Origin of the sequence: Mycobacterium sp., from assembly GCF_965230835.1 — a bacterium.
Taxonomy (GTDB): domain Bacteria; phylum Actinomycetota; class Actinomycetes; order Mycobacteriales; family Mycobacteriaceae; genus Mycobacterium.
In genome coordinates, this window is sequence record NZ_CBDDLW010000002.1 from 4,035,619 (window position 1) to 4,093,289 (window position 57,671).

The following is a 57,671-nucleotide window of genomic DNA, read 5'->3' on the forward strand; positions in this document are numbered from 1 at the left end:
CCTGGCTCCGTGACTACGATGCGGGGCAAGACGGCGAGCGAGAAGCCGAGAAGTGGGGCGGGAGGGGTGTTTTGAGCAACGACGTGAAGAGTTCGGTGCGACAACTGGTCGACCTTGTTCGAGCAGGGACAGTCGCGCCTACCGTCGCGGAACCGCTTCTGAGAGCTGTTGCGGGACGGCCGGAGCAGGGGACCGCAGAGCCGGTTGAAATCGCTGTTATCGGCATCGCTGGTGTCTTCCCTGGTGCTTCTGATGTGACCGGCTACTGGGAAATGCTTCGCTGGGGTCGCGACGCAGTTGCTGAAATTCCTCGGCAGCGCTGGGATTGGCGTCAATTCTTCTCAACAAAGCAGGAGAAAGACAGAACTTACTCGAGGTGGGCGGGTCTACTCGACGACCTAGAATCGTTTGACGCTGCCTTTTTCAATATCTCGCCTCGCGAGGCCGCCATGATGGATCCTCAGCAACGGCTTTTCTTGAAGACGGCGTGGCATGCGCTAGAGGATGGTGGATACGGCGAGGGAAGTGCGCGGAACCGCTGTGCCGTATTTGCAGGCTGCAAGCGGGGCGACTACCAGAAATTGCTGGGCGACGCGGCGCGGACCGTCTACGGCAGTATTGGCTGCGATGCGGCGATACTTTCCGCCCGCATCTCCTACCTGCTGGACCTGGCTGGTCCGGCAATCACAGTCGACACGGCCTGCTCCTCGGCGCTCACGGCAGTTGCGCTGGCCTGCGAAAGCCTGCAGGCGGGACTGTGCGATGTGGCCCTGGCGGGCGGGGTTTCGGCCTTGTGCACGCCCGAATTGCATATCTCGCTTTCGCAGAGCGGCATGCTTTCGCCCACGGGTCGCTGTCGAGTCTTCGACGCCGGAGCCGACGGCTTCGTACCCGCCGAAGGTGTCGGAGCGGTGCTGCTCAAGCCACTCGAAAAGGCGGTGGCTAATCGCGATCACGTCTATGCGGTGATCGAGGCGTGGGGCCTTAATCAGGATGGCCGGTCGAACGGCATTACAGCTCCGAGTGGCAGGGCGCAGGCGGCGCTGCTGCATGACGTCTACCGACGCTTCGGGGTGCGGCCTCAAACAATTGGTCGCGTCGAAACGCACGGCACCGGAACGCGGCTCGGAGATCCGATTGAGATCGAAGCACTCTCGGACGTGTTTCGGAAATTCACCGATCAACAGCAGTTCTGCGTAGTCGGCTCGGCGAAGAGCAATGTCGGACACACGCTCGCGGCGGCGGGTATCGCCGGACTCCTGAGTGCGATCGGCTGCGTTCACCTCGGTGAGCACTTCCCGTCGCTTCACTATCGGGAGCCAAATCAGCTGCTGCGACTGGATGAGACACCTTTCTGGGTGGCGACCGAGAAGGTGCGATGGGAGCCGCCGAACGGCCAATCGAGGCGGGCCGCCGTCAGTTCGTTCGGATTTAGCGGCACGAACGCGCACGTGGTGATTCGCCAGGCTCCGCCGACCAAGCCCGCGTTGGACTTCTTGGAGCCGTGGATATTTCCGTTGTCAGCGCGAACTTCGGCGGCTCTTGCAGAGTTGAAAGTGTCTATGGCGGACTGGGTTGGGGACGAGCACCCACCTTTGCAAGACTTGTCCTTCACGCTGATGCGCGGGAGAGGCTTCCACGAGATTCGAGAAGCGTTTGTTGCATCTTCGCACCGGGAGTTGCGAGACGCCCTGTGCGGCCGGCTGACCCAGCAGCTGCCGCAGGAGGCGCGACGCTGGATAGACGGAGATGAAGCTGCTCTTGTGGAAACTCATCGGGAGCTGAGAAGGCAAGGTTCGCATCGGCTAGCCGCACCTGGCTATGTATTCCAAGAGCGACGATTTTGGCCTCAGACCGAGAATGGGGAACCGAGCGCGGAGGCGACCATCGCGGCTGTCTCATTGCCGCTTGCACTCGATGATCCGGTGTTGTGCGACCACGTCATACTCGGACAGCCGATGGCACCTGCGGTCGTATCGCTCTGTCTCGCGCTGCGCGCCTATGGTTGGGCAGTTACTGATGGTGCGGTATGCCTGCGCAATCTGGTCTGGATGAGGCCGGTCGTGGCCGGCGCGGACGGCGTCGAATTGTCCTTGCGGCGTGAGACTTCGAAAGAAGCCAGCGACCACTTCATTGTCGAGAGCCGTGACGGCGTGCACATGGAGGGCAGCATCGCCGACTGCGGACATGATCAGAAGGTCAGCCGAGTAGACCTCGACGAGATAAAGAGTCGGCTCTCTGCACCACTCAGTGGTGATGAGGTCTATGGCCAGTTCCACAGTATCGGGTTTGTATACGGGCCAGCACTCCGGGGAATCGATGAAATGTGGTGCGGCGAAGATCAGGCCCTCGTGCGGCTCAGGCGGACTGAAGTGCGCGGTGCAGCAACCGAATTGCCGATTTCAGTAGGACTGCTGGATGGCTGTCTGCAAGCGTTGCGCGGATTAAGGGTGGACGATGTGGATTGGCCGCCAGTGCCGTTTTCGCTGGGCCAGTTTGCGATTTACGGAAATCTCGAATCCGGGTGCTATGCCTTTGTGCGGCTGATAGATCGGGGTGCGAGCTGGTTGCAGTTTGATGCCGATTTGTTGGCGGCTGACGGCAGTAGCGTGGGAATGCTGCAGAAGCTCACGGTCCGCCCATTGCAAAGCGGGTTGAGGCCGCTGGCGGATTCCATTGAACACATGCTGATTCAAGGGCTTGCACGCCAGACGGGGCTGTCGGCGAACGAGATAAACCTGGGTCGCAATTTTGCCGACTACGGAATCGACTCGTTAATGGCGCTAAATATCACCCGTGAGCTGGAAGCTACGTTCGGAGAGCTACCAAAGACGCTGTTTTTTGAGTTCAATTCTGTGGAATCTTTGGCCGCGCATCTTCGTAAGTGTTTTCCAGACGCCGCGGTTGAGTCTCCGGCAGCTTCCGGTGCGGCCCCGCTCTCTTCGCCAGCCGTGGGTTCTCGCTCATCCGCTGCGGTGCTTCCCGGGTGCTCATCCTTGCCTGCGGCGCCGATTGAATCGTCTGCCACGCCCGCCTCGCCGTCAGGCGGCGAGCCGATTGCGATCGTCGGTATCGCGGGGCGCTTCCCCGATGCGGAGAATCTCGAAGAGTTCTGGGGAAACCTGCGGGCGGGGCGCGATTCAATCCGCGAAATCCCACCGGAACGTTGGGACTGCACCCGCTACTACGATCCCAGACCCGGCCAGCCCGGGAAGAGTCGGTCACGTTGGGGCGGATTCCTCGAGGGCGTGGACATGTTCGATCCCTTGCTTTTTCGCATTTCGCCGCGCGAAGCCGAGGTGATGGACCCGCAGGAGCGATTGTTCTTGGAGACCGTTTGGGAAACCGTGGAGAACGCCGGGTACGCGCCCCACGAAGTAGCCGGGCAGGTCATTGGGGTGTACGCCGGTGCGATGTATACCCACTACCAGTTGTTTGGTGCAGAGGCAGGCGCGAACGGCTCGCCATCCGCGTTGACGTCATCCCAGGCGGCGATTGCGAACCGGGTCTCGTATTTCTTTGACCTGAGGGGGCCAAGCATTGGCCTAGACACGATGTGCTCATCCGCCCTTACAGCTATCCACATGGCTTGTACCGCGCTGTCTAGCGGTGAGATTGAAGCCGCTCTTGCGGGTGGGGTCAACCTGACACTTCATCCGCAGAAGTATTTGCTGCTCAGTCAGGCGAACGCGGTGTCGAGCGACGGGAGGTGCCGCAGCTTCGGGGCGGGCGGTGACGGCTACGTGCCTGGAGAAGGTGTAGGCGCGGTAATGCTCAAAACGCTCAGCAAAGCGTTGGCCGACGGTGACACGGTGCATGGGGTGATACGCGGTTCGGCACTCAACCATGGCGGACTTGCCAACGGCTTCACTGTCCCCAACGTACCGGCGCAGGTGGACGTCATTCGTAAGTGCTTGCAGCGGGCGGGGGTCAAGCCGGAGCAGGTGAGTTACCTGGAGGCCCACGGTACGGGGACAGCTTTGGGCGACCCGATCGAGCTGGCTGCTTTGCAACAGGTGTTCGGCGCGAGCGATTCGCGTTCGACTCCATGCTCTCTGGGGTCGGTGAAATCGAATATCGGTCACCTAGAATCCGCAGCGGGCATCGCCGGCACCGCGAAGGTGCTGTTGCAGATGAAGTATCACCAATTAGTCGCGTCGCTGCACGCCGAAACTATCAATCCGAATCTGAGCTTTGATCCTAGGCTCTTTCATCTACAGCGTGAAAACGCGGTTTGGAAGACGCCCGATAAATCACTCCGGATTGCGGGCGTGAGTTCATTCGGAGCTGGCGGAGCGAATGCCCACGTCCTACTCGAAGAATTCCGCCCAGAGGCGCTTCCGGATATACCAGGCCCCCAGGTGTTGCCCTTGTCGGCGCGATCACGCGAGTTGCTGCGCGCTCTGTGCGAGCGGATGGCACAGTTTGCGGAATCGCCGGCCGCAAAGCCGCGCCTCGCGGACGTGGCCTACACCCTGCAGACCGGGCGGAAAGCCTGGGATCAGCGGATGGCAGTGACAGCCTCGTCATTCGACGAATGGGCTCGCGTGCTGGAGGCCTGGTTGAACGGCCAGCCAAGCCAGGTGAGTTCTGCGCACGCGGAGCTCGCCGCGCGCTGGGTCGGGGGTGAGGACATTGACTTCAGTGCGGCGCGCACGGCGGGCGGCTACCGGAGGGTGCCGCTGCCGGCGGGCGGATTCCTACGGGAGCGCTGCTGGGCACCGGGAGCCGACGCGGGTAAGGCGACAGAAGCGGTCGCGATGAATTCCTCTCCGGAAGTGGCTTGCACCAACCAAGCCAACGTCGACCCGACATGGTTAGACGATCACGTCGTCCAGGGCATGAGCGTGCTTCCCGCTGCCGCTTTCCTGGCGCTGGTTCAGGCGGCCGATGGCGTTGACGAGGGGTTCAGCCTGCACACCGTGCGGTGGCTCCGGCCCGTGGTCTTTGGCGCCAAGCATCACCGCGTTGAGCTTGCCCGCAAGGGGCAGAAATGGACGCTGCGTCACGATGAGCTCGAAGCGGCCGTCGCAACGGCGGGCAGGCTTCCTGCTGAACCCGCACCGCGGGTCGAGATATCGTCGGTGCGGGCGCGGTTGCCAGAATCTCTTGACACGATCCGGCACTACGGTGAGTGCGAGCGGTCCGGGCTGAGCTATGGGCCCACTTTCCGGGTCCTCGACGAAATCCGGCTCGGTCGTGGAGAAGTTCTTGCGGTATTGGGCTATCGGGGGAGTGGCTCGCCGGCGCCGTTGGAGCCGGCACTGATCGATGGTGGGCTGCAGGCAGTGGCCGCTATTCCCGGCCTATGGAGCGGTAAGCCACCCCCATTGCCGGCGGGACTGGAAACGCTGGCGGTGTACCGGCGGCTCCCGGCCCGGGTGGTCGTATACGCACACGCGGTGGCTGGCTCCGACTGCACATTTGACGTCGACTATTGCTCGCTCGATGGCGAAGTGTGTGTGCGACTTTCAGGGCTACGGGTTGTTGCGAGCCTCGTACAGAAAACAGGTGACGGTCTGAGCGGGCTCGAATCGCGCGACGAGTTGGTTTACTTTGTACCCGATTTGGATCTAGATCGCGGTGAGCCCAACCCTCCGAGTCCGTTCATCGTCTGCGGCGATATCGAGAGCGAGTACGCGAACTTGCGCCAGTCGGCCGCGCTGATCGTGGGACATCCGGTGGACATGGATGACGCGCGGCGTCTGGTATCGAGCTGGCAGAACAATGAATTGTCTTATGCACCAGTGGTATTCATCGTACCCGAAGGTGGAACTGGTGCATTGCAACTCTTTCGGCTGGTGCGGGCACTGCTCGAGACCCGACCCACGCACAAGCGAGAGGTCCTGTACTTTCACCCGGCTGGTACAGCGGGCCCCGATCCGGCCAACTCCGCGGTCGGCGGCCTGGCACGAACCGTTGCCAGCGAAAACCCCAACCTCCGGTGTCGGGTCGTCGAGTACCCACCCGGTGTTTTGGCGCCGACGATTGAACGCGAACTCGCGGTCACAGGGCCGCAGAACTGCGACGTCATCTACCGGAATGATCAACGGTGGGTGCGAAGCTTCAGCCAACTAACCGAAGCCGCGCCAAGCTGCGCCAGCTTGCAGCACCGCGGCGTCTACCTCATCACGGGCGGTAAGGGCGGGATCGGACTCGCCGTGGCCGAGCACTTGGCTAGAAAATACGCCGCAAGACTCATCTTGGTGGGGCGCAGCGAGAACGCAGCCGCCCGTGCGGTTATCGAGAGGCTGCGCACGCTCGGGGTAGAGATCCTCAGTCTGCAGGCCGATGTCACCATCGCTCATGAGTTAGCTGAAGTAGTACGACAGGCCGTGGCGCGATTCGGGCGACTCAACGGTGTTATTCACTCAGCAGGCGTAATTCGGGACGGCTTCTTACTTTTGAAAGAGGAGCAGACCTTCGAAGCCGTGGCGGCACCCAAGATCCAAGGCGTTCGTAACCTATTCAGCGCGCTTGAGGGTGTAGAGACCGACTTCGTGGCGCTGTTCTCTTCACTCGCGGCGGTAGCTGGGAACAGTGGACAGAGCGACTACGCGTACGCCAACGCTTATCTGGACCACTGGGCGGAGCGCTGGCGTGGCGGGACACACGTCGTTTCCATTAACTGGCCCTACTGGTCAGACGGCGGAATGAAGATTAACGCACACGTTCAGGAGAAGGTGCGCGAGGCCACGGGCATGTCTCCGCTGCCGAACGATAAGGGAATGGAGGCGCTCGAATACGCGCTCGCTTGTGGCATGCGCAACATCGCGGTCGCGTACGGGAACCACGATAGATTGCTTGCGTGCTTTGGTGATTCGGCGCGAAGCAAGAGTCGTCCGTCGGTGGATAGCGACCTTGGCGTTCGCCAGCGGGCAGCGGCCGTCGTGGGTCGTATTCTCAAACTTGCGCCAGAGAGAATCGACGCAGATGTGCCGTTGACCGAATTTGGCCTGGACTCGGTCGCGGCTCTGGAAATCGCGCGAGCACTCGCGGACGAATTCGGGCCTCAGCCGGACACGATCTTGTTTGAATATCCAACGGTTGACGCATTGGCCACACACCTAGAAGAAAGTGTGTCCACCTCGTTAGCTGCCGACGAGCAGAGTGGTTCCAGAAATACCGCTAACTCCGGTGATATCGCAATTGTGGGGATCGCCGGGCGCTATCCTGGCGCGGACTCGCTGGAGGATCTTTGGGATCTGCTGGCCGCGGGCCGCGACAGCGTGACAGAAATCCCGGCGGACCGCTGGAATTATCACGAATGGCAGCACACGCGATGCCGGTGGGGCAGCTTCTTGGCCGACTACGACCGGTTCGATGCTTTGTTCTTCGGCATCACCCGGCGCGAGGCAGCTCTGGTGGACCCGCATGAGCGGATCTTCCTTGAGGTCGCTTGGCATGCTCTGGAGAGTGCAGGGCTGACACGAAAGTCGTTGGCAGGAAAGCCGGTTGGTGTCTTCGCGGGAGTGATGTGGAGCCAATACCAGCTCTACGGCCATGACGCGCTCAAAGAAGGGCAGCCCATTCCGGCATCATCATTTTCCTCGATCGCCAACCGCTTGTCATACTTCTGCGATTTTCACGGACCAAGCCTCGCTGTCGATACGATGTGCTCCTCCTCACTGACAGCAATTCATCTGGCAGTACAAAGCTTGCTTCGCGGGGAAAGCAGGGTCGCCCTGGCCGGTGGGGTGAATCTCACGCTGCACCCGCACAAGTACGTCTTGCTAAGCCAGGGTGACTTTGTTTCGCCGACTGGCCGCTGCCGCAGCTTCGGGCCGGACGCGGATGGTTACGTTCCGGGCGAAGGCGCCGGGGTGGTGGTGCTAAAACGGCTCGACGAAGCGCTCGCGGACAACGACCCTATCTGGGCGGTGATCAAAGCCTCGGCCGTTAATCACGGCGGGCGTAGCGCTGGCTATAGCGTTCCGAATCCGCAGTCACAGGCGACCCTGTTGAAGGAGAGTTGGCGCCTCGCAGGTGCGCGACCGCCGAGCTATGTGGAGGCGCACGGCACGGGTACCGCGCTGGGCGATCCATTGGAAGTAGCCGGAATTCGTGAGGCGATGCGCTCGATGGGGCACCACGATGAATGCCGCATCGGGTCGATCAAGTCGAATCTCGGCCATCTCGAAGCCGCGGCAGGGATCGCGGGCTTGACCAAAGTGCTGCTGCAGATGGAGCACGGCGAGCTCGTTCCAAGCTTGTATGCGGACCCGTGCAGTAGGCGCTTGGATTTCGGCGGGTTGCCGTTGGCCATTCAAACGAAAAATGAGACGTGGCCGCGGCAGGGCGATGCGCCACGGCGAGCTGGACTGAGTTCGTTCGGTGCGGGTGGCTCGAATGGACATCTGGTGATCGAGGAATATGTCGATCCCATACCGTCTTCGAGCACGTCAGACACCCGCGCGGTCGTGCTTTCGGCGCGAACTCCCGAGTCGCTGCAGTTGATGGCCGGCACGCTTGAGACGTTCTTGGGTCGGCTGGAAAAAGAGTTCGATGATGTTTGCTGGACGCTTCAACAAGGCAGGGAAGCGTGGGAAGAACGCGCAGCATTTCTGGCCAGCAATAACGATGAGCTGCGGGCCGGGCTGCGGGAGTTGTCAGCCACTGGCACGGTGTCCGGTGGATTCCGGGCGCGCGCCCAACGGGGTCGCGAGGGACCGGCAAGCTCGAATGTGGCAGAGGCCGCGCGCGCCTGGGTCGAGGGGGGTCAGATCGACTGGCGGATGACCTGGGCAGGCGCCGACGGCCGGCGGGTGGCCCTTCCTGGCTATCGGTTCGCGCACGACCGGCATTGGTTTTCATCGAATAGCGACACGGCCTTGCCGAGGGCGGAGCGCTCGTCTGCACCGACCCGGCAGAACCATCGCCGGATCCTCGATCTGGTCGCCCACATAGCCGGTCTTCTGCATGACGAGATTGATACCGCAGCCACGTTCGCCGATCTCGGACTCACTTCGGTACTTCAGCGTGAAGTGATCGGTGAACTGGAGAAGACGTTCGGAAATTTGTCCGTCACCCTGTTGTGGGAATACCCGACCGTCACAGAATTGGCCGGCTATCTCGACGACCTTGGTCAACCGGGGCCTCCTGAGACCCAGTCGCGGCCGGTTGAACTGCCGGGCACGGCGGCACTTCCCCGAACAGGCGACGACTGGGGTGCCGTGCCGATCGCTGTCGTTGGGGTGCATGGACGCTATCCGGGAGCGGCGAACCTGGACGAATTCTGGACCCGGCTGCACAGAGGTGATAGTGCGATCGGACCGATTCCGGATGGCCGTTGGCCGCGCGGAACCTACGAGGAGCTCACTTGCCAGGTAGGGGCATTCCTCGACGAGGTGGACAGCTTCGATCCTTACCTTTTCGGAATCACGCCAGCAGAGGCGGCGTTGATCAACCCAGAAGACCGTTTGCTGCTCGAAAGTGCTTGGGCCTGCTTGGAAGACGCCGGATATGCGCGCGCGAGTTGGGCCGGACGGCCGGTGGGCGTGTTCGTCGGCGCGACAACGAACACATACCCGTTCGTCGTCAACGACTCCGCGCAGGCGTCTGCCGAGGCGGCCGTACCCGACACTGCCACGTACGCGCTGGCCAACCGGATTTCGTACACGATGGACTGGACGGGGCCGAGCCTGGTGCTCGACACTGCGTGTTCTTCAGCACTGGTAGCCATTCATCTCGCCTGCGAAAGCATCCGCCGCGGAGAGTGTGAGGCAGCGTTGGCCGCGGCAATAAATCTGTACTTGCGTCCGGTGAAGTACGCGCGGATGAGCCAGGGAAATCTGGTTGCTCGGAAAGTACCGGAGGGTGTATTCGACGCGTCAGCCCAGGGTTTTGTACCTGGTGAAGGCGTCGGCTCGGTTTTGTTGAAGCCGCTGGATGCAGCGTTGCGCGACGGCGACACCATCCGCGGTGTAATACGTGCGACCACTGCTCGCCACAAGGGACGCAGCAACGGATTCTTTGCCCCCGCCGCGGGTGCGCAGAAGGCCCTTGTCGATGAGGTCTTGCAGCAGGCGAAGCTGGGCGCCTCGGAGGTCGGATATCTGGAGCTCCAAGCGACGGGAACACCCGGTGTGGACGCGATGGAGATCAACGCTCTGAAGTCATTTTCTGGGGCAGCGATTGGTACCGCCAAGCCGATTATCGGGCATCTTGAAGCAGCCTCGGGTATGGCAGCGATGACCAAGGTACTTCTCCAGTTCCAGCACAACGAGATTCCGGGTGTATCCCTGGCGCCGGAAGCTCATTCGGAAGTTCGGCTCGAAGGGCTTCGCGCCCCGCAGCTGGGAGAGTACTGGACGACGCAACATGGAGCGAAGCGACGCGCGCTCATCGGTTCGTTCGGTGCCGGCGGCGTAAATGCGTACCTGGTTGTGGAGGAGCCACCCAGCCGTGAGTTATCGCCGGCCGATCACCGTCCACAGCTCGTGGTGCTGTCGGCAAAGACCCCAGAGCGGCTGTGGGAGCTGGAAAACAATGTGCGGGAATTCGTACAGCGACATCCTGAAGTCCGGCTCGACCACCTTGCCTGGACTCTACAAAGCGGCCGTGAGCACCTTTCCGAACGGTCGGCAGCAGTCGTGCGAGATACCGACGAACTGTGCGCGGTACTTGGCCAGGGGCGGCTGGACCGTGCCCGACTACGCCGCGCCGGCGCGGGAAGCGCGGTAGCTGCCGACAGCCCCGACGCGGCAAAGCAGCATTGGCTACAAGGTGATAAGCCGGACTGGTCGGTACTGCACAGCGGTGCGAAACCGTGGCGTATTCCACTGCCGCACTATCCATTTGAAAAGGTTCGATGCTGGATAGACCCAGCCGCTGAAGACCAGGTAACGGTAGCCACCTACTACGACACCGTGGCATCGGGCCCCGGTGCGGAAGTACCCATGCTGACGTTCGCACCTTTTCCGGAAAAAGTTCCCGGCTTCGAATGGCTTCGCGCGATGGCGGATTGGGGAGCCGCTGCCGACATGACCGAGCTGATGCGACGCCGACAGCTGCAGATGCGCGAAGTGGCATTCCGCAATCTGGATTGGACTCGGGTGACCCGCATGCTCGACATCGGGTGTGGACTCGGTGCGGATTTGGTGCGCATCCTGCAGGAGCATCCGCAGGTCGAAGCTGACGGTTACACCATCTCTGCCGCCCAAGCCGACAGCTGTAGACATACCTTGGAACGGGCCGGTCTTGCCGAACGTGCTCGCATTCACCACGCTGACAGCGCAGCTGGCGCGTTTCCGGGACGATACGACCTGATCTTCGGATTCGAGGTTACGTTTCACATCCGCGATAAGGCGGCGCTGTTCGGCAACGTTGCTTCGCATTTAAACGAGGCCGGCAAGGTCATCCTCATCGATACCGTCGCGACTACCGTGACGCCGCTGCACCTCGCCCACCTGGGTCAGTTTACGAGCAATGAAGCCGAATGGTCGCGAGTGCTGGCCGAGCAGCGCCTGCGGCTGGTGGACGCCGTTGATCTCAGTACGGAAGTAGCGAACTTCCTGCACGATCCTGATTTCGACACGCATCTAAAGGAGCTGAGCGCAGCTGCGGATCGCTTCAGAAGGACGGAGGCAGAACACCGCGGTTGGCAGCAGTTCGGCTCGATGCTGGCTGAAGGCCTCGCACGGTACATGATCCTTGAGATCGCTCCAGCTGGCGAAACTCCGCTCCAGGAATTAGAACAGCAGAATCTGAGTGCGATCACCGCGCCGTCGAGCTACTCTGCCGTGCTCGCCACCGACGACAGTGACGCCAGCCTCGGGCAAGTTGTGGCTATTGCGAGCGAAACGTTGCAGATGCCTGCCGACCGACTTGACGTCGATCAGCCGTTTCAGGAATACGGTGTTGGTTCGCTCGCCGGGATACGGTTATTGGAATCGATCAATCGACGACTGGGTGCGCGGCTAGAACCCCCCCCTGTTGTATGCCGCCCCGACGTTACGGGCGCTTAGCCGCCACGTGGACCCATCGGCAGAGTTCGACGGGCCATCGCCAGCAGCCGGTGCGGTAGCAACACAGCCCTCGGAATGCGGCAGCTTCGAGGATCGCATCGCGGTGATCGGCATGGCTGGACGGTTCCCTGGTGCCCGGAGTGTGACGCAGTTCTGGGAAAACCTCGTCGACGGGTACGACGCGGTTACGGAAGTTCCCCCAGAGCGGTGGGACTGGCGCGAATACTTCGATCCAGATCCGGCCAAGCCTGGTCGGACCTATTGCCGGTGGGGCGGGTTCCTCGACGGTGCGGACGAATTCGACAACGCATTCTTCCGGATCGCACCCGCCGAAGCGGAGGTAACAGATCCGCAGCAGCGGCTGTTCCTGCAGACTTGCTGGCATGCGTTAGACGACGCCGGGTACGCGGGAGATCGCGCCGGCGGCTTGCGGTGCGGCGTCATGGCCGGAGCGCTGGAAAACGACTTCGGGCAGCGCCTTCGAGCAGACGAAAATTCCACCCGGGTGGCTCAGGGCATGCTGGGCAACGCGCCGTCGATACTTGCCGCGCGCATCGCATATTTTCTCGATCTCAAGGGCCCAGCAGTGTGCATCAACACCGCGTGTTCATCTTCGCTGGCGGCGGTTCACCTCGGTTGCCAGAGTCTGCGCAACCGAGAAACAGACATGATGCTGGTGGGGGGCGTGTCACTGTACCCCGACGAAGGCCCGTTCATCTTAATGAGCAAAGCAGGCATGCTTTCTCATAGCGGCCGTTGCCACACATTCGACGCTGAAGCCGATGGGATCGTGGTTGGCGAGGCCGTCGCGGCGTTGGTCCTGAAGCGGCTCGCCGACGCTGAGCGTGACGGCGATTCTATCTACGGCGTGATTGCCGGTTCGGGCACGAATCAAGATGGCACCACCAACGGCCTGACGGCGCCCAATGGCGATGCTCAGCGTGACCTGGCGGTGGAGGTGATGCGGCGGGCGAACATTGCACCTGCACAAGTTAGCTACATCGAATGCCATGGAACGGGAACCAAGCTGGGCGACCCAGTTGAGGTCCGCGGAATCGTCGCAGCTTATGGCGACGGGCAACAGTGTGCGTTGGGCTCGGCGAAGAGCAGTGTAGGGCACACTTCAGCGGCGGCTGGGGTGGTGAGCCTGGTGAAGGTGCTTCTGGCGCTTCGGCATAAGCAAATTCCGCCCACACTGCATGTGCGGAATCTGAATCCGCTGCTGGGCATCGATGGCTCGAGATTCCAAGTGAACACACACTTGTCTCAATGGCGGCAAGTCGACGGCGACCGTGTCGCTGCAGTCAATTCCTTCGGCTACAGTGGCACCAACGCTTATGCCCTGGTAACCGAGGGGCCAAAGGGGCCTGTTTCCGGCCTGGGGAACGACGACGGGCCATTCCTTGTCCCGCTATCGGCGTTCGACGCAGCCGGGCTAGCGCGTCTGAAAGCCGACGTTGCGGAATGGTTGTTGGTAAGTCCCGCGGCGGACAACAGCCCGATCCGCGACATTCTTGTGAGAGCACTGTCACTGCCGGCAGGGACGTTGGCGGGCGATACCCGATTGGATGAGATCGGGTGGGATGCCCATCAGATTGCCGCTACCGCGCGGGAGCTGGAAAACCAACTGGGTGTGCCCGTGAGCCCAACAATACTGGCCGGCGCAGACACTGTAGCCGCACTCGAAAAGCGGTTGGCGCGCAGGACTTTTAGGCAGGATATGGCCGCCATCTCGGCTGCGTTCCAGTGCGACCGTGCGGCTCTTCCGCATCGTGCAGCATTCGTCGCCGCCTCCGTCGAAGAACTGCATGCCCAGCTGTTTACGTCGACTGAGCCGCAGTGGCCGGCACCGCCGAACGCTACGCCGGAGCAGTTGTTTCGCGAACAGGATTGGGCGGGACTGGCTTCGGCGTGGGAGGCCGGTGCGCGGATCGGTTGGCGCAGTCTCTGGCTCAAAGTTGCCGGCGGCCTACCTGCGCGCCGGGCGCGATTGCTGCCACCGTATCCGTTCCAGCCGCGGAGGTTCGCGTTGCCGCAGAAAAGCGCTGTTTCAACAGGCATCGCCACCCAGGGGGGTCCACACCGGAGCCGGTTTGATCCTGACCTGCGCAAGGATCATCGCATCCTCGGCGACGCGGTGCTGCCGGGTGCGGCCATGCTGATCGCCGCAATGACGGCTGCACACAAGGTTTTTCCGGGAACCTCGCTTGAAGATTTTCTCTGGTTGCGGCCCTGCACGGAGGATGCGATCGAGGCTGATTGCGAAGGAGAAACGCTTGCTGTGCGGGCTTCCTCGGGTGTTGTTCACGCTCAATGCTGGGTCACTGCGACCCGGTCGGCGCTAGCGGATGATCGAGGACCCGATGAGTTGGCCGTTCTGCAGCAGGGCGGGCATCGGCGCATTGACGGGCAGGCCGTCTACGACTTATTTGACTGCCACGGTCTGAGTTATGGCGATTCGCTGCGGATCTTGAAGGAGGTTTCCGTTTGCCAAGATGGCGTTTTGGCCCGCATCGCCGTACCTGATCCGCACGACTGTGGGGCGCGCTTTGTCGACGGGGCATTTCAGGCGGTGCTGGCCACGTTCGGGGAAAACGAAGGAGGAGCCCACCTGCCGTTTTCGCTCGAATCAGCAGTGTGGGAGGCGCTGCCCCAAACGGGCTATGCATGGGTCGTACGGCAACACGAGATGGCCTCGCCAACATTCGACATTTGGCTACTAGACGACCGCGGCAGTGTGCGGGGAAGGCTGCGCGGACTGAGCCTGCGACCGCTGTCCGAGCCGGCTGAAACGGTATTCGTCGACACATCATGGGAAAGGCGCACTCGTTCGACGCCCGCGTCGGAAAGAGACCAGAGGTGGCTGCTCCGTGGATTCTCAGAACAAGAGTCGGGCGCGATCCGGGTTACCTCGCCTGCCGCGGTAGACGTGCTCGATGAGACTGGCGACCAATCGGTATCGCAGACAATCGTCGTGAGATCTACCGATGCCAATAGTTCTGTGCTCGGTCTTCTGCGGACCGGCGCTACTTTGAATCGCCAGCAGACGAGCAGGCTTGTCGTCGTCGTTGATCGGGGAACCACCGAGTCGCCGAACCCAATTCACGCCGCGGTTCGCAGCCTGGCGCTGGAGTATCCGGGATTGAGTTGTGGCGTGGTTGAGCTCGATTTTCAGGATCGAGACTGGGCGCAGGCATTGACGGCGGAGCTGACCGGAGACGGCGCGGATGCGGTTGTGCGCTACGAATCTGGCCGGCGCGAGGTTCTGGCGATACGTCAGGCCTCGGGTTTCGTTGCCCACCCGCAGACCGAAGCACGGAAGACATGGCTAATTACCGGAGCCACGGGTGGATTAGGCGGCCTTGCTGCACGCCACCTCGCGAGCCGGGGGCCGGTAAATCTGGTCCTGACCGGACGGCGAAGCCTAGACGACGCGGTCATCGCTGAACTCCGTTCAGCGGGCGCCGAAGTGACATATCGAACAGCTGATCTGGGCGATGAGTCTGAGGTAGCCCGGCTTGTTCAACATGCCCGGTCAGAATTCGGAGCGGTTCAGGGTTGGATTCATGCAGCCGGCGAGTCCGATGCGCGTCAAGCTGTGGGCAAAGACGCCGAATCGGTTGCGGCGGTCTTGACGCCAAAAATCACCGGTGCCGCGCTGTTGACCGAGGCGTTGCGCGACGAGCCTGTTGAACGAATCGTGTTGTTTTCGTCGATCGCAGGATTGTTCGGCGACTTAGGCCAGGCCGACTACGCGTTCGCGAACGCCTGGATCGATCGATACGCAGAGAAGATGGGACCTGTGGCCGTGTCGGTTCGTTGGCCACTTTGTGTCTCCGGTGGCATGCGGATACCCAATGCGACGAGAGAATTCTTACAGAACAGCTATGGGCTCATACCGCTTCCCGATGACGGGTTCTGCCGAGTTCTCGACTATGCAATCGCTGGGGGTAGGCGTGTTATTACACCCCTCTATGGTGACAAACAAAAGATTCAGAGGCTGTTGAGTTCGGCGCCCGCGCCGCTAGCCGTGAGCAACGAGTGCCCTGTTGGCGTGCCTTCGACGCAGGTAGCGGAGATCCTCTGCAACTGTGTCGCCGAGATCACTCATATTCCGCGAGAGTCAATCGATGTTCAGGCCGACTTGCGTGAATTTGGTCTAGATTCGATTGGCTACACCGAATTGTCGACGCGGTTGAGCAAGACGCTTGGTGTGCGTGCTACGCCCGCAATATTCTTCGATGCGAGAAACCTGATTGCCGTGGCGCGCGCAGTTGAGAATATGTTGCCGCAACGCCCGGCGGAGCCAACGGGGATTGCCGAACAGCCGCCCTCTCCGACCCCGTCGACGGTCGCCGTTCAGGAGGCGGTTGCCGAGGATCCCGCGGTTGCGCCGTCCCGCGACGACGCTATAGCGATTATCGGTATGTCCGGTCGTTATCCCGGATCGGCGAATTTGGCCGAATATTGGCGGCATCTTCAAGCTGGCGATGATCTAGTCGACACCGTACAGCCGGGGCGTTGGAAGTCCGACGAAGCGCTGGCTTATCAGGGTGGATTCTTAAGCGACATTGCGTCATTCGACGCGAAATTCTTCGGGATCTCACCGCGGGAAGCCATGTTGATGGATCCCCAGCAGCGACTGTTTCTCGAAACCGTATGGTCCACCATCGAAAGCGCCGGCTATCGACCTTCCGCCCTTGCCGGCACTGACACGGCGATTTTCGTTGGCGTGGCGAATATGGATTACGCCAACCTCATGGCACGCGCCGGCGTCGATGTGGAGACGCATGCAACCACGGGTGTTTCGCACGCGATACTGGCCAACCGTGTGTCCTTCCTGCTGGATCTGCGGGGTCCCAGCGAACCAATCGACACGGCGTGCTCGAGCTCATTGGTTGCCGTCCACCGAGCGGCGGAGGCGATCCGGTCAGGATCGTGCGAACAGGCGATCGCTGGTGGGGTGAACGTGCTGCTCAGCGAGGACCTTTTCGTTTCGTTCGCGAAGGCGGGAATGTTGAGCCCCAGCGGGCGATGCCGGACTTTCGATGCTGCCGCCGACGGCTATGTGCGCGGCGAGGGTGTTGGGGCGGTATTCCTCAAGCCGCTGCATGCTGCGCTTTGTGATGGCGACGAGGTGCTGGCCGTAATCCGGGGTAGCGGCGAGAACCACAATGGGCGAGCGAACGGGCTCACGGCCCCCAACGGAGAGAGCCAGTCTGCACTGCTAGCGAAAACCTATCAGCGCGCCGGTGTTGATCCCGCGTCGGTGACTTACGTGGAAGCTCACGGCAGCGCAACGCCGATCGGAGATCCGATTGAATGCAACGCACTGCGTGACGCATACGCACATCTCCGGGCTGCGCGTGGGGCGGCGGAATTACCAGCAGGATCATGCGGCCTCGGCTCGGTAAAAAGCAACATTGGACATCTAGAAACCGCTGCCGGAATTGCCGGACTCCACAAGGTAGTCCTTGCCTTGCAGCATCGCTACCTCCCAGCGACACGGAATGTCGAGAACGTGAACCCCTATCTACAACTCGAGGTCGCGTCTCATCGCTGGTGTAAATGGTCACGGGCGTAGGTTCCGTCGCAACCGACGAAAGCTATGAAGGAGGGGCTACGCCCGTGACCAAGCGAGTATCGCCGATTGAGCGTGTGCGTGTTGAGATGGATCAGTTGTTCGCCGCGACCGAGCGGCCGTTGACCGAGATTTTGGAGGAGGTCGGGCGGTTATCGGTGCGTCTGGTGTTTCAGGTCGCCGTGGAGGCCGAGGTAGAAGCAGTGTTGGGCCGAGCCCGTCACCAGCGTCGGGTTCAGGACGGCCCGGGCGGGTACCGCAATGGGTATCAACCGCCGGCGACGGTGAAGACCACGATGGGCTCGGTCGAATTATGCCGCCCGAAACTACGCGACACCGACGAGCGGTTCTGTTCGCGGCTATTCGGTGCCGGGGTGACGCGCACCCACGCTCTGGAGGCGTTGGTGATTTCGGGATGGGTGCGCGGTTTGTCGGATCGCGACATCGAGGCCGCGTTGGCCGAGGTGCTGGGCTCGCAGGCGGCGTTGTCGCGCTCGACGGTGAGCCGGATTTGTGCGGCCATCAAAGACGAGTTCGCTGCGTGGTCGTCTCGACGCCTTGATGAGCTGGTGTTGGACTACCTGTTCTTGGATGCCTCGAACTTTCGGATGCATCCCAACGCCCCGGCCGAGCCGGTGCTGGCCGCCTGGGGCATCTGCACCGACGGCAAGCCCCTGTTTATTGGGCTGGCCCCAGCCGCAGCGGAGTCGGCTGATGCGTGGGCCGACTTCTTGGCTGACCTGAGGAACCGGGGACTACGCCCGCCGCTACTGGGCATCTCCGACGGGGCGCCGGGCCTGATCGCCGCATGGGAGACCACGTTTCCGGCAAGCCTGCGTCAGCGGTGTCTGATCCATCGCTGCCGTAACGTCATCGCCAAGACACCTGTCGCGGTCCAGGACGAGATCAAAGCCGCGTTCTGGTCGATCTTCGATGACATTGACCAGCCACCCGGCCAGCAGGCCGTGGATGAAGCCACCCGCCGCGCCGAGGAGTTCACCACCACATACCGCGGGCTCTACCCAGCCGCGGTCGCTTGCCTGGCCAACGACTTCGCCTCGCTGAGCGTGCATTTGCGCTTCCCCCGCCAACACTGGACACGCATCCGCCATTCCAACCTCATCGAACGCACCTTCGGAGAATCCCGTCGCCGGGTCAAGGTCATCGGCCGCCTACCCGGCGAAACCAGCTGTCTGTCGCTGGTATGGGCCGTCCTCGACCGCGCCAGCCGCGGCTGGCGCGGAGTCACCCAAACATCAGCGACCAGCCGCCACCTCCAAGAACTACGCCACCAACTGCTCGAGCCACCCCGCCCACTGCATCCCCCCACCACAACAACCACGACCGACACCACCGCCGCGTAACATGACCACCAGGAACATGCGCCCAGCGTTTTTACACCAGTCCTAAGACGCCACCCAACTCTCGAAGAGGGGCCTTTCTACCTTGTTACCGAGGGCAAGGACTGGACCTCGTCGAACGGCCAGCCGCGCAGGGCCGGTATCAACTCATTTGGATTTGGGGGCGCCAACGCGCACCTGATCGTCGAAGAAGCGCCGCAACCCCCACCAACCCGGGTCGGACCCGCGGGCAACGGCCCGCACCTGTTTGTGCTGTCTGCGGAAAGCCAAGAACAAGTCCGCGAAGCAGCCGGTGTTCTCGCCACGCACGTCGAGGCGAACGTTCGTCCCGAGGACCTGGGGCGCTTGGCCTACACACTGCAGACCGGCCGCGAGCCGATGGCTTATCGCGGTGCGGTTATCGCCGGCTCGGTGGCGGAACTGCGCGAACAACTCTCGCACATGGCAGAGGCAGTGCCTGCCGGCACCACGCAATTCCTCGGCAAGACGGGAAGCAGCGCAATTCCAATCGACGAGGAAGAAGGCCGCGACTATGTGCGCGCGCTCTGGCGAAAAGGGAAGTTGGACCAAATCGCAAAGTTGTGGATCTCGGGCGCGGAGATTGACTGGAGGTCGCTGTACGGTGACCAAAGGCCACGACGAATCAATGCGCCCGGGTATTCCTTCGCGCGCACCCAACATTGGTTCACCGATGCTGCGCGGGCCAAGTCTTCCGACCATCCGCCACCAACATCCAAGGGCTCAAACAGGATTCAGCTGCGGCACCGGCCGGCTCCCCGACCCCGCACCAAGTCGGAGGAGTTGAAGCTCGCGCTGATCCCCGGCGGCACGAAAGTACCGCAGGGCGAAGTCAACAACACCGAGTGGTCGGCAGGTAGCTCGGGCCTCGCCGAGGCGCGTGAATCGATACGCAGCCAATTGGCCAAGGTCCTGTTCCAGGACGAGGCCGCCATTGACGACAATCGGCCTTTTGTCGAGCTTGGCCTCGATTCGATTCTGGCCGTGGAACTGGTCCGCTTCCTGAACCGCAGATATGCCATCAATATTCGCGCCAGCCAATTATTCGACTGTCCCACAGTTGCCACGTTGGCTGCTCTCGTGGCCGACTCGGCCGGCGCCGGGGGCGCCGCGGCGAGTCCTCAGCCGGTTGAGCCTAAGGCGCTGGGTCGGCAAGAAGAAATACGGGCGCGAATCGCGCTGAGCGTTTCGGAGGTTCGCCAATGACGCAAGCCACTCCTTGGTTGTCTTCGCCGGAAGCTGAAGCGCTGTCACTTCGGATTGCGAATGACTTTGGAATCACTTTGAGTGCGGCTGAGATCCTTCGGCTCGGCGCGGAGGAGTCAGTCGCCGACCGGGTCGGCCAACTCCTCGATGCTGCCGCGAGCCCACAGCAGGCCGACGTACTGGAGTGGCGGCTCGAGGCGGATGAATCACCGCTTCTGCGCGACCATCGGGTCTGCGGACAGTGTGTATTTCCCACGGACGGATATCTGGAACTACTGGCTCAGGCTCTTGGCGGCGAGCTGCTCGTCGAGCGGTTGCACTTAGCCCAGCCCATCGGGGTGGATGCTGGCCGCGCGGTGCGGCTACGGCTAGAGCACGATCAACAAGGGAGCGGATGGGCGTTTCGTTTTTGCGTGGGTGACACGATCCATGCGTCGGGCAGGGCAAGTGTGGACCATGGTCAGCTGGCGCCCACCGCAGACCACTGGGCGGTTCTTGACAGGGCCGACGCCCGCCTGTCTGGGGCCGAGCATTACGCCGCCGAGGACTGCGGATTCGGGCCGTTCTACCAATCAATCGAAGAGATTCGTTTCCTCGACGAGCGCGCGGTGGCGCGACTTAAGGTGACGCCAGCGGCGGTCGAAGAATCAAAATCCTATCTGACCGCGCCCGCCTTGGTCGACGCCGCATTCGTCACTGCACTCTGCCTCGCACGCATCAAGGATGATCGTTTGGGGGTAGCGGGTGTTTACTTGCCGGTACTGCTGGAGAACGTGCGCACCACCGCACCTGTTGACCTGCGCGAGGCCTATGCACTGGTGGAACTCGTGGAACGGGATTCTGCTGGGTCAGTTTTTCGTGTGACGCTGGTCGATGATGACAACCGCGTGGTGTTCTCGTGTGACCGGATGCATACCCGGTTATTTTCACCCGAGGAACTCGGAGTTGCGGCGCCGAACGGTGACACTGTCACGGGTATCGCGATCGTCGGAATGTCATGCCGATTTCCCGGGGCAGACACCGCTGACGAGTACTGGGCAAACATCCGACTGGGCCGCGACTGTATCACCGACGTACCGGTCGGTCGCTGGTATGACCACAACTTTGCGGATTGTGGTCCTGGGCTGGATCAGACGAACGGCTGTGCTGTTGGGGGCTTCCTGGAATCAGTCGACCGGTTCGATCCGATGTTTTTTGGAATATCACCCGCCGAAGCCGAAATCATGGATCCACAGCAGCGTCTGTTTCTGATTGAGGCGTGGAAAGCCCTGGAAGATGCTGGATGCTCTGAGGCCGGCTTGTCAGGACAACGCTGCGGGGTTTTTGCGGGAGCCAGCACCGGTGACTATATGCAGCTGCTCGATGAATCGGAATCCAAGACGTCCTACGCGTTCACTGGTCTTGCGGCCGGAATCTTAGCCTCGAGGATTTCCTATTATCTGAACTTAACGGGTCCCAGCCTGTCGATTGACACGGCGTGTTCATCCTCGTTGGTAGCTGTTCGGCAGGCGATCGCGAGCATCGAAACCGGGGATTGTGACATCGCGCTGGCGGGCGGGGTCGCGCTGCTGCTTACGCCCGATCTGCACGTCAAGGCGCGCAATACCGGCATGCTCTCGGCAAGTGGCCGATGCCGCGCCTTTGACGCGTCGGCAGACGGAATTGTTCTCGGCGAAGGCGTCGGAGTGGTTGTCCTCAAACCTGTCGAAGCGGCCCTGCGCGACAACGACCGGATATATGCCGTGATTCGGGGTTGCGGCTCCAACCAAGACGGGCGAACGAATGGGATAACGGCGCCGAGCGGCCAAGCGCAGCGCAGGTTACTCGAGGACGTTTACCGGCGGGCCGGAGTCGAGCCCAAGTCGATTGGGATGGTGGAAGCACACGGGACGGGCACGATGCTCGGCGATGCCGTCGAATTGGAGGCTCTGCGCTCGGTATTTCCTGTTGCCGACGGGGCGCAGCGTTGTTGCTTGACCTCGGTGAAGTCGCAGATCGGGCACACCACACTCGCTGCTGGGGTAGCCGGGCTGATCAAGGCCGCGTTGTGCCTGTACCACCAAGCATTGCCGCCGACACTGCATTTCGAGCGCAGTGCGGAGGCGGGGACGTTGGAAGACACGCCGTTCCGCGTCCAAAGTGAGGCCAAGCACTGGGCCGCTGACAGCGTCCGGCGTGCTGCGGTGAGCTCGTTCGGGTTCAGCGGAACCAACTGCCACATGGTCCTAGAGGAAGCGCCGATTGATGCGCGCACCGCTCCCGCCGCGCGCCGTTACGAAGTAATCGCGTTGTCCGCGAAAACACCCACGGCGCTGGCCCAGAAGCGGTCAGACCTGCTTGAGTGGGTGACACGGCGCGATCCCAAGCTGCCGCTGTATGTGGCGGCATCGCTCTTGGCGCGTGGCCGGTCGCACTTTCGGCACCGCACCGGTGTGGTATGCGAGAGCTGGGACGAGTTGGCTGGATGGCTGGCCGGAGAAACACGTGAGCATGCGCCGGGCAGTTCGTACCAAGAGATGGCCGCGGCATTGACGGCCTACGTCAACGGCGATACCGAGGCGTTGCTTGACGTGTATCCGGCCGCACAGCATCGGGTGATTTCGATGCCGCCCTATCCGTTTGGCGACAAGCGCTACTGGCTGGCCCGGGAAAAGACGCCTGTCGGACTGCATCCTTTTGTCGTCCGACACCGGACTTCGGATGCCGCCAGCTATGAGTTCGTGTTCAGCGGGCGCGAAGATTTCTTTGCGCAGCACCACGTTGGTGGCCAACCGGTGCTGCCTGGCGTCTGCCTGCTGGAATTCGCCCGCGCGGTGGGAGCAGACTTCTTGGGAGTGCCTGTCGGCCGATTGCATGGTGTCCGTTGGCTTGAGCCGGTTTCGGATGGCAAAGGCCTGAAACTCTCGATCGACCTCCGACGCGAGGCAGCCGGCGCAACCTTTGACGTCGTACGCGGGCATACGATCATTTGTTCTGGCAGCGTTGCGGTCGCACCGGACGGAGATCCCCCTGACGGAGTTAACCCCGAGGCCGAGATCGCGCTGTCGAGCCAACACATGACGAGTGAAAAGTTCTACGAGTATGCCGCGGAGCGTGGATTGCAGTTGGGCCCGGTGTTTCGCGGGCTTCAGGAGATTCACTACGCGGTGACGGGACGGTGGGGCCGGATCGAGGCTGAGCCGGGGCCCTCGCATCTGCCACCCGGATGGCTAGACGGGGCGTTGCAGACAGCCCTGGCCGAAACGGATGGTTCGGCTGACGGATTGCGGGTCCCATATTCGCTGGACTGCCTCAATATTTTCGCCCCATTACCAAGGCGAGGATGGGTACGCGCGGTGACTGCCGGCGACGAGGGGGACCGAGTATTCAACGTCACCACATATGACGACAGCGGGTCGGTGGTACTGGATATCCGCGGCTTCCGGGCGCGATCGCTTACCCCGCGGGCAGGCAGTGGTATTGGCGCCGGCTTGCTCTGCGCTCGGGAGGTGTGGGAATCGTCGGAGGTCGGGAGCGGCCTCACCGAAGCCTCATCCATTTTGGTGTTCGCCGATGAGCCTTGGGATTCGATACGCACAATCGTTTCAGGCGATAGCTTCATGCGAAATTCGGCACTGCAATGGCGCATCAATCCTGATGTCGTTGAGGACTATCAGCGGCTGGTGCGTGAACTGGACCAGATGGCCGCCTTGCCGTCGGTCGTCGTGCACTCGACTAGGTCCAAGCAGCCGGCGCGGGAGATATTTCTGTGGACAAAGGCGCTTCTTGATCACGCGCCGCGCGCCGGATGCCGAATTGTTCATGCCGGCGACGGATCGCCGGCTTCCGCCGCGGTGTCGGGGCTTGGCCGAGCAGTCGCGCTCGAAACCCCGCGTGTCCACATCCGAGTTGCGCACCATGCTTCCCGCGAACAACTGTTGGCGGAGGCAGGTACAGAGAGTGCAGACGCAGAGGTGCGCTACGAAGGCGCGGAGCGGTTCGTGCGGCGTTTTGCCGAAGTGTCGTCACGGCAGCTGCCAGTGCCGCCCTCCGAGATCCTCCGCCGCGGCGGCGTATACCTCGTTTCCGGCGGTACCGGCGGGGTAGGAAGCGTGCTGGCCCGATGGCTCGAGCGGGAGTGGGACGCGCGGGTCGCCGTGTTGTCGCGACGGGGAGGGGAGACGTCCGGCAACATCGCCCATCTCGCCGCAGATGTCACAAGCGTCGAGCAACTGAACCGCGTCAGGGAAGAAATCCACTCGTTGTGGGGCAGTATCGACGGTCTATTCCATCTGGCCGGGGTGCAGCATGATGCGCTCGTACCAAATGTCTCCGTTGATGATTTTGATCGGATTCTGGCGCCGAAGGCTTGCGGAATCGCTGCACTTGACCAGGCACTGGCCAACGAGCCCTTGCGATTTTTCGTTGCTTTCTCGTCGATCGCCGGGCAATTCGGCAACCGCGGCCAAGCGGCGTACGCGACGGCCAACCGCTACATGGACGCCTGGTGCGAGCAGCGAGAGCAGGAGCGTGCGGCGGGACGGCGATCAGGTGTCAGCCGGTCGACCAACTGGCCGTTGTGGGCCGAGGGGGCGATGCGCGCTGATGAGGACTCGGCCAAGGTCGTGGAAAACGCGGGTTTCCGTCCCATGCCGAACGAGGCGGCCTGGCAAGCCCTGTGTGCGGCGTTAGTTGACGACGCCGTTGTGACCACTGTGCTTTACGGCGATGCGACTCGGCTGCGCCGGCTGCTCAATCCGACCAGGACCGCAGAGCTTGGCGGTGTCGTCCGCGAGTACGCGGTTCCGCAGCTTCTCGCACAGACAACCAATATCGCTGCGCACATCCTGAAAGCTGAACCAGGCGAGCTCGATCCCGATACGAACCTGGGCGAGTTCGGATTTCAGTCGATCAACATCACGGGGTTGGCGGCTCAACTAGGACAACGCTTCAACGTTGACATCACGCCCGCAGCCCTATTCGAATATCCGACGCTCAACGGAATCGCTCGTTACTTGTCGAGCGTCGTTAGTGCTGATTTTGACGACCCGACGATAGCGGCCCAAGAGGTGGATCGCGCGGACACCGCGCGGGCCGTGGCCGCGCACGACTCTGCCGCAAGGGTGATTGCACCGGGACCTACGGACGATGCGATCGCGATCGTCGGAATGGCCGGTCGGATGCCCAATTCGGCTACTCTGGAAGAATATTGGGAACATCTGCGCGATGGCAGGTCATGCGTCAGCGAGATTCCGGCGGACCGGTGGGATTGGCGTGAATATGCCGGGCGCGCTCGCGAGGGGACGACTCTCACTGATATCCGTTGGGGCGCTTTCGTTCACGACGTAGACCAGTTCGATCCGCTGTTCTTCGGCATATCGCCGAAGGAGGCGGCATCGATGGACCCGCAGCAACGCATCGTTCTCGAATGTTGCTGGGAAGCGATAGAGGATTCCGGTACCGCGCCAAGCGATCTCGCAGGCAGCGACACCGGCGTGTTCATCGGCGTTTCGACCTCCGACTATGCGGATCTGATGAAACAGCGTGCCGACGGCGTGACGACGCATGGGTCGACGGGCACGGCGCACTCGCTGCTGGCCAATCGCGTGTCCTATCTGCTCGACCTGCACGGTCCGAGCGAGCCGGTGGACACCGCCTGCTCGAGCGCGCTAGTAGCGATTCAGCGCGGTGTGGAAGCGATCCGCTCTGGTCGCTGCCACGCGGCCCTGGTCGGCGGGGTGAACGTCATACTGAATCCGACGCTGTTCATCTCCTTTGCTCAGGCCGGCATGTTGAGTCCGGACGGAATCTGTAGACCGTTCGACGCCGACGCGAACGGGTATGTGCGCGGCGAAGGGGCGGGCATATTCCTGCTGAAGCCGCTCGGGGCCGCATTGCGAGACGGCAATCCTATTCACGGTGCCATCCGCGCCGCAGTGGTCAACCACGGCGGTCGTGCCACCTCGCTGACAGCGCCGAATCCCAATGCGCAGGCGCAGCTAGTTGAAGAGGCGATCCGCGCGGCGGGGGTAGCCGCCAGCCAGATCAGCTACGTCGAGGCCCATGGGACGGGCACTCCGCTGGGTGATCCCATCGAGGTCAACGGCCTACGCAAGGCGCTCGGGCGCCACGATGCCGACCAGCGCTGCTGGATAGGTTCGGTTAAAGGAAATATCGGGCACCTGGAGGCCGCGGCGGGCTGCGCGAGCCTCATCAAGGTGCTGCTCGCCTTGCGGCATTGTGAGCTTCCACCCAGCATCAATATTGCGCGGCTGAATCCGCAACTGCAGCTGGACGGTTCGCGATTCGCCATCGTGACCGAACGGCGGGAATGGTCCGTGCCCACCGACTCGCCCCACGGGGTACCCAAGCGCATCGCGGGCGTCAGTTCTTTTGGATTCGGTGGGGCGAATGCCCACCTGGTGGTCGAGGAGTTCGTCTCGGAGCGGGAGGACTCCGGCAACTCGGAAGGCCCGCAATGGATCATCGTGTCGGCGCGCGACGAAGAGCACCTGCGTCGTACGGCGGCGAGGCTCGCGACGGCGCTGTCGAAGTCGGATGCCAGCCTCGCCGAGATCGCTTGGACGCTTCAGTCCGGTCGTGATGCGGCACGGGAACGGTTGGCGTTCCTCGCAGACGACACTGAACAGGCCGTGCGCATGCTGGCTAGCTATGGAGCGGCCGGCGCCGATAAGCCGGAGATACTGCGGGGGACTGCAGCCACCGGTCAAACACCGTCGAGTGTTGACTTCACGACGGCTGGCGAGTGTTGGGTCCGAGGCGAACGGGTCGATTGGCGCGCGTTGCATCCGGTGCCGCCCGCGAAAGTGGCGATTCCCGGGTCAGCCTTTGTGCGTCAGCACTGCTGGTTCACCGAGAGCGCCAACCCGATGCCAAACTCTGGTCGAAGGAATGACTCGTTTTCTGAATCGTCACCTCTTCCGGTTGTGTTGGAACCCACCTGGGAGCGCGCCCCGCTTGCCGAGTCGGTTTCATGGACGGGCCGGTTGACTGTTGTCGGCGCAAGTGTTGAGGAGCGGCAGGCTTTTGAGCAACTCGCCTTGCAAGTCCAATTCTTGTTGGCGACCGATCTCGCCGACGCCGCGGGCGCCGCCGGCGTGGAGGCGGATGCGATCGTGATGTTGCGACCCGACGTTGAAGCATGGCGCGTGATCGCTACCGCAGCGGCACGGAACGTTGGACACGCCATTCGGTGGCTGCTAGTGACCAATGACTCGCAGCTCGACCCGAGTTTCGAGATGCTCGACGGCATCGGGCGCGCGTTGGTCGAAACCTCCTCCCGTTATTGCTATGGATCGCTTCGCGCTCCCGGCTTGACTGCTGGCGCGCTGGCGAAAGTCTGCGTGCGCGAACTCGTGGCAATGCGCGTCGGAACCGTGTGCGAAGCCCGAATCGAAACCGGTGAGCGTTTCGTTCGTGGCTATCGCGAACGCGTGGATTCCCAACAGCCATACCGCTATCGAGATGGTTCGGTCTATCTGGTTACCGGCGGTCTGGGCTCGTTGGGCTCAGCGGTCGCGCGGCGAATGATCGGGCGCGGCGCAGCGGTGGCCCTACTGGGGCGCGCGGAGCCCAATGCGCAGAAGGCCGCGCTCTTGGCCGATCTTCAGGCCCACGGTCGGGTGATGTATTGCCAGGCTGATGTCGCCGACTCGCGCCAGCTCGATGCGGCATTGCGCACGGTACGTGGCCGGTGGGGCCCCATACGCGGCCTAGTGCACGCGGCCGGAACCATGGGCGAGTCGAAGCTTGCCAACAAGTCGGCTAGCGAATGGGACAGTGTCCTGCGATCCAAAGTCGATGCCGCGCTAGCGCTCGATGCCGCCACGGCGGGTGATCAGCTTGATTTCTTCGTCCTTTTCTCATCACTTGCGGCCGCAGTGGGCGATCTGGGCCGTGGTGACTACGCTGCCGCGAATCGATTTCTCGACGCGTTTGCTGCTCAACGTACCCAACGGGGGCCGGGTCGCACACTGAGCGTCGGCTGGGGTTTGTGGCGCGATACCGGTCTCACCGACGCCGATCAAGTCGACACGTGGCAAAGAGCCACCGGCCTGCGTGCGCTGGAAAGCGAATCCGCGCTTGATGTCCTCGAACGGCTCCTCGCTTCGGAAGCTCCACATGTTCTGGTCACCGCGGGTGATGTTTCCGGAATCATCCGAGCCAAGCCGGCGCCGACGGTTGCGTCGGTTGCCGCCCCGGCGCCTGATCGGCCGGCGGCGCTACCGGCGGCACTCAATCACCGGATCTCCGAGTTGGTGCACCGGATCCTGCAGGTGCCACAGGGAACCGTGGGCGAAGATGCCGCACTGCAAGACTATGGGCTCGACTCGATTCTCTTAAACCAACTTGCGCAAAAACTTGAGGAAATGATCGGGCCGATACCAAAGAGCATTCTGCTCGAACGCGGCTCAATCCGGGGCATCGTTGCACATTTTGCTGCAACCACGGCCATTGACTATGCCGACTCTGACTATGCCGACCCGAGGATGGTCGCGTCGAGGAACCCAGACTCGGCGTCCCCTCCGGCGGTAGAGCCGATTGCGATTACAGGCCTGGCCGGGCGATATCCTGGCGCCACGACGCTGGCGGAGTTTTGGAAGAACCTGCACGACGGTCACAGCGCGATCAGTGATTTACCTTCGCCGCGCTGGGCAGGCACCGAAGACGACGACCTGCAGTGCCGCCGGGGCGGATTTTTGGTCGCGTCTCATCGCTGGTGTAAATGGTCACGGGCGTAGGTTCCGTCGCAACCGACGAAAGCTATGAAGGAGGGGCTACGCCCGTGACCAAGCGAGTATCGCCGATTGAGCGTGTGCGTGTTGAGATGGATCAGTTGTTCGCCGCGACCGAGCGGCCGTTGACCGAGATTTTGGAGGAGGTCGGGCGGTTATCGGTGCGTCTGGTGTTTCAGGTCGCCGTGGAGGCCGAGGTAGAAGCAGTGTTGGGCCGAGCCCGTCACCAGCGTCGGGTTCAGGACGGCCCGGGCGGGTACCGCAATGGGTATCAACCGCCGGCGACGGTGAAGACCACGATGGGCTCGGTCGAATTATGCCGCCCGAAACTACGCGACACCGACGAGCGGTTCTGTTCGCGGCTATTCGGTGCCGGGGTGACGCGCACCCACGCTCTGGAGGCGTTGGTGATTTCGGGATGGGTGCGCGGTTTGTCGGATCGCGACATCGAGGCCGCGTTGGCCGAGGTGCTGGGCTCGCAGGCGGCGTTGTCGCGCTCGACGGTGAGCCGGATTTGTGCGGCCATCAAAGACGAGTTCGCTGCGTGGTCGTCTCGACGCCTTGATGAGCTGGTGTTGGACTACCTGTTCTTGGATGCCTCGAACTTTCGGATGCATCCCAACGCCCCGGCCGAGCCGGTGCTGGCCGCCTGGGGCATCTGCACCGACGGCAAGCCCCTGTTTATTGGGCTGGCCCCAGCCGCAGCGGAGTCGGCTGATGCGTGGGCCGACTTCTTGGCTGACCTGAGGAACCGGGGACTACGCCCGCCGCTACTGGGCATCTCCGACGGGGCGCCGGGCCTGATCGCCGCATGGGAGACCACGTTTCCGGCAAGCCTGCGTCAGCGGTGTCTGATCCATCGCTGCCGTAACGTCATCGCCAAGACACCTGTCGCGGTCCAGGACGAGATCAAAGCCGCGTTCTGGTCGATCTTCGATGACATTGACCAGCCACCCGGCCAGCAGGCCGTGGATGAAGCCACCCGCCGCGCCGAGGAGTTCACCACCACATACCGCGGGCTCTACCCAGCCGCGGTCGCTTGCCTGGCCAACGACTTCGCCTCGCTGAGCGTGCATTTGCGCTTCCCCCGCCAACACTGGACACGCATCCGCCATTCCAACCTCATCGAACGCACCTTCGGAGAATCCCGTCGCCGGGTCAAGGTCATCGGCCGCCTACCCGGCGAAACCAGCTGTCTGTCGCTGGTATGGGCCGTCCTCGACCGCGCCAGCCGCGGCTGGCGCGGAGTCACCCAAACATCAGCGACCAGCCGCCACCTCCAAGAACTACGCCACCAACTGCTCGAGCCACCCCGCCCACTGCATCCCCCCACCACAACAACCACGACCGACACCACCGCCGCGTAACATGACCACCAGGAACATGCGCCCAGCGTTTTTACACCAGTCCTAAGACGCCACCGGATTTTTGACGGGAGTCGAACTATTCGATCCTGTCTTCTTTGGGATTACCCCGGCCGAGGCCGCTGCGATGAAACCAGAAGAACGCATTCTCCTCGAACTCGCACACGATGCGATCGAGACGGCAGGACATGCCGTGGGCGATGTCGAGCTGCGCAATGCGGGTGTATACATGGGCGTTACCGCAAACACGTACGCGTTGCACCGGCAAGGTACTGCTGACACGTCGCTGTTCGGGCTCGCGAATCGGGTGTCGCACTCATTGTGTTGCACCGGTCCCAGCTTTACGCTCGACGCCGGTTGCACCTCGGCTCTGACCGCAATCCATCTGGCCTGCGAGGCCTTACGTTCGGGATCAGTACCCATGGCGGTAGCCGGTGCCATCAACTTGCTCCTGCATCCGGAGAAGTTGCGGATGCTGCAGTCATACGGCTTGATCGCACCCGCCGAGTACGACGGGTTGTTCCCCGCGGACGGTTCCGGATTCGTACCGGGCGAAGGTGGCGGCGTGGTGGTTCTCACGACGCTGAGCCGCGCCCTGGCCAATGGAGACTACGTGTGGGGAGTTATCGATGCCTCCGCACTGAGTCATCAGGGAGGAGAGCGAAATTACCGGCTGCCTTCGCCAGGTGCATCGCGTCAACATCTTGCACATCTTTTGGCGCAGTCGGGAACAGATTCGCACCAGATCAACTACGTGGAGCTGCAGGCGTTAGGCGCCGAACTCGCCGACGCCAGCGAGTGGGCTGCACTCGTGGCGACTGTGGGTACCGACGGTGCGACTTGCCCGGCCGGCAGCGTCAAGCCCGCCATCGGGCATCTCGAGGCGGCGTCCGGAATAGCGCAGCTAACCAAGGTTCTGCTGCAAATGCGTTACGGCAAAATTCCCCCGAGCCCGGTTTCGCGGCACCCCAATCCGGAACTTGCCGTTGCAGATTCGCGCTTCTATTTCCCCGATTCAAGCATTGATTGGGAGGTTGATCGGGAAAAGCGGCGCGCCCTGATTACATCGTCGGGTATTGGCGGATCGCTGGCGTCGTTGATCGTGTCCGAGGCTGAGCCACGAACACCAATGCTGGACGAGTCACGGCGGCAAATGGTCGTACTTTCGGCGAAAACAGCCGACCAGCTTGACCGCCGCCGAGATGACCTATACGCGTATCTAACAAGCGCGTCGCCGAGACCTTCGCTGGCCGACGCGTGTTTCACGTTGCAAAGCGGACGCACGCACCACCGCTACCGCATGGCGTGGGTGGTCGCCTCTTGGGAAGAACTGATCGAGCAACCTGTGCCTTCCTGGCAGGGGCGCATTGACATACGTTTGGAGGCGGCGGAGCCAGCCGGGATCGAGGAAGCCGCCGCGGCCTGGGTGACCGGAACACCAATTCCTGAATGTTTCCTCGCGGTTGGCCGAAGAGTGCCCCTGCCCACGTATCCGTATGAACGACTTCGCTGCTGGTTGGACACGGCACAAGAGCAAACACCAGCAAGCTCCCGCGTGTTGAGCCGGCCCGAAGGCGTCGAGTCGCAGTCTGAAGATGCTGGGGCCGCATCTCGAGGCGTGGTGGCCAGCTACTATAACCGCGTCGCCGGAACAGTGGCTGACGAGGTCAAAGATCAGGACATCCATCTCGTCTTCGCGCCGTTTCTGCACCGGCTTCCTGGATATCGCTGGCTACAAACGTTTTTCGAGCCCGACCAATGTCCCGAACACTACGCGGAGACGTTGCGCGCACAACGCGAGATGAAGGAACTCTTATTCTCTGGAGTGACCTGGCAGGAAACTGGACGGGTGCTCGACGTTGGGTGCGGATTCGCGACCGATCTGATTGCGCTGGCCAATAAGCACCCAAGACTTGAGGCGACGGGCTACACGATCACGCCGAAGCAGGCCGAGTTGGGTACGCAACGGATCGCCTCGGCAGGCTTGGCGGGCCGGGTCGACGTCTGTTTGGCCGATAGTACGAAAGACGAGTTCAGCGGCGACTACGACGCGGCGCTGGCCTTTGAGGTGCTGTTTCACATTCGTGACAAGCATGCTTTGATTGCCAATCTTTCTCGGCATTTGCGCCCTGGCGGGACGTTACTCATCGCGGACTGTCTGGCGAACACGGTTGCCAGCATCAACCACGATGCGGTCGGGCTCTACACGTGTCGCCCTGTGGAGTTGGCGCATCTACTGGCAGACAGCGGTTTCGAGCTCATCCGTGCAATCGATGTGGGCAAAGAGATCAGTAACTTCCTCGTCGACGAGGATTTCGAGGCAACGTTGGCTCACCTGCGTGCGCGGCACCCGGACCTGGCCCATGCAGAGGCCGAACACCGGGCGTGGCACAACTGCGGAAAGGCCTTCGCGATGGGGCTCATCCGCTACGTGCTGCTGACGGCACGTTTTGACACGAGCAAGTCATCGGAAACCCTGCGCCTCCGCAATGTGGCTGCACTCGACTCAGCCGAGAGCTACTCCGATGTGATATCGGCAGGAAAACCCATGCAAGCAGAAAAAATTGGCAGCCAGCCCCGCGTCTCCATGGTGGAATTGCGCCAGCTTGCGGCTCAGGTGATCGGCATTCCGCAGCGCCGTATCGAGGAGGATATCCCGTTGGCGGAGTTCGGAGTCGACTCGCTGGTCGGCCTGAAACTACTCGACACGATTAACCGCCGCTTCGGCATCGGGCTGGAACTGCAGACGTTGTTTGATTCCCCGACGCTGGCTGGTCTGCGGAGCCGCGCGGATGGGGCGCTACCGGCGGTAGACGTGGCGGCCACGGAGGTAGCGACAACCCCAGAGCCGATACGGCCGAAATATCGGGCAGAGCCACGGCTAGCCCGCGCAGAGAACACGCCGATCGCCATTGTCGGGATGGCGGGGCGTTTCCCGAGGGCGAGAAATACCGAGGAGTACTGGGAAAACATCCTCGCGGGAGTGGATTCCGTTGCCGACATTCCGGCCAGCCGGTGGGACGTCGATCAATTCTACGATCCCGATCCGAATCAGCTGGGACGCAGCTGCAGCCGCTGGGGCGGATTTGTGGACGGTGTGGACTTGTTCGATGCGAAATTCTTTCGGGTGACCCGTGCCGAAGCCGAGGTAATGGACCCTCAGCAACGGCTGTTTCTTGAAACATGCTGGGAGGCATTGGAGAACGCTGGCTATGCCGGTCCGGCCTTGAACGGCGCGGCGTGCGGCGTCGTGGCGGGTGCTATCAACAACGACTACCAAATGTTGCTCGGCAGGACATCCGGTGTGCGCAATCTAGGTCACGCCATGCTCGGTAACGCCGCCTCGATACTGGCCGCTCGGGTGTCATATCTGCTTGACCTCAAGGGGCCGGCGCTCAGTATCGATTCGGCGTGTTCGTCGTCGTTGGTGGCGGTTCATCTGGCTTGCCAGAGCCTGCGCGATGGTGATGCCGATGTCATGCTTGCCGGCGGCGTCACGCTGTATCTCGACGAGACTCCGTACCTCATGATGAGCAAGTCGGGGATGCTCTCGCCCACGGGGCGCTGCCGTCCGTTTTCGGCCCAGGCGGACGGCATTGCGGTCGGCGAAGCCGTTGGGGTGGTGGCCCTCAAACGGCTGTCTGACGCGCTCGCGGATCGGGACACGATCCATGGTGTCATTCGCGCATCGCGTGTTAATCAGGATGGCCTCACCAACGGAATCACTGCGCCCAGCAGCGAGTCCCAACAGGCGTTGCTGACCGCTGTCTACCGGCAGGCCGGTATTAACCCGAACTCGATCGGACTGGTGGAAGCGCACGGAACTGGTACCAAACTCGGTGATCCGGTAGAGATCGCGGCACTAACGGCAGCATTTCGCGAGTACACCGACCGTTCCAACTTCTGCGCTGTCGGCTCGGTCAAGGGCAATATCGGTCACACGTCAGCCGGCGCGGGTGTGGCAGGTCTCATCAAGGCAACTCTGGCGGTACGCGAGGGAGTAATTCCGCCGTCGCTGCATGCTGAGCATCCCAACGAACTACTGCGCCTTGAATCCAGCCCGTTCTATCTCGCGAGCCGGCCGCAGCCCTGGAGCGGATCGCGCTTGGCCGCGGTGAGTGCGTTCGGATTCAGCGGGACAAATTGTCACGTGCTTGTCGAGGAGCCGCCGCCGGCACCTGAAGCCGGTCCTGACTGCGATTCGATCGTCACGCTTTCGGCCGCCACCAGACCGCAGCTGCACGAGCTTGCCGTAGGCATCTACGACTGGACTGGTTGCCATCGCGATCTGCGCGCGTGCGATATTGCGTACACGCTTGACCACGGGCGGATGCAGCTCGCCGAACGCGCGCAGTTCCGGGCGGCCTCGCTCAGCGAGTTGCGCGAAAAGCTGCTGGCGTACGTTGAAAAGCGCCCTCTGGCCGGCGTCTACGACGGCGGCGAGCATCCGCCACTGGCGGCTCCCGCCGATGTCCGTCGTGTTCCGTTGCCCACGTATCCGTTTGCCCGCGAACGGTACTGGTTCCGGACCGAAGAGGAATCAACGGCTGCGGCTGGCTTGCAGCGCGAGATCGAAATGAGCATAGATTCGGAAGTCCTGCTACGTGAGCACAAAGTATTTGGCCGTCACTCTATGCCGGTTGACGCGTTGCTCGACATCGTTTACCGCCAGGCTGTGGAGATCCTCAGGTCGGTTCCCATCCGGATCCGCGACGTAGCGTTGTTCACGCCACTATGGTGCGAACCGGGGGAGACGCGGCGGATGCTGGTAGAAGTCAGTGGCGACGGCCCGCTCAGCATCGAACTATCCAGCACTGGCGCGGAGCCGGACCGAAAACACCACCTCCGCGCGGTAGCAGAGGTGGAAACCGCGCAAGCACCATCCAGGTGCAGCTCACCTACAGTGCAACCGCTCGCTGAGAGAGCCGGTGCGGCTATTCTGCGCGAGGGTAAAGCGTTGGAGCTCGGTGAGTTCTTTCACACCATCGACAAGGCCAGCTTCTGGCCCGACCGAGCTCGAGCGGACTTGCTGCTCTCCGAGCCGGCGCACCGGGAAGCCGCGCGCTTCGCGCTGCATCCGGCGCTTCTCGATAGTATTTTCGGGCTGGCGCACAGCCTCGCCGGGCAGTCCGCCCAAGATTCGCAGGTCGCGTATCTCCCGTTCTGCATGCAGGATGTGCAGGTCTTTGCACCACTGAAAGACAGGGCATACCAGGCCGACATACGCGTCACCACCCGGACCGAGGAGTTTGTTCGCTACGACGCCGACTTGATCGGTCTCCAGGGAGACGTGGTGGTCGCGATTCGTGGCTTGGATCAACGCCGTGTTTCGCCGGACATGTTCTCGCAGAAGCCTTCCACGTCCACGGTTGGCAAAGATTCTGCGGCGCGGGCCAAGCTGCGGCTCAAGCCTACCGGCCATTCCGGACAATCGCCTTTGTCGACAACCGAATCCGTCCCGGTGGTCGAGCCTCGGAAGTCGGCGCCTACCGCAGCGCCGACGCTCGGCCAGCTGCGAGATTTGCTAGCCGAAGTCATGCTGTGTGCACCGTCAACGCTGGACCAGCGGCGGAGCCTGGTGGAACAAGGTGTTGACTCCATACTCGGCTTGGAGTTCGTCCAACGAATCAACCGCACGTTTGGGTTGCGTTTGCAAGGAACGGTCCTGTTTGAGCACCCGACGCTCGAGGATTTGACCGAGGCGCTGGGCGGCATCGACGAGCCCGCCGCGGGGGCGGGGTCTCAGCCGGCTGAGACGCACGCTTTGGAGTCGCGGCAACCGCAACGGGCCGAGGCGGTCCCGCAACGAGATCCGTTCGTTTCGGCGCCGCCGCAGGTTGATCCGTTACAAGCTACAAGCCTCGCCGAAGGCGACGGACACATCGCTGTAATCGGTATGGCAGGACGGTTCCCGGGCGCTGCGACGCTCGATGAGCTGTGGCATCACCTGGCGAACAACGACTGTTTGATCACCGACGTGCCGCTCGATCACTGGGATTACCGACCCCACTTCGACCCCGAGACTCCCGGCGGAATGTATTGCAAGCGGGGCGGTTTCATCGACAGTGTGGACCGTTTCGACCCGCTGTTCTTCAACATCTCTCCGCGCGAGGCTGAGACCATGGACCCGCAGCTACGGTTGCTCTTCGAGGTGCTGTGGGAGGCGTTCGAGGACGCCGGATACGCCGGCCGTGTCCGTGGCACCCGCACTGGCATCTATCTGGGAAACTGCTACAACGACTATCTGGATCTGATGAAGCAGCATTCGAATGTTGACTTCCAGTTCGCCGGCAGCGGGAACTCCAATTCGATGCTGTCGAATCGGGTGGCCTACTATTTCGATCTCACTGGACCGTGCATGACGCTCGACACCGCTTGCTCCTCTTCGCTGGTGGCACTCCATCTGGCTGCGCAAGCCCTTCGGGATGGCGACTGCGACATGGCGGTCGCGGGCGGTGTGAACCTCAGCCTCAGCGCCTCAAAATATCTGAACTTCTGTGCGATTGGCGCCTTCTCGAAGAGCGGAGCGATTCGGCCTTTCTCGGCGAATGCGGACGGCTACCTGCCCGGGGAGGGTGTGGTGTCGGTGCTGCTCAAACCTCTTGAGGCAGCGCTGGTGGCCGGCGACCGGATTCACGGCATTCTGCTCGGCTCTGCCGTGCGGTGCGCGGGTAGATCCCCCGGACCGACGGTGCCCAACCATGCGATCGAGACAGCCACGATGGTTGACGCCTGGCGTTCGGCCAACATCGACCCTGAAACGATCACCTACCTGGAGGCGCACGGCACGGGAACGCGTATCGGTGATCCGTTGGAGGTCAACGCGATCAAGCGCTCGTTCGCCCAATTCACCAATAGGACGGGGTTTTGCCAAGTTGGCACGGTGAAGGCGAACATCGGACACACCGAAGCGGCGGCGGGGCTCGCGGGTGTGGTAAAGACGTTGCTTCAGATGCGGCACCGAACCATAGCGGGAATACCGGGGCTGTTGCCGCTCAATCCGATGATCGAGATCGATGGAACGCCAATCGTATTCGAGAGCGAGTCGCGTCCCTGGCGATCCCCAAAGGGAGCGCCGCTGCGGGCGGGAGTTAGCTCGTTTGGGATGGGGGGCACCTATGCCCATGCCGTTCTCCAAGAACACATTGAACCCACGCCGCCCACGGTGCCGGAGGATGCACCGCAGACAATTGTTCTTTCGGCGCGCACACGCACGGCCCTGAAAGACAGCGTCAGCCGGTTAGCTGAGTTCCTTGAGCGGAACCCCGCGGTCCGGCTCGCTGATGTCGCCTATACGTTGGCCTTCGGACGCGAGCGCATGGAGGAAACATGGGCGTTTCATGCGCAGAGCGTCGCTGACGCAACTCGACAGCTGCTGACAGCTGATATCGATCAATGTGCCACGCCGAGCATTGAAGTCCAACCACCCGCTGGCGGGCGACTCATCGCTCTGCCGTCATATCCGTTTGAATCCCAGCGCTATTGGTTGCCGACATGTACTAGCGAGTCCGGCAACCTCGGGCCGAGGCTGGTGCCGGACTGGGCGGCAGCTACTGGAAACGGGCTGACCTTCCGTTGCCAGTTTGATCCCGACGAAGTACTACTTGACCAGCATCGCGTGTACGGTGAGGCGATCCTGCCCGCGACGGCGAGTTTGTTGCTGGCCTGCGAGGCCGCGTCGCTGATCCGATCGGATTTCCCTTGGCAGTTGCGAAATATCGTATGGCACAATACTATCAATGCCGGTCCTCTGGAGCTCCGCGTTGACCGACAGGACGCGAGCTGTCAATGGTTGCTGAGCGGCGCAAAAGGTGTGGAGCACGCGAGCGGCGTGATCGAAATGCATGCTGATGAAAGCCGCATCCGGCTGGATGAATCCATTCGGCATTCCTTCAACGGCCCGCGGGTTGAGTCCGAGGCCTTGTACACGTCGTTCGAGGCCGCCGGTATTGCCTATGGGCGGGTATTTCGGGCACTGCAGTACTTGTCTATCGCCGGCGATCAGGCGCTCGGTGAGTGGAAAGCCGCGGCTGGAGCGCCCGCGGCAGCGGTGCTCGATTCTGCGTTGCAGAGCGCATGCGCACTGTTTTCCGAGCAGTCGGATGCCGCCATCGTGCCGTGGTCGTTGGGCCGGGTGACCCTGCATGGCGCGTTGCCCAGTGCCGGCTATTGCCTGATCCGGCGGGTACGCGAGGGGAGCTTCGACGCCTTCGTTGCAGACCTTGACGGAAACGTGTGCGTCGAGTTCGAGAGCTTCGCCGTTAGGCGGCTACCGGCCAAACCGGGCACCGGCTTGAAGGTCTACGGGTGGACGGAGTCAATTGCGCAACAACCGGTGGCAGACGGGCCGGAAATTCCCGAAAACATTGTGGTGGTGGCCGAGGCTGCTGGTGAGATAGGAGCTCAGCTCAGCCGATCAATACCTGCCGCGGCTATCGTCAACAATTCATCCGGCATATCCAGGGCACTGGCCGGGGGAATACCCGACGAGGTCTGGTTCGTTGGCGAACCGGGGCGCTCGGCGGTTGCAGCCGAGAGTGAGCTGCGACTGTTGCACAAGCTCGTACGGTCGCTCAGCGAGGCTGGTGCCGATCAATGCGATCTCAGGATCTACGTGTTGGCGGGTGGCCCCTTCGGTGCGGGCCTGTTGGCCCTGGCTCGATCAGTTGCTAATGAGCATCCGCGCTGGATGGTGGAGGCCGCGGAAATTGACGCTACGTCGATCTCCCGCGAGACGATTTCACAGCTTCGATGCGGACCTGCGATCTCTCGAGGAGAGGAGCTCACATACCGGGGTGGTCGACGTTTTGTGCGGCGTCTGCAACCGATCTCGGTCGACGATTCCGGCGCATCGCCGGTGCGTGTGGGGGGCGTGTACCTGATCGCCGGGGGAGCACAGGGAATCGGCTACGAGACGGCACGGTGGCTGGCACGTGAGTACTCCGCGAATTTAATTCTGATGGGCCGCAGTCCACTCGCGGACCCGATTTGGAGTCGCGTTCGTGAGCTTGAACGCGTTGGTGCCCAAGCAATCTACGTTCGTGCCGATCTGAGCGATATTCAGTCACTATGGCACGCGGTGGAAATTGGCCGGGCCGAGTTCGGCCCGGTGCAAGGTGTCGTTCATTCCGCGATGGTCTTGCACGACGGCCTGCTTGCTTCCCTGGACGATAACGGATTCGCTGAGCCGCTGCGCGCCAAGATGTCGGGGCTGGAGAATCTTCGCGAAGTGCTACGTAGTGATCCGCTTGCCTTCGCGTTAGTCCATTCGTCCGTGCAGTCCGTGCTCGGCAACGCCGGGCAGAGCAATTATGCTGCCGCATCTGCGTTTGCGGACAGTTTCGCAAATGTCTGGCGAAGCGAAGTCTCCTTTCCGGTGAAAACCGTGAACTGGACCTATTGGGGGAGCGTGGGCGCGGTCGCGACTGAAGAGTACCGACAGCGAATGCGCGCGGTGGGGGTGGAGTCGATTGAGCCCGGTGAAGCGTTCCCGGTAGTGGAACGGTTGCTGCGGTCGACTTCTGTTAATCAGATCTATGCGGTTAAGGCCGCTGAACGATTTCTCCCATTGCTCGGTATCGAAAATGGCACAGCGAAAGCAGCCACGTCGTCCAACGGAGGATCGTCGCCGCTCGCGCGCAGCCTTGTGGTGCTAAAGGAGGTCCGCTAGATGCAGTCAGGTCTACTTGAGCGGTACTGCTCCTCGGAACTTCTGAGGGTGTTCCACGAATTGGGCGTGTTCCATCGCCCAGGAGAGCAGTATGAACTCGCTGAGCTATCGGCGAGACTTGGAATCATTTCCGACTACCGGCGACTGTTTCCCGCACTGCTACGAATTCTGGAACGGGCTGCATACCTTCAGCTCGACAATTCGCGGGTTCAGACAACGAGCTCGGTGGGCTCCTCGTCGCTGGCGCCTACCGAGATAGCCAGCCTGTACCGGAATCTCGTGGAGTCCCAGCCCGAGTTCGCCGCGCACGCCGAGGTGCTACGCGACTGCCTGGCTGCCTATCCGGAGGTGCTGACCGGGAGGCGGAACGCTATCGAAGTACTGTTTCCGAGGGGATCACTATCACGTCTGGAAGCGATCTATAAGCGCGACGTTGCAGCCCACGCTTGCGGGAATCTGACGGCCGACTTGGTGTCAAGCTACGTGGTCGCGAACCAGGATTCGAGGTCAACGATCCGGATCCTTGAGGCGGGTGCGGGAACCGGTGCAACCTCGGCCTTGGTGCTTCCCGCGCTGGCCAAAACGGATGCCAGCATCGAGTTCGTATACACCGACATCTCGCCTGCGTTCCTCGAGCATGGGCGGCGATCGTTCGAAATTGAGTACCCTTTTGTGCGCTTCGAGCGGCTCGACCTGGAAGCAGCGCCCGCCGAGCAAGAGTTCTCACCGGGCGAGATCGATCTAGTCTTTGCCTGCAACGTGTTGCACGCAACGCGCGATATCGCGGAAACGTTGGCGCACGTAAAGTGGCTGCTGCGGCCTCAGGGCGTTATTGCCATAACCGAGGTCACCCAAGCGCACGATTTTGCGACCTTGCTGTTTGGGCTCACTGGCGGCTGGTGGCGCTTTGAGGATGAGGGAATCCGTATCCCAGATTCTCCGCTGCTCACTCCCTCATCGTGGAAGCAGGTGATAAGCGAAGCGGGTTTTGGCGGTATCGAGGATCTCACGCCGATAGACGGCCAGTGGTCCGTGCTTGTGGCGGAGAGCGATACCGATGTGGCCAAGGACGGTGACGGTGGTGTGGCGCCGGCCGAAACCGAGCGCCCAGCAGCGCCAGTGGTCCCGCTGGCTGCGACCGGAACGCCTCTCGGCGTGCCGTCGCAAGAGGGTGTGATGGAGGTGATCCGGGCTGCCTTTTCCGATGTTCTACGGATTCCACCTGCGCGAATTCGTCCGGATGTAAAGTTCGAGAAATTTGGCGTCGACTCGTTGGTCGCCCTTGAACTAAATAAGCGGCTCGAGCGGAGATTCGGCTCGTTGCCGGCTTCGCTGCTGTTCGAGCATGACACCGCCGCCAAATTGGGTGCCTACTTGTCAAGTTTGGTTCCAGGGAAAGGGATTCCGGGCTCTGCCAGCTCGTCCTCGGCTGTCCATGCTGGGCGGCAGACGGCCACAGCAACCGCGACCGTAGGTCCGGAAACCAGTTCTGCCGCTGCGGATGTGACACACCCAGAGGTGGCACGGCTGGGCGCTCCTCGTGCAACGAGCCGATCTGGTCAAGCGGGCGAACCTATCGCCATCGTCGGAGTTGCGGGCCGTTTCCCGCAAGCGGATTCACCTTCCGAGTTCTGGACAAACCTGCGCTCCGGTACGAACTGCGTTCGGCAGTTCCCCGAGGACCGACTTGCCCTCTTGCCGTCTCATCAGAGGGGGGAATGGTATGGCGGTTTTCTTGAGGATATCGACAAATTTGACCCCACGTTCTTTGGGATCGCTCCGTTGGAAGCCGAGTACATGGATCCTCAGGAGCGCCTGTGGATCCAGACCGCCTGGCATGCGATGGAAGACGCGGGCTACACACGCGCGCGTTTCGAGCGTCTGGAAGATCTTGGACGCCCGGCTGGTGTCTTTGTTGGTTGCATGTATTCGCAATACACTCTGGCGACGTCAGATCCTCAAGCAGCGGGCCGGCTGGGAGCGGGCGGCCACTGGTCGATCGCGAATCGGACTTCATACCTGCTGCACCTGCGCGGACCAAGTATCGCGATCGACACGGCGTGCTCGTCATCGTTGACCGCCATCCACCTTGCTTGTCAGAGCATTCGCCGTGGGGAATGCGGAGCGGCGATCGCCGGCGGCGTCAACCTCACGATCCATCCAGGAAAGTATGAAGCGCTGAAGGGGGCGGCGCTGCTGGCCGACGGTTCACAGTCGAGCGCATTTGGCCAATCCGCCGGACTTCTCCCAGGCGAGGCTGTTGGCGCGGTAGTGCTAAGGCCGTTCCGCGACGCAATCGCCGACAACGACTTCATCTACGGTGTCGTGCTGGGTTCGGCGGCCAATCACGGGGGTAAGACCGGCGGCTACCGGATCCCGAACCCGGAGGCGCAAGCCGAGCTCATTCGTAATAGCTTGCATCAGGCGGGCATAGCGCCGGAGTCGATCTCCTACATCGAGGCGGCGGCGAACGGTTCACCGCTGGGCGATCCCCTCGAGTTCGTCGGTCTGCGCCAGGCATTCGGTGCCTTGGAGGCCCGCATAGGGAGCGTTAAATCCAATATCGGCCATTCCGAATCAGCTTCCGGGATCGCTCAGCTCACCAAGGTTTTGGGGCAGTTTCGCGAGGGGCAGATCTTTCCGACTATTCACAGCGAACCCCGAAATCCGCATCTGGGAATCGAGAACACGGGGCTTCGCCTCGTCACCAGTTTGGAGCCATGGAGCCCCGACGGCGCGCGTCGGGCCGCGATCAGCTCATTCGGGGCGGGAGGCGCGAATGCGCACTTGATCGTCGAGGAGTATCGCGTTGCTAAGCCGGACGTTAACGACGAGGGCACGGTAGGAACTCCGGAACTTGTGGTGCTATCGGCGGCCACCGAGGAGCAGCTACGCCAGCAATGCGAGCGCTTGCTGGCTGCGGTGAGCACGGAGCCGCCGTCTTTGGCCGATCTGGCCTACACATTGCAGACGGGTCGAGAACATCTGGCAGAACGTTTGGCTGTCACGGTTACCAGTACCGAGGAGCTGCAGTCGGTGCTCGGCGCGTTCTTGCAGCACGAACCAAGAACGGTTGTGCGTGGTTGCAGCGAAGAGGACAGCGACCTGAAAGAGGCACTTGGCGGCGCCGCAGGAGAAGGCTACCTGAAGATCTTGCGAGACGATCGCGATTGGATACGGGCAGCGAGTTTGTGGGTACGCGGGATCGAGATAGATTGGGCGGAATGGCATTCCGGCCGTGCGGTCCGCCGGTTTCCGCTACCCGGCTACCCATTCGCGAAACGGCGTTGCTGGGTCGAAGCAGGTGCTTCGCAGACCGCACCGATGCTGCATCCGCTGGTGCATCAGCAGATCATCCGCGATGGCTTGATCACGTTCGTCACGTATTTCAACGGGTCCGAGCCATTTCTGGCCCAGCACCGACTGGCTGGCAAAGCCACCATGCCCGCTGCAGGTCTCCTGGAGATGGCCAGGGCTGCGGCCCAGCTAACGCGCAACGCACCGCCAACGCGGTTGAGCAGGCTGGCTTGGACCACCCCGCTGCAGGTGACGTCCGCGCGTCAGGGGCGTGTGGAGATCGAGTTTGTCGAAAATGCCAACGACGACCTCGATTTCCGGATTCTTGGTGTAGACAGTGAGATCGCCTCCGGCACAGCACATTTTACGGAGATAGACGGTGGTGATGCTCTCCGTCCCGGGGTCTGCGGCGCGACGACGTACGACCCCGACGAGCTCTACGCTGTCTTCGAACAGGCCGGGCTGGAACTAGGTCCGCATTTTCGTTCGCTCGAATCGATGCAGCTGAGCATGGCGCAAGCACAGGCCACGCTGGCTCTACGGGAAAGTCATGCCGGCTACGGTTGGCAGCCCGGACTGCTCGACGGTGTGCTGCAAACATTGGCGGGCTTGCGCGCATGTGACGGCGAGCCGTCACTGCAGGTACCGTACTGGATCGATTCTGTTACGGTCCACGGTGATCTTGGTGAAAGGGCCGAGGTGGTCGTGGCGCCCGCTGCGGGATGCGAAGGTAGTGTTGACATCTCCGTTTGGAACGAAAAGGGAGAGCTGGCGCTCGCTCTGCGCGGTGTCGCGACCAGAAGCTACCCAGGTCCGGAACACGTCCTCCAGGCCGAACCCGATGACATGGAAACCCTGCTGGCGCGCCTGGCCGGTGACGTTCTGAAACTAGCGCCTGAGGAGGTTCCACGGACCCGGGCATTTCCCGACTTCGGGTTCGATTCGGCCTCACTGGTTGCCTACGCACGCTCGATTGGCGAAAGATTCGGGATCGAGTTGAGCCCGGCTGAACTATTCGCGCGTCCGACTATTGCGGAGCTTGCGACCCAGCTCAAAGCCAAACAGGTTAGCCTGCCCAAGATTAACGGCACCGGTGAAGCCAGGGGCACCGCCGGGCTACAACAGTCGCTGGCCCAGCACAAGTCGCAAGTGCCGGGGCAACGTGCGATGGTCCGGCGCACGGGTACTACCGCCCCGATCGACCGCAACGATGCAGCCGAGCCAATCGCCATAGTCGGAATGGCCTGTCAATTCCCTGGTTCGGCTGATGCCGAAGAGTTCTGGCGGCACCTCGAGGCGAGCGATGACCTGATTGGCGAAGTACCGTCCGAACGCTGGAATTGGCGTGACTTCGGAACCGAAACCCCGGCACGATGGGGTGGATTCTTGGACCGGGTTGACCTATTCGATCCGTTGTTTTTTGGTATCTCGCCGCGTGAAGCATCGTTGATGGATCCTCAGCACCGGCTCTTCCTTGAAACGGTCTGGCATACCATCGAGAATGCCGGGTATGCGCCGTCTGAGCTGGCGGGCTCGAGCACCGAGCTGTTCGTCGGGGTTTCGACTAGCGATTACGCTGACCTCATCCGCGCCAGCGTTAGCGGCGTCGAGAGCCAGATGGCTACGGGCATCGCGCACTCAATCCTTGCCAATCGGATCTCCTACCTACTGGACCTGCGCGGAGTCAGCCAACCTGTCGATACCGCCTGTTCAAGCTCGCTCGTGGCGATTCACCATGCGGTAGAAGCGATTCGTCAAGGCCGGTGCGACCTGGCGCTTGCGGGCGGAGTGAATGTCATTCTCAGTCCTGTTCTCGCCATGGGTTTCGGTAAAGCGGGTTTCATGAGCCCCTCCGGCCGGTGCAGTGCATTCGGTGACAAAGCAGACGGATATGTCCGTGGTGAGGGCGTGGGTGCTGTTCTGCTGAAACCATTGTCACGTGCCGTGGCCGACGCTGACCACATTCACGCGGTAATTCGCGGAGTTGCTGTGAATCACGGCGGACGGTCTGCTTCCCTGCCTGCGCCAAATGCTCGGGCGCAATCAGCTCTGCTGACCGAAGCGTGGCGTCAAGCAGGTGTTGGCGCAGCAAGTATCGGCTACATTGAGGCGCACGGAACTGGGACTGCACTAGGTGATCCGATCGAAGTACTCGGTATTAAAGAGGCGTTGGAGGGTGCGGGACGCTCTGGCCGGGACGGCACGATGCCCTGCTGGCTGGGGTCGGTGAAGAGCAATCTTGGTCACCTTGAAGCGGCTGCCGGAATGGCTGGTGTCATCAAGACGGTACTAGCGCTGCAACGTAGGACCATTCCGCCGACCCTGCATGCCGAAGTCCTCAATAGGCACTTGCCGCTAAAAGACACGCCGATCAACATTGCGCAACACTCGGTGGACTGGCCGCATGTACCAGGCCTCCCGCGGCGGGGCGGGGTGAGCTCGTTTGGTTTTGGCGGGACTAACGCGCATGTTGTTCTAGAGGAAGCGCCGCTGCGCGTGCCGTCGCCCGCGCGCCCGAATGCCGCTAACCTCGCGGTGCTGTCTGCGCGGACGCCTGATTGTCTGCGCGAGTACGCGCGGGTGCTGGCGACTTTTTTCGAATCGCACCAGCAGCTTTCAGTGGATGACGTCTGCTATACGCTGCGAGTTGGCCGAGTGCAAATGGGGCAGCGCTGGTCGGCGAGGGTGAAGTCGTTGACTGAGCTGACTGAACGCCTTCGCAGTCTGGCCGTACACGATCTGCAATCCGGCACCCACTCCGAGCCGGGCCACCGACACGCTGCTACCGACACTCTCCCGGACGTTCTTCCGGGCCAGCGTATTCCACTGCCCATGTACCCATTTGCACGAAAGTCCCACTGGTTCAAGCCTATTCAATTCGAGCCGATTCAAGCTTCGGAGCATGAGCCGAGGAGCGGCCGGGTAGTGCTCGATCCGAGCGAGCCCCGCATCGCCGATCATCGGGTAGGGGATCAACTTGTCTGCGCCGGGGCAATTATCGTCGACGAGGCGCTGCGCGTCGCCGCACGCGGGAAACGAGTACGGCTCTCGGAATGGACATGGTTGCGACCGGTAGTGCTGGCTGGCAGCGATACCGTTGAGCTGCGCGTCCGCTGTCAGTCCGACGACGTGGTGGTCGAGACTGAAGATGGTGTCGCAGTCGCAAAAGGCCTACTCGCCGAGGCTTACTCGCTCGACGAGGACATCGTGCCGCCGCAGATGGACGCCGTGGTATCCGGCGAGAATCTCTACGAGATCTTCGAGGCCGAAGGCGTTTCCTACGGCACCTGGTTTCGCCTGATTACCGCTCTCACTGAGGCCGACGGCCAAGTGTGGGCCCGATTCTGCATTCCGCCGCTCGACCAGACCACCCCGAGGGCGGATCTTCTCGACGCAGCAATGCAGTGCGCCAGCTACCTGTGTCTGAGGCGGTCAGAGCGTGGATTGCCGTATGGATTGACCAATCTCGAATGGTCTGAACGCGCGCTGCCGTCATCGGGGTGGATCCAGGCGGCGATAGGTGACGTTGGCCTGACGTTCAAGGTCGCAGACGAGACCGGCCGAGTGTTCCTGCGTCTGGTTTCGCTTGTGTTCCAAGAGCCCCCTGCAGTATCGACGCTCTCGCAGTCGACGCTCGAATGGTGCGAGGAAAAAGACAACTCGCCTATGCAACCAGATTCGCGATGGCTGATCGTCGCTGAGACGGCCGATGCTGATTTCGCGAAGACCGTTGCGCTGGGCCTGCCCAACGGCAGACATCAAACGCCGGACGAAGTCGAGCTAAGCAGTCCACCCGAAGCTGTCTGCTACGTTGCGCCGACTGACGCTGGTCTTGCTGCCTCTGTCAAGGGTCTGGGGTTCCTCCAATCGCTTTCGCGCAAAGCAGGTCCTGATAGTGCTCTGCCGCTGACGGTTGTTACCCGCGGTGAGCAGAAAATAACGGGAGAGGACGAACCGCATCCGGATCAAGCCGGCGTCTGCGGGCTCGCCGTTGCTGCGGCGCGCGAAAATTTCGGTTGGACGGTCAGGACCATCGACGTCGCGGCCAACGTCACGACGGAAGAACTCGTATCTGTGCTGAAGCAAGGGGACAGCTCTGACAGTGGGTCTAGACTCGCCTACCGTTCGGCTCGTCGTTACGTCAGGCGCCTGATCGACCGAGGGGTCGAGTACCAGGGCGACGCCTGGCGCGAGCGCGGTGTGTACCTCATTACCGGCCCATATGGCGGAATTGGATCATCACTGGCGCGGCATCTTGCTCTCACATGCAAGGCGCGTCTGGCATTAATCAGCCGGCGTGAGCCCGGACCAACGGAATTGCGCAGCATCGAGAAACTAGAAGAACTGGGCGCCGAGGTGCTGCCGATAGCTGTCGACCTGGCCGACGCGGACGCATGTCACCGGGCCGTGAACTCGGCCTGTACTCGCTTCGGCGAGATCAACGGGGTCTTCCACTCCGCGCTAGTTCTCGAAGACCGCATGCTTGCCGAGGTCACCAGCGACAGCCTGGAGCGGGTCTGCCGCCCGAAGTATCAAGCCACCCTGAACCTCTGCGGGGAATTTCGCGATCGGGCCATCGATTTTCTCTGCGTATTCTCCTCCATCGCCTCGATCGCGGGTTCTTTCGGTCAAGGCAGCTACGTGGCGGCTTCGGCACTGCAGGACGCGGTTGCGCTTTCAGCGGGCGAAGGCCTGCGGCTGCCGGTGCGTGTGATCAACTGGGGCTATTGGGAGCACGGCGGGTCCGGGGAGCGCAATAGCGAACTCATGGAGCGGATGGGGATCGATGCCATTCGCCCTGGCGAGGCTTTCGCGTGGTTACGCCGGTTCTTGGCAGCCGGGGATGACAAACAACTAGTGGTCACTCGCAAGTCTTCTGAGGAACTGCGGCCGGCTTCGCCCCGATTGAAATCAACGCTGTCCCCGGAGGTGGCCCGTCGTCGGATCAGCGAAATTATCAGCCGATTGCTGCATATTTCCGCTGACGAACTCGATCCTGATACGCCGCTGGAGAGCTATGGCCTGGACTCCATTGTCACCCTGCAATTCAGCGACGTCCTAACCGCCGATTTCGGCCGCGTGACCCCGGCCGAAATCGCGGAGAATCGCACCATCAATGCGCTCGGAGCGCTGGTATCGGGCGGCAAGGATGCCGTTGCGCGGGTGAGCCCGCCACGGGAACTTTTGGTCTTCGCATCCGAGGGCTGCAAACCGGGCGCTCCGGTCAGCTATTGGGTGCATGGTGCGCCTGGCTATGCACAGGTGTTTCAGCCGCTGTCGACCGATCCAACCTTTCCGGTGTATGCATTTCAGGCTCGAGGTATAGACGGTGTGACACCGCCGTTCGACGACTTTGACGCGATGGCCGATTACTACTGCGAGTGCATGGACAGGATGACTCCGGGGAGGTCGGCGATAATCGGGGGCTACTCGTTGGGTGGCGTGGTCGCACTCGAAGTTGCCCGGCGCTGGCATCAAGCGGGAAATCCAGTGAAGCTGTTGGTCCTTCTTGACACCTACCCGAACGCGGCGCCGGTCGAACGGCTGTTTTCTTCTCTTCGGGACCAGGGCTTCTACCAAATCATGCTGGCGAACATGTTTCTCGCCACCCGCGGATATGAAAGTATCCCCATCGCCGAAGCCGACCTCGAAGCGGTGCCCGCAGCATCACGGCTAGCTGCACTCGCGCGGATCGTCAGCGAACGCAACAACGGGGTCCCCGCAGAGCACGATGTCTATCGTGCATTACTCGGGACGACGGCGGTCAGCAATGCGACCGGTGAGGCTTTCCGCCGCTTTCACATTGCACCCTATGATGCGTCTGATGTCCTTTTCATCCGTGCTGCAAGAGGTTTCGTGCTTGCCGAAGAAGGGCCCTTCAGCGGCATGGTCGCTCGATTCGGCGACTACGACTACCTCGCTGCCTGGCGGGAGATCATCCGATCACCACTTACGGTCGAAACTGTCGACGCCGATCACTTCTCGCTTCTTTCGCCGGATAATGCCGGCCAAGTGCGGAGCATGATTGAAAAAGCCACCATTAGCGCGGAGCAGAGGGCCGTATAGGCGACGGCCGCAATTGGTCCGTCTTTGGTGGGGGCGCAGAATTTCCGTCGCGCGGCGTTTACCGCCGCTGTTGTCGAACTACTCAAAGGTCGGGCGCGGTCGTCTGAGGGGGTCTAGCCCGCAGCTGCGCCGGGGCTCAAGGAATTCGACCGTGATATCGGTGCCCAATATGCGGGTGCAGTCGACTCCGAGCGCAGAGTTTTCCCTTGGCCACCTCACCTAGGGCGCCTTTGACGAGTTCGGCCTCGGCCAGCATCCGTTTGAGGCGCCTGTTTGCTCGCGCAACTGCTTGAGCTCCATTGCGGCATCACGGTCCATTCCGCCATAGGCGCGCCGCTAGTTGTACGGCGTGGCCACTGATACCCGCGCTCGACCGCGGTCTGTTCACCGGAGCTGCCTGCGGCGGCTAGCTCATCAGCTCGGCGCAGCTCACGCACAATGTTCTCGGCGGAAGACCTCTTTCGACAAGCCATTACTCTCGTCCCTTCGGGCCCACCTTTGAGGCCACGAGACTCTAAAACCGGCTGGACTCATTCACGGGGACACACCACCGAGCTTTCCGGTTTTGGGCGTGTATGGCGGGTGAATCAGACGCTGCAGGTCGGTGCCCGAGCCGATTTTTGTACCGGCGGGCTTCGCCACGGAGGGATCGGCGGTTGGCCTAGCGGTAGCCTACTGTCCATTGAGGAGCGCCACTGCGCGAGTTTGATAACGCGTGCACCGAGGTCCGACATTGCTGACCTGACCCGACATAGGCAGAAGCGCGCCATGGCATCGCTTGCTAGCCAGTGCGGACACTGAAGTCGAGGTCGTGAAAAAGCATTGCGAGTGCGCTCCGGCGGCTAAGGTCTCGGGCCTCGGTGGTCACGGGCTGAGCGGCAACTCGGAGGGCGTAGCACCTGTGCTTCGGCGGGCCATCGGTAACAATGCGGTGTACCGAAGCTGATTGGGTTATGGGGGAGAGGATATCCTCAGCTAGTTCAGCTGGGGGCGGTAGCTCAGTTGGTTAGAGCCGCGGACTCATAATCCGTTGGTCGCGGGTTCGAGCCCCGCCCGCCCCACTTCAGAGCCCATCTTTCAAGATCAGTCTCCGCCGATCAGTGGGAAAACGCGTTCCTACAGATGCGAAATCAGTCCCACGCGATCACCTGGGAAGGCGCAGGCGGCGATGGGCTACGACAACGAACCCGTGCTGACCTGGCCATCGTCAGCGCCAGAGCCGACCAACTGCGTGCAGCCAGCAAGGTCGCCCGTGATGGCGCCGGAACTATCGCCGCAGCCCAGCGTAGGGTCATCTATGCCGTCCAAGATGCCCACGAGGCTGGGTTCACTGTCGGCGAAGACCTCTCCGTCATCGACACCCGAACAAGCCGCACGGCCGCAGAACAGGCAGCTCGGCAAGCCCAAGCACAAGCATTCGCTGGCGACATCCGCCAACGCGCAACATAACTCATCGGGCACGAACACGACGTAGCCGCCAAAGTTACCGTAGCCACCACGCCCCTGAGTACAGTCACCTTCCAGGAACACCTACTGGCGCCACCCAACCACAAGCCACAAATCCAGGCCGTCGATCGCCACTGGAAACAAAACCCGACGCCAAGTCCGAACCCGGCAAATATGACCGAGGCAGAGGCTAGGGCAACATACGAGAACCTAAAGAGCGATATAGCCCGATACAGCAACCGATGTCTAAGGCGCCCTTTCGTGCTGCCTCAGGAACAGGCGGTATTCGATGCTTGCCTTGCCGATGCCGGAGCGCTCAACGCGAGAAAGGCCGCCATTGAGGCCAGACTGCGATCCTTGGGCGTGGAACCGGAGTCTGCGCCGCCAGCTGAACATCGACCACCTGAAGGAACCGAAGCACCCCCGTTTCCACCGCCCAAGCACATCAGCGGACTAACGGAACATGCAGAGGAGCAAGTCAACAGCCGAGACGGTCACGGGTTAATGACAGAGCAATGGACAATGCCGTCGAGAATTCGATCGGCCCGCCCAAGTTCAAGCCAGACCGATACGGCGGGACCTATGTATATGTTGGTAGGGACGCAACTGTGGTCTTGGATCGAGACGGCCAAGTGGTTACAGCCTGGGCGAACAGCCGTGATGGATGGAGAAATCCGTGAGCAATGTTCTAGCCGCCATTTCGCCTCAATCCCGAATTGTTATCGTGGAAGAACTAGAGCGTCGTAACCCTGCCCTTCTTGCCGAGCTTCGTGGCTCACAGAAGCCGACCAATGACCAGAGCGACGCGGTTGTGGATCTACTCATTGATGCGATGAGCGCGAACTACGGTCCGGGCCATATCCCGAACGATCGCGGAAAGGCGATTGATAACGCGATCGGCCATTACCTTCTGGCCTGGCCAATAGATCGATGACGGCAACAACCAATGCCGGAAGCGTGGTGGTCGGTGGCTGGCCAGGTAGGGGTTCCCGCCGACGCACACAGTCGATAGCAGTGTGACCGGCGGCCAGTGGGGTGCTGGGCACTTCATTTCGATCTTCCCCGTAAAATCCAACGAGAAGGTCTTGATGGTGATGCCGGCCGCAGCCGCCCGCTCGAACGGAGCGACATCGAAGTCTCTAGGTGCGTATAGGTACCTTTTGATCACGAAGTACGGTCCGTAGTTCGGCAAGTGCCAAATGTTTGCCCTGGCCGACTAAATCTATGCCATTTAAAAGAGATGAAGTGGCAGCCGAAAAGAACGTCTGGGTTAGGGTCGATGATGAATCATCCGACATGCGGGATGAACCATGGGTCTTCTACTGGCGTGAGCCGAAGAGCGATTCGGAATAATTTGATCGACTACGTCGAAATCTCCTCTCTGTCCTAAAAGGGGAAATTGAAGAAGTCGACTCTGACTGGTAAGTCATAACTACTATTCTTAATCACCATGTTCCTCTCTACGCTACCGCTGTGTGTTCGACTAGAACGGTTATTCCGGAAAGTAAGATGGTTTTCTGACTTTCTACAAACACAGCTAGCGGCAACTCGGTCGCTCATGGTCGAGTTCGGGCTGATTCGTTAGACTCTTGGCCAGCCATGTCTGTGCGTGCCTCAGGCTCAGCAGCGAGGATGAAGTATGTATCGAGCGCTAGTCGTCTCTGGCTGCGTGCTGAGCTGGGTACTCGGCGCGGTCATCGTTCGCCTCGGCTTGGACTGGGCGGACACCTTTCCCTATAGCGAGGCATCCGAGCGGCGTTATTTAGGTGTCGCCGCCGCCGCCCTGGTCGTGGCCATCGGTGGTTCGTTCACAACAGTTTTCGTGGCTCGCCGCCGGCGCCGGCGCTAGCCACCCGGCAGATGTGCCAGACGCGACCCTGAAAGCCCTTGTTTTGCGGGCAAGTTCAAACGGCGTGTTCCCCGATACTGAGTCCACCAGATCAACCCGATGTTAGAGGCAGGTTGTTGTTGATCCGGGTTCAGCGGATGTCGCAGGCCATGGGGTGGTGGGTATGCCTGCACTGGGCAGCGTACTCGGCTGGAGTCACTAACCTACGTGACGATTTCATTGACGTCTCGTTCCTTGACTCCTTAGGCTCAGGGACGCCGACTCAGTCGCGAGCCCGAAACCGCTCACTGTCCGTCTCGATGCAGTCGGGCAGTCCCCTTCAACCGAAGGTGTTACCACTGTGAAGACGCTCAGCGCCCGAAAGATCAGTGCGACCTGGAGTGGGGTTCGGTAGTTTTCATCCATCGATTGGAACGCAAGCTAACGCTGCGGCGAAGCTCGCACCGAACGCCTGCTCAGGTATCGCCCGGATTGCCGGTCACTGCGCGCACAATTCTTTGCCAAACTTGCATCGGCCCCAAAAAAGCATATACGACATGGCGCAAGTGCTTCATCTCTTATGACGCGGATGATTTGATTGGAGGTGGATGCCCTTCTGAATGACGTTGGACAGAGCTAATTTATCAGTTTGTCGGCGAAACTATCGAAGCCGATTGCTATTTTACCGCAGGCGTTGCCCGCGGACTGAGTAACGGGCGCCGCTGCGGATACGCCGCCTACGCGTTTGCCGGAAAGCGCCAAGCGTAGGACGACTACACAAGTTCAATCTCGGCCCTGAAACATCTCGCATTTGTTTCGAAATTACTTACATGCTCTTGCCTAATCGATGCCAGTACAGTCTTGATGTTCTGTTGTAACGATTGCTCGACATGATCCACCTGATGGGACAGAAAATGGAAGCATCCTGGAAGCTCACCGCTAGGCAGGCCTTCGGCATTCTGGTGCTGGCGTGCCCCCTGGTCATTTTGGTATTAATTGTCGCGACAAACATGGGCAACAGCTTGGTCGCAGTTGCCGGTTTGGTTTTGGTCGCCATCACCCAGGGCTTGCTTCACGTCCTCGCGAAGATCACTGCCCAGAAACTCGGCTCACCGATACTGCCGTGGAGTCTGTGGGCGGCTGCAGCTTTGACTACGTGGAGCGTCTTGGCCGGCCTTTTGATCGTAGGGCAGCATTTTAACAAGGTTGATGACGGCCTCTCTGATTCGGCATTCATCCTTCCGTTGGCAATCGTCGCTGCTGTTGCGGTCGGGTGCAGTTGTGTGGCGCTGGGGCTCGTGGCGGTGATCATCAATCGGTTGATGAACACATCCAGTTCAAGACCTTAGAAACCGTTCTCTATTTGTAAACGAGAGTGAGTCCTGTGCGGCCCGAGCGGTGTTGGCCGCTGGTCGAGTGTTTCTATGGTGGGCCGACATGCCTGGTCGTCATTGTGGCCGTGGCGGTTAGCCGAAACGATGACAGCGTCACGTCGTGCTCGGCCACTGGTCACGTCTGTCCGATGAAGTGCACCCACGCACTCGCGTTGGTGCGCGGTCCTGCCCGCCGACACCTGATCAGCTTGCTGAGCCCAAATCTGCCAATCGCAGCAGCCGTACCGTGAAGCACGCTGCCAATAGCAGCGTTCAGAATTCTACTACTGCAACGGTTTACACCAACGCCGGCGTCCACATCCTGATACCGGCCGCGTCTACACCAATCACAGTTTGGGCCGCAGTGGGCTCCCCAGAGGTGAGCCGGGCCCAAGACTTCACGCGAGAGTCTCGTTTCTAGTAAACAAAGGAAACGAACCCTCGCCAGCCAATGCGAAACCGGATGCCACGCTATCTGTGGACCGCGATATCGCCAGCAGCGACCAGCACTGGCGACGGGTAGGGATCGATCGACTATTCGGCGCTTCAGGCGAGCTGCGAGGTGGCGTCTTAGGACTGGTGTAAAAACGCTGGGCGCATGTTCCTGGTGGTCATGTTACGCGGCGGTGGTGTCGGTCGTGGTTGTTGTGGTGGGGGGATGCAGTGGGCGGGGTGGCTCGAGCAGTTGGTGGCGTAGTTCTTGGAGGTGGCGGCTGGTCGCTGATGTTTGGGTGACTCCGCGCCAGCCGCGGCTGGCGCGGTCGAGGACGGCCCATACCAGCGACAGACAGCTGGTTTCGCCGGGTAGGCGGCCGATGACCTTGACCCGGCGACGGGATTCTCCGTGTCGGCGGCAACTGAATACTGACCAGTGGGCGGCAATTGAAAATTGACCAGCTTCCTAGAGTGCCTTGGCTATGTGTCAAGGAGGAGGCAGGTGTTGAACGTGGAGGATTGGGCTGAGATTCGCCGGTTGCGCCGGTCGGAGCAGTTGCCGATTGCCGAGATTGCGCGGGTGATGGGTATTTCGCGGAATACGGTGAAGTCGGCGTTGGCTTCTGATGGGCCGCCGAAGTATCGGCGTGCGGTGAGGGGTTCTGTTGCTGATGAGGCCGAGCCGCGGATTCGGGAGTTGTTGGCGGCCTATCCGCGGATGCCGGCGACGGTGATTGCTGAGCGGATCGGTTGGTCGTATTCGATCCGCACACTGAGTGGGCGGGTGCGTGAGTTACGGCCACTGTATTTGGCGCCGGATCCGGTGTCACGGACGACGTATGTGGCCGGTGAGGTCGGGCAGTGTGACTTCTGGTTTCCCGATGTTGTGGTGCCGGTGGGGTATGGCCAGGTTCGTAGGGCGGCGACGTTACCGGTGTTGACCATGGTGTGTGGGTATTCACGGTGGGCTTCGGCGCTGTTGATTCCGACACGCGCTGCCGAAGACTTGTATGCCGGTTGGTGGCAGCATCTTTCGACGTTGGGTGCGGTTCCACGGGTGTTGGTGTGGGATGGTGAGGGCGCGGTCGGGCGGTGGCGGGCACGCCGACCAGAGTTGACCCCGGCATGTCAGGCTTTCCGCGGGACCTTGGCCACCACGGTAGGGATCTGTAAACCCGCTGATCCTGAGGCCAAGGGTCTGGTTGAACGGTTCCATGACTATTTGGAGCGGGCGTTTTTGCCGGGGCGGGTGTTTGGCTCCCCAGCCGATTTCAACATCCAGTTGCAGGCCTGGCTGGTGGGGGCCAACCACCGCCAGCATCGGGTGCTGGGATGCCGGCCAGCAGATCGCATCGCCGCCGATACCGCAGCGATGCTGGCATTGCCGCCGGTTGGGCCCAGCATCGGATGGCGACGCTCAACGCGGTTGCCTCGCGATCATTACGTGCGCCTCGACAGCAACGATTACTCGGTGCATCCGGCCGCGATCGGCCGCCGTATCGAGATCATCGCAGATCTAAACCGGGTGCGGGTCTGGTGTGACGGCACGCTGGTCGCCGACCACGACCGGATCTGGGCCAAACATCAAACGATCAGCGATCCCGAACATGTCCAGGCCGCGAAACTGCTGCGGCGCAAACGGCTCGAGGTTGTTGGTCCACCGCATCACGTGGAGGTCGAACAACGCCGTCTCGCTGATTACGACGCCTTGTTGGGCCTTGACGGGCCGGTGGCGTGATGGCTGCCAAGACCGCGACCAGCAGCCGTGATGTCACCGCCGAGCTGGCGTATCTGACCCGGGTGTTGAAAGCCCCGACGCTGCGTGAGGCCATCGAACGTCTCGCTGAGCGCGCCCGAACCGAAGCGTGGAGCTATGAAGAATTCCTCGCGGCGTGTCTGCAGCGTGAGGTGTCGGCTCGGGAATCTCACGGCGGCGAAGGGCGCATCCGCGCTGCCCGCTTCCCATCACGTAAATCGTTGGAAGAGTTCGACTTCGATCATGCCCGCGGTCTCAAACGCGACATCATCGCCCATCTGGGCACCCTGGACTTCGTCACCGCTAAAGACAACGTGGTGTTCCTCGGCCCACCAGGGACCGGCAAGACCCACCTGGCGATCGGGATTGCGATGCGCGCTTGTCAAGCAGGTCACCGCGTTGCGTTCGCGACCGCTTCGCAATGGGTTGATCGTCTTGCTCGCGCCCATCACAACAGCACCCTGCAAGCCGAATTGGCGCGGCTGGCCCGCTACCCCCTGCTGGTTGTCGATGAAGTCGGCTACATCCCGTTTGAACCCGAAGCCGCCAATCTGTTCTTCCAACTCGTGTCGTCGCGTTACGAACGGGCCAGTCTCATCGTCACCTCGAATAAGCCCTTCGGGCGGTGGGGCGAAGTGTTCGGCGACGACGTAGTCGCCGCCGCCATGATCGACCGACTCGTCCATCACGCCGAAGTCATCGCCCTCAAAGGAGACAGCTACCGCATCAAAGACCGAGACCTCGGCCACACCACCACAGCCGAGGACCAATGAAACCAAGCTGGTCAATTTTCGATTGCCGAAACCTGATCAGTTTTCACTTGCCGTTGACACTCCGAAGGTGCGTTCGATGAGGTTGGAATGGCGGATGCGTGTCCAGTGTTGGCGGGGGAAGCGCAAATGCACGCTCAGCGAGGCGAAGTCGTTGGCCAGGCAAGCGACCGCGGCTGGGTAGGGTCGCGTCTCATCGCTGGTGTAAATGGTCACGGGCGTAGGTTCCGTCGCAACCGACGAAAGCTATGAAGGAGGGGCTACGCCCGTGACCAAGCGAGTATCGCCGATTGAGCGTGTGCGTGTTGAGATGGATCAGTTGTTCGCCGCGACCGAGCGGCCGTTGACCGAGATTTTGGAGGAGGTCGGGCGGTTATCGGTGCGTCTGGTGTTTCAGGTCGCCGTGGAGGCCGAGGTAGAAGCAGTGTTGGGCCGAGCCCGTCACCAGCGTCGGGTTCAGGACGGCCCGGGCGGGTACCGCAATGGGTATCAACCGCCGGCGACGGTGAAGACCACGATGGGCTCGGTCGAATTATGCCGCCCGAAACTACGCGACACCGACGAGCGGTTCTGTTCGCGGCTATTCGGTGCCGGGGTGACGCGCACCCACGCTCTGGAGGCGTTGGTGATTTCGGGATGGGTGCGCGGTTTGTCGGATCGCGACATCGAGGCCGCGTTGGCCGAGGTGCTGGGCTCGCAGGCGGCGTTGTCGCGCTCGACGGTGAGCCGGATTTGTGCGGCCATCAAAGACGAGTTCGCTGCGTGGTCGTCTCGACGCCTTGATGAGCTGGTGTTGGAC

Annotated in this window: 16 protein-coding genes, 1 tRNA gene and 2 pseudogenes (1 of these 19 running past the window's edge); 17 read left to right on the plus strand and 2 right to left on the minus strand. The window is 61.7% G+C overall.

From position 1 onward, the window contains the following. The first annotated feature begins 95 nt into the window (after positions 1-95). The 14 genes and pseudogenes from ACO07W_RS18710 (at position 96) to ACO07W_RS18775 (ending at position 53,887) form a co-directional block, all read left to right on the plus strand. A complete protein-coding gene (locus tag ACO07W_RS18710; RefSeq protein WP_421846099.1) occupies positions 96-11,966 on the plus strand; it encodes an SDR family NAD(P)-dependent oxidoreductase in 11,871 nt (3,956 codons plus the stop codon). A gap of 103 nt (positions 11,967-12,069) precedes the next feature. Beyond that, positions 12,070-17,550 (plus strand): SDR family NAD(P)-dependent oxidoreductase, encoded by a 5,481-nt coding sequence (locus ACO07W_RS18715; protein ID WP_421846100.1) that lies wholly within the window; start codon positions 12,070-12,072, stop codon positions 17,548-17,550. An 86-nt stretch (positions 17,551-17,636) separates the two neighbouring features. After that, positions 17,637-18,911 (plus strand): IS256 family transposase, encoded by a 1,275-nt coding sequence (locus ACO07W_RS18720; protein WP_421840071.1) that lies wholly within the window; start codon positions 17,637-17,639, stop codon positions 18,909-18,911. A gap of 114 nt (positions 18,912-19,025) precedes the next feature. Further along, positions 19,026-19,346 (plus strand): annotated as a pseudogene (locus ACO07W_RS18725) (ketoacyl-synthetase C-terminal extension domain-containing protein); the annotation flags it as partial. A 3-nt stretch (positions 19,347-19,349) separates the two neighbouring features. Further along, complete coding sequence (locus ACO07W_RS18730) at positions 19,350-20,132, plus strand: phosphopantetheine-binding protein (RefSeq protein WP_421846101.1); 783 nt, start codon at positions 19,350-19,352, stop codon at positions 20,130-20,132. Beyond that, complete coding sequence (locus ACO07W_RS18735; RefSeq protein WP_421845182.1) at positions 20,129-28,873, plus strand: SDR family NAD(P)-dependent oxidoreductase; 8,745 nt, start codon at positions 20,129-20,131, stop codon at positions 28,871-28,873. The genes ACO07W_RS18730 and ACO07W_RS18735 overlap by 4 nt, the downstream gene beginning before the upstream one ends. An 86-nt stretch (positions 28,874-28,959) precedes the next feature. After that, complete coding sequence (locus ACO07W_RS18740) at positions 28,960-30,234, plus strand: IS256 family transposase (protein WP_421840071.1); 1,275 nt, start codon at positions 28,960-28,962, stop codon at positions 30,232-30,234. Positions 30,235-30,295: 61 nt separating this feature from the next. After that, a complete protein-coding gene (locus tag ACO07W_RS18745; protein ID WP_421845183.1) occupies positions 30,296-39,901 on the plus strand; it encodes an SDR family NAD(P)-dependent oxidoreductase in 9,606 nt (3,201 codons plus the stop codon). Continuing rightward, entirely contained in the window at positions 39,902-49,264 is a 9,363-nt protein-coding gene (locus ACO07W_RS18750; protein ID WP_421845184.1) for an SDR family NAD(P)-dependent oxidoreductase, read from the plus strand. 987 nt (positions 49,265-50,251) lie between these two features. Beyond that, positions 50,252-50,325, plus strand: a tRNA-Ile gene (locus tag ACO07W_RS18755). 61 nt (positions 50,326-50,386) lie between these two features. Next, entirely contained in the window at positions 50,387-50,713 is a 327-nt protein-coding gene (locus ACO07W_RS18760; RefSeq protein ID WP_421845185.1) for a hypothetical protein, read from the plus strand. Between the two features lie 661 nt (positions 50,714-51,374). Continuing rightward, on the plus strand, positions 51,375-51,644 hold the full coding sequence (locus ACO07W_RS18765) for a hypothetical protein (RefSeq protein ID WP_421845186.1): 270 nt from the start codon (positions 51,375-51,377) through the stop codon (positions 51,642-51,644). Positions 51,645-52,349: 705 nt separating this feature from the next. Continuing rightward, entirely contained in the window at positions 52,350-52,559 is a 210-nt protein-coding gene (locus ACO07W_RS18770) for a hypothetical protein (protein WP_421845187.1), read from the plus strand. 869 nt (positions 52,560-53,428) lie between these two features. Continuing rightward, the gene (locus tag ACO07W_RS18775) at positions 53,429-53,887 is read left to right on the plus strand and encodes a hypothetical protein (RefSeq protein WP_421845188.1); all 459 of its coding nucleotides are present in this window, start codon (positions 53,429-53,431) and stop codon (positions 53,885-53,887) included. A gap of 640 nt (positions 53,888-54,527) precedes the next feature. On the opposite strand, the pseudogene ACO07W_RS18780 reads toward ACO07W_RS18775, so the two are convergent. Further along, a pseudogene (locus ACO07W_RS18780) lies at positions 54,528-54,779 on the minus strand (IS256 family transposase); the annotation flags it as partial. Between the two features lie 69 nt (positions 54,780-54,848). Between ACO07W_RS18780 and istA the strand changes: the two are divergent. Beyond that, positions 54,849-56,084, plus strand: a complete 1,236-nt coding sequence (istA, locus tag ACO07W_RS18785) for an IS21 family transposase (protein WP_421839994.1) — start codon at positions 54,849-54,851, stop codon at positions 56,082-56,084. Next, positions 56,084-56,875 (plus strand): IS21-like element helper ATPase IstB, encoded by a 792-nt coding sequence (istB, locus tag ACO07W_RS18790; protein WP_421839995.1) that lies wholly within the window; start codon positions 56,084-56,086, stop codon positions 56,873-56,875. Before istA ends, istB begins: the two co-directional genes overlap by 1 nt. Before the next feature lie 36 nt (positions 56,876-56,911). Here istB and ACO07W_RS18795 read toward each other — a convergent pair whose 3' ends face one another. After that, the gene (locus ACO07W_RS18795) at positions 56,912-57,088 is read right to left on the minus strand and encodes a hypothetical protein (RefSeq protein WP_421846184.1); all 177 of its coding nucleotides are present in this window, start codon (positions 57,086-57,088) and stop codon (positions 56,912-56,914) included. A gap of 94 nt (positions 57,089-57,182) precedes the next feature. Here ACO07W_RS18795 and ACO07W_RS18800 point away from each other — a divergent pair, with 94 nt between their 5' ends. Next, positions 57,183-57,671 carry the beginning of an IS256 family transposase gene (locus ACO07W_RS18800; protein WP_421840071.1) on the plus strand. 786 nt of this gene lie beyond the right edge of the window, so 489 of the gene's 1,275 nt are visible here — the first part of the coding sequence; its start codon is at positions 57,183-57,185; the stop codon falls past the right edge of the window.

What these genes read in the sequence shown, in the direction of transcription:
- ACO07W_RS18720 (WP_421840071.1), top strand. Translation starts at nt 17,637, where the DNA reads ATGGATCAGTTGTTCGCCGCGACCGAGCGGCCGTTGACCGAGATTTTG.
- ACO07W_RS18730 (WP_421846101.1), top strand. Translation starts at nt 19,350, where the DNA reads ATGGCAGAGGCAGTGCCTGCCGGCACCACGCAATTCCTCGGCAAGACG.
- ACO07W_RS18735 (WP_421845182.1), top strand. Translation starts at nt 20,129, where the DNA reads ATGACGCAAGCCACTCCTTGGTTGTCTTCGCCGGAAGCTGAAGCGCTG.
- ACO07W_RS18740 (WP_421840071.1), top strand. Translation starts at nt 28,960, where the DNA reads ATGGATCAGTTGTTCGCCGCGACCGAGCGGCCGTTGACCGAGATTTTG.
- ACO07W_RS18750 (WP_421845184.1), top strand. Translation starts at nt 39,902, where the DNA reads ATGCAGTCAGGTCTACTTGAGCGGTACTGCTCCTCGGAACTTCTGAGG.
- ACO07W_RS18760 (WP_421845185.1), top strand. Translation starts at nt 50,387, where the DNA reads ATGCGAAATCAGTCCCACGCGATCACCTGGGAAGGCGCAGGCGGCGAT.
- ACO07W_RS18765 (WP_421845186.1), top strand. Translation starts at nt 51,375, where the DNA reads ATGGAGAAATCCGTGAGCAATGTTCTAGCCGCCATTTCGCCTCAATCC.
- ACO07W_RS18770 (WP_421845187.1), top strand. Translation starts at nt 52,350, where the DNA reads ATGTATCGAGCGCTAGTCGTCTCTGGCTGCGTGCTGAGCTGGGTACTC.
- ACO07W_RS18775 (WP_421845188.1), top strand. Translation starts at nt 53,429, where the DNA reads ATGATCCACCTGATGGGACAGAAAATGGAAGCATCCTGGAAGCTCACC.
- istB (WP_421839995.1), top strand. Translation starts at nt 56,084, where the DNA reads ATGGCTGCCAAGACCGCGACCAGCAGCCGTGATGTCACCGCCGAGCTG.